Below are 57,671 nucleotides of genomic sequence, written 5' to 3' on the forward strand. Positions count from 1 at the left end.
CATACTGCGGAGCTTTGTGGGGCCGCCTTTGATTGAATCCTTCCGTGGATTGGGCTTCGATGAAGCTGCTGCCCAGCAAGCCGTTGCCTTCTACCGGGAAAATTATCGTCAAGCGGGCATGTTTCAAGTCCAACCATATCCGTTGATCGAAGAAACATTGCAGGAGCTGGCGCAGGATCACGATTTGTATATCGCTACGTCGAAACCAGAAGTTTTTGCAAAAGAGATCCTGACCCATCTCAAGTATGATGGCTATTTCAAAGGAATCTATGGGGCGGATCTCGAGAATAAACGTGGGGAAAAAGCGGCCGTTATCCGCTACGCGTTAACTGAGATCGAAAAGGAGCAAAAAGCGCAGCAAACCATCATGATCGGCGACCGTGAGCATGATATTTTAGGGGCAAAAGAAAACCAGTTACCGGCAATCGGCGTTTTATATGGTTTTGGGTCAAAAGAAGACTTGCTTGATGCTGGTGCGATCGCTTTAGCCGCTGAGACACAAGAACTCTTAGCGTTGATTCCAGATTCATTATAGAGAAAAAGAGCTGACAAGCACCTTACAAGGCGTTTGTCAGCTCTTTAGTTACGCATTCGTTTGTTTCAACTGTGGAGAGGATTCCAATAAAAGATTGGTATCCAAATAGCCGCTTTCGTTTTTCAAAATCAAGGTTCCTGAAGTTGGGTGAACATCTAGAATCAGATGACCAGTCAAGAACATTTGATCATAGGTTGATGTAAAGAAAGTAAACTGATTGCTTGAGACTAACTCATTGTATGGGTCTAACGGTTCGTCGATCGGTGTGATCAAAAAACGTTCGCCGATCATACAGCATCCAGCTGCTGAAGAAAATTGGTTCGATCCGTCATTACTCGTCAAAATATATAAGTCGTGTCCTTCTGGAAAGCGAGCAGCGGCAGTAGGGGTAATATGTAAGTCCATTTTGCATGATCTCCTTTTTGAAACGAGTGAGCAGCAAGCTGTTTCGTTTCGATAATTGTTGATAAACCAAGTGTATCACTCCTCTTAGGGATGTGACAGCAACTTGCTTTTCAACAAACCAAGCTTAAAGTTTTAGCAAGAAAAAGGCGATAATACCGATTATCAGCAAGAAAAGCCCTAAGTACAAGAGCACAGTGACCGCAGCCTGGAAAAAAGAGCGCATTTCTTTCACCTCGAATCATTCTTCTCTTTATTTTACTGTATAATCACGGAGACAAGTAAGGAACTTCACAAATCTTAAAGGAAGTTTTAGGTCTCTTAAGAGTAGACCTTGTCCTTTTTTGTAACGCTTCCATTTTTTGTGGTAAAATAAAGAAAAGGAGGCGATTTGGATGTTACGTAATTGTCAAAATGTACTTGTTGCCTTGGATGGGTCGGATCAGTCAGAAAAAGCGTTCCAAGAAGCACTCGCGATTTGTCGTATGAACAAAGCCAAATTGTATGTCCTCTCTGTTATCAACAATGCTGAGTTATCCACAAGTGCCTATGCTTTTGCAAAAATTTTTGACCAAGAAAAATTGCGTGTGGAAACGGACATGTTGAAAAAAATCTATGATGCCAATCAGCATGGGGTAGAAGATGTTGAGGTAATCGTTGAAGTCGGCGATCCAAAACGCTTTATCATTCATGCAGCAACAGAATTGTACCCGATTGATTTGATCATTATTGGTGCAACTGGTAAAGGCACATTGACCCGAGCTGTCGTAGGCTCAACTACCGATTATGTCGTCAATCATTCGAAATGTACGGTGTTGGTCGTGAAGTAAGAAGTTGAATCAAACGGAAACAGTATGTTATTTTTTAATTCAGCATAAAGCGTATCCTTTTAAAAAATTTAGTGTAGTTGTAAAACTCGCTCTTAGCTTTAGGAGAGCGGGTTTTTTGTTGTAAAAAAGATGTGTCTAAAATTGAGCTGTGAGCACCGATTGAAAAACCCGTTTTGTTCGTTTTATAAGAAAAAATTTATTTAAATTTATAAAAATCGACTATTAGAAGAGATAGTTTGTTACACTTTTAATAAGCAAAGGCTGTAGGAAAAGTATTGGAGAGAGGGGCTGATAATTTACTGAGTTCTACGATTCAGCTGGTTGCAAATGTCTATTGTTGAAAAGGAGAATGAAATGAAGCGTGTTGCAGAAAACTATTTGGTTGTTTTTTCGATTCTTTTGCTGATTATATGGCTAGGCTTGATCCAAGTGAAAGAATATTCGCAAGAAGCAAACCTGTCGATCATTTACTTTATTAATCTATATACGCTCTTGTTTAAATTTAAAGATACAGCGAAAATGATGAAAGCAGTTGTATCGGTCCTACTATTGGGTTTTACGATCTTATTTCTTTTGTATATCGCAGGAAATTAGGGGCGTACGAATGATTAAGTTCAGAAATTATCGCTATACTTTGGGAATTAGATGCACAAAAAAAGACAACGTCCGACAAACGTTGTCATATCAAAGCCACTTGACGGGCTTGAACCGTCGACCTCATCCTTACCATGGATGCGCTCTACCAACTGAGCTAAAGCGGCGTGTTATTTAACACAAGATATAGAATACCGTAAAGGCGCTGCTTTGTCAATGAGATTTTCGGATATTTCTTGAGAAAAACACTTTGCGGGAAGTGAAGTTTCTAAAAGGGGATTTTCTTGAAAAAAAGGAACAAAAACTTGATTTTTGCTCTTGCTAAATTATCTGACTATTTGGTATAGTACAGATAGATTCTTCCGGCATAGCTCAGTTGGTAGTAGCGCATGACTGTTAATCATGATGTCGTAGGTTCGAGTCCTACTGCCGGAGTATCAAAAACGACCTTCGTTTCGGAAGGTCGTTTTTTTGGTTGTGGATAGCCTGGGGATAATGGGTTCCCCAGTTTTTTCTCCAGAAAACTCACTCCGCTGAGGAAACCTTCTGTACTAGTTCCTCGTATAAATCCGTCGTTTCGGCGGCTTTTTTATTTGTGTAAAAAACGGTTGGCCCATCTTTGGTGGTGACTTTTAAAATAGGTGTCGAGTTTATGTCCACGAACATTCTGGCAGGATCACCAGCAACGGTAAATTTACCGATTTGGTAACTGGCGGTTCCTACACCCATATTACGAACACGAGGCGATGGCAAAGCTTCGATCAATTCCACCGTCTCTATATCTGCCAAAGAGACCGTTGTTTTCCCAGTCATTGGTGCATCGAAGGTGACTTCTTGTCCTTGCACTTCACCGGTGATCGCATCAGGAGCGAAATCTAAACGATACATCGGAATGATGGTACCGACCATTAATACAAGTAAGAAGACAGCGGTGATACCTGAGACGATTTGTCCGCTACGTTTGCCTAGATTGATGCCGATATTCATCCCAACACGGTCAGGAACAAACAGTCGCGCATCATTAGGATTGATGTAAAAACCATATCGCCAGTAAGCATCTTCACCATAATAGCGCGGTTGTCCTGCTGGTTCTAAGAGCTGATCTTGTTTTTTACGCAGATCTAGCAACAAGAAGAAGGTAAAGACGATCAAGAAAACAACCAAAACAACAAAGAGCACTAAGAGGATAGTACTGAATGCTCCAGTAGCGGACATGGATGCCAGCGGGACAGTCAACAAGAGTAGCGTAATGGTACAAGTGACAGCGATCAATAAGGACCAATAGCGCTTTGTTAAATCATTGATGTGCTGGTCGATAGCTGAATCACCGCTGATCCCGCGAACGGGTAAGCGGCTGATGATCACCCAGAGATAGACGAACAGCGCAAAAGTTGCTAAGGAGACGCCGCCCATCAAGTATCCTGTAGAAAGATCAGGCAACAGCCATGCTTGGTACAAACTGATCATCAACAAAATCCCTGCAGGAACGAGGCTATACCACGGCAGCATCCGTTTATTTTTGGCTTGAACGAGTTTGGTATCGATCCGAATCGGATCGATAGGTAGTTCCCATCCATTGGCAAGGATCAATTGCCGCATTTTCCCAATGTAATGCACTTGCACCAGGTAAGCTGTCCCCAGCAAAGCGGCCATATAAAGCCAGAACAGGGTAAGGATGATGGAGTCAGATAAATTGAACAAAAAAAGGAGACTTGCTACACTAAATGTACCAACGATTTGTAAGATACGCTTGCGAAATTCTGTGATCAAGCTGTGGACGCTAGGATCATCCAGATGCTCAGGGGCAAGGGTGTTTTCGACTAAAACATTTTTGTGGGGTTTACTGATCAAGCGTAAACCAAAGGCGCTCGTCCCACAGAGGACAAGAGCAATAATGAAAAAAAGATAGGTCATTTGCATTCATTCCTTTCAGGAAATTGGTCCAGCAGTTGTTGAACATCCGTTAAAAGCGCTTGCTTGCTTTTGCCGTGTAAGAGAGCGGTTGCTAGCTGCAGCTGCAAGTTTTGGCGATACTCCGCTTCTTGTCCAGAAGTAAACGGTGGTGGCGCGGCAACGGCGGTTCCTTTACGGCGATCCGTGACCAACAAGCCTTCTTCTTTGAGGGAATTGTAGGCTTTTGAGATCGTCATGGTATTGATGCCGATCTCTTCGGCTAATTGACGGACGGATGGTAGCAATTCGCCAGCGGATAAATCGCCTTTTGCGATACCGACAATGATCTGTTCCCGCAACTGCTGGTAGATCGGTTGGTTGCTTTGGGTTTGAATATCAAATATCATCGAAGACAGCTCCTTTGTATTATATATATTAATACAAAGTATACAAAATAGCAACTGGTAATCAAATGAACAAGAATCGTTAGGAAAAAGTAAATAGCTTGTTACAGTTCTGTTTCATGGATCAGGTATCCTTTGACAGATACAACTTAGAGGAGGAACTTTTTATGAGCCAATCGCAAAGAACGGCTTACTTTGATAATGCAAAATTTCTACTGATGATCTTGGTCGTCTTCAGTCACTTACTACAGCCTTTTATCGGCGATCAGAAGTTTTATCATGACCTATATTATTTTATCTTCACTTTCCATATGCCAGCTTTTGTTTTTCTGGCTGGGTACTTTGCCAAACCGTTGACGAAGGGACACAAGCTGCGTGAGCTGATGAAAAAGTTCTTGCTGCCTTATGTCTTCTTTCAGGTGTTTTACACCGTCTATTACTGGTTGATCGGTCTACGGGAGTCGTTAAAAATCCAACTGTTGAATCCGCAATGGGCACTTTGGTTTTTGCTTAGCATGTTCTTTTGGCAGCTCTCCTTGCTAGTCTTTCAAAAAATGTCCAAAAAGCAGGCGATCTTGCTGAGTATCGGCTTGAGTATCTTCGCTGGCTACGTGCCATTTTTAAATCAAGTGTTGACCTTGCAGCGGACCTTTGTCTTTTTGCCGTTTTTCATCATCGGGTTTTATTTTCCCAAAAATGAGATGCGCTTTTTATTGAAACCAAAGATTCGGACCATCAGTTTGCTTTTCTTACCGATCATCTACACCTTTATCGCGTTTTTTCATGGGATGAACAAGTACATGGTTTTTGGTTCCAAGCCTTATGACGATTACTTGAGCTATCCGTTGTTCGGCGGTCCCTTGCGTGCGGTCTTTTTCGTGATCGGGCTGATGGGGATCATCGGCTTTCTGAGCCTCGTGCCTAGAGAGCACCTCTTTTTTACGAAGTGGGGCAAAAACACCCTGCTGGTCTATCTTTTACAGGGGATCTTCATCAAGGGCTTGCGGGCATTAGCGATCACCGACTTGAACCTGTCGGTATTAGGCTTTGTGACGTTGGTATTAGCCAGTGTTTTACTGACGATCTTGCTAGCTAGTCGTCCGATCCGCTTCCTTTATGCACGATTTGAACGAGGACTATCCTTTGTTTTACTTGGCTTTTTGCTTTTGATGCTAACTCTTTAAATCCTTGATACGAGCAACCGCTCTTAGAAAGATGATCCTTTCATTTTTCTAGGAGCGGTTGTTATTTGAGAGGCAGAGGCGTAAAATGGAAGGAACGGAAAGTGAAAGGATGAAGAAATATGTCAGAAATTTCAAAAAAGACCACCGCTGCCTTTGCGCAAGCGTATCAAGACAATAATAAACAAACGGCACTGCAACGGAGTGTTGTGAAAAATGGAATCACCGCTTCTGCGGAAAACGTGTCAGCAAAAGTCAACAATGTGCCAGTTTTTTCAGTTGATGTGACAACCGGGAAAGTCTCAAACCAAAAACAATCAGGCCGCTGCTGGATGTTTGCCGCATTGAATACATTCCGTCATAAGATGCTGAATGATTTCAATTTAAAAGAATTTGAATTGTCGCAAAACCATACCTTCTTTTGGGACAAATACGAAAAAGCCAACTATTTCTATGAAAATATTTTAGCAACTGCTAACGAGCCTTTAACAAGTCGCAAAGTTGCTTTCTTATTGCAAACACCACAACAAGATGGTGGGCAATGGGACATGATCGTTTCGATTTTCCAAAAATATGGTGTCGTACCAAAAACGGTCATGCCAGAAAGCAGCAACTCTTCCAATTCTCGTGACCTAAACAATTACTTGAACAAAAAACTGCGTAAAGATGCGGTTGCTTTGCGTCAGCTAGTGGCTGAAGGCAAAACAGCTGAAGACATCCAAACAGCCAAAGAAGCGATGTTGGAAGACATTTATCGTTTCTTAGCGACTTCTTTAGGCACACCGCCAGAAACCTTTGATTTTGAATACCGTGATGAAGACAAAAACTATCACATTGATCGCAACTTAACACCGCAAAGCTTTTATGAAAAATATGTCGGGGTGGACCTTGACGATTATGTCAGCATCATCAACGCACCAACTGCCGACAAGCCTTACAATCAATCGTATACCGTAGAAATGCTAGGCAACGTGGTTGGCGGCAAAGAAGTCAAATACTTGAACGTCGATATGCCGACCTTCAAAAAATTAGCGATCGCTCAATTGGAACAAGGGGAGTCCGTGTGGTTCGGTTGTGATGTCGGTCAATCTTCTACCAGAGATACTGGGATCATGGCATTAGATGCGTATGATATCAACGACCTATTTGACATCGACTTTACGATGACCAAAGCAGAACGCTTAGATTTTGGCGAAAGCTTAATGACCCACGCGATGGTCTTGACTGGCGTTGACTTGATCGACGGCGAATCAACCAAATGGAAAGTCGAAAACAGCTGGGGTGAAAAAGTCGGAACGAATGGCTTCTTCGTTATGAGCGATGCGTGGATGGATGAATACACCTATCAAATCGTGGTTCGCAAAGAGTTCCTGACAGCAGAACAATTGGCTGCCTTTGAAGCAGAACCAACAGTCTTAGCACCTTGGGACCCAATGGGTGCTTTAGCGTAAGACAGCAATTTCTAATGATTGCCTGAATATTCTCTGAAATTTTTCAAAAAGTCGAAATGAAAAAATAACGAACCAGTTCCCGCAATCCAACCGTTAGGAAAGTAGAAATCCTAACAGTGTGGGGTTGCGGCAACGGTTCTTTTTTTATTTTCTGACAAAAAAGCGGTACCATCCCAGAAAAGTGGGAACTTATTTATTGTAAGATGAAGCAAACTTCTTTAAAATGGAATAGTCACTAATGATGCCACACGTCTCATTAGAGTGAACTGTTGAAGAATGGTCACTGGGAACCTTTACTTCCTCTGACAGACTTTGTCATGTTTATTGAACAAAAGGAGGATTCAAATGACAAATCTGTTAACTATTATTGTTGTTCTACTTTTTGCTGCCCTTATTTATGGGTTCTACTTATTGCAAAAACGTCACGTGAAGTTTTCTACGCGGGTCTTTGCGGCGTTGTTCGTCGGGATCGTTTTTGGTGGCGTGCTGCAGCTGATTTTTGGGACAGGCTCTGACGTTGTCACGCAAGCTCTTGACTGGATCACGATGGTCGGTAGCGGCTATGTAGCTCTCTTGCAAATGCTGATCATGCCCTTGATCTTCGTTTCGATCGTTGGTGCTTTCACCAAGATGAAAGAAAGCGAAAAAATCAAGAAGATCAGTTTTACGGTTCTTGCGACTTTGCTAGGGACAACGGCGATCGCTGCCTTGATCGGGATCGTGATGGTCATGGTCTTTGGTCTTGACGGTGCCAGCTTTACCGAAGGGGCAACGGAAACAGCGCGGATCGCAGAATTAGCGGAACGTTCGACACAAGTCCAAGACCTATCGATTCCACAACAAATCGTTTCCTTCATCCCAAGCAATGTCTTCGCCGACTTTGCGGGTACTCGTTCGACAAGTACGATCGGGGTCGTGATTTTCTCAGCCTTTGTTGGGATCGCCTTTCTTGGTGTCAAACGTAAATCACCGAAAGAAGCGGAAACTTTTGCGAATTTGATGGACAGCTTATATAAAATCGTGATGCGTATCGTCACGTTAGTTTTGCGCCTGACACCTTATGGCGTTTTGGCATTGATGACAAACGTATTAGCTTCAAGTGATTTTGAAGCCATCTTGAACTTAGGCAAATTTATCATCGCCTCTTATGCGGCTTTGATTTTGGTCTTACTCGTTCATTCATTATTGCTGATCGCTGTTCGGGTCAATCCAGTAACGTATTTCAAAAAGGCCTTTCCAGTCTTGAGCTTTGCCTTTACTTCTCGTTCAAGTGCGGGAGCCTTGCCATTGAACATCGAAACCCAAACCAAAGCGTTAGGTGTTGATGAAGCCACGGCTAACTTTGCAGGCAGCTTTGGGTTATCGATTGGTCAAAACGGCTGTGCGGGTGTGTATCCAGCGATGTTGGCAACGATCGTTGCACCAACGGTTGGGATCAATGTCTTTGATTGGCAGTTTATCCTGCTGCTAGTTGCAGTAGTTACGATCAGCTCATTCGGCGTTGCTGGTGTCGGCGGTGGGGCAACCTTTGCTTCATTGATCGTCTTAGGCTCAATGAACTTGCCGATCGCCATCGTAGGCTTAGTTATTTCTGTTGAACCATTGATTGATATGGCACGGACACTCGTTAATGTCAGCGACAGTATGGTTGCAGGAATGGTGACCAGCAGTCGTATCAACGAACTGGATCGTTCGATCTTAGATGATTCTGCCGCCGTGATCGAAGCCGAATAGAAACGTTTTGTAACAAGCGAAAGCAAAGAAAGACTGCGTGTGGTCTTTTTTTTTTTTGTCCGTTAAAGCTCAGCTCATAGAAAAATCTAGGTTTCAGTGCCCTTAATAGCGAAGTTTCTGCTATACTTTTAACTAGAACATCGCGGGAGGGATAAGCAATGACACAATTGATTCAACTAGAACGAGCAGCAAACGTCAGAGAACTTGGCGGCTATCAAACGACAAACGGCACGACGATCAAACGAAAAAAATTGATCCGCAGTGCGGCGATCAATGAATTGACTGCTTCAGATCAAGCAGTACTGGCAAACTATGGGGTCAATCAGGTCATTGATTTTCGCTCTATCGCTGAAGCCAATGCACAGCCTGATCGACCAATCGCCACAGCAAAGCAGCTTTTTTTACCTATTTTTAAAGAAGACGAAACGATGGTTTCCTTGTCGCCAGAAAGCTTGAAGCAGCGCTTGGAAGATGGGGAAGATGCCGAAGAGCAGATGAAAAAAGTCTACCGTCACTTTGTTGAAAGCGACTATGCCCGCCAACAATATCGGCAGTTTTTTGATCATGTGATCGCCAATGCGGAAGGCGAAGGTGCAACCTTGTTCCACTGTACCGCTGGCAAAGATCGCACAGGCTTTGGCGCCTTTTTATTGCTGCATGTGTTGGCGGTGGCACCAACGACGATCAAAGAAGATTATTTAGCGACCAATCGCTATTTAGCGCCAATGCTAAAAGAAAAATTTGCCCCAATGACCCAGCATTTGCCGCAAGAGCTGTTAACGGCGATCACGGTTTTGATGAGTGCCAAAGAGAGTTTTCTTGATGAAAGCTTGGCTGCGATCGATCAGCATTTCGGTTCGGTTGATCAGTATCTCCTGCAGGGACTAGGGGTGACGAAAGAAGAGCAAGCGTATTTGAATGCCCAACTGACTGAGTAAAGAAAGGGAGATCCGTATGGAGGAAGCATTGTTCGCAGCAATCGGGATGACCGGCTCGCTGACGCCCATCAGTGGTGGGGATGTCAATCAAACGTATCGTTTCACTACAGCAGAAAATCGCTATTTTTTAAAAACTCATCCTCATGTTTCATCGGTGTTCTTTCAAGCAGAGATCAACGGCTTAGCTGAATTAGCCCCTTTCGTGCGGGTGCCAAAAATCGAACATATCGGTCAGACTGAAGAGAGGGCATTTTTATTGATGGAATGGATCGATGGTGGGGAAGGACAGCAGCGACGCTTAGGTCAAAGCTTGGCTCGGCTTCATCAGCAGACGCAGGAGTCTTTTGGGTTTTACGAAGACAATTACATCGGCTTTTTGCCGCAAGTCAATCCGAAAACCACGGATTGGCTTGATTTTTACACAGTCTGCCGTTTGGATGTGCAAGTCGAATTAGCGAAGCTGGGTAACCGCTGGCATGCCAAACGGGAAGCTGCTTATCTGCGTTTGAAAGAATTTTTGCATGAAAATTGGCGTGATCGCAGCGTCACACCTGCTTTATTACACGGTGATTTTTGGCGGGGGAATGTGCTGTTCGATCAGCAAGGAGAACCAGTGTTTCTTGATCCAGCAGTCGCTTATGGGGATCGAGAAATGGATATTGCGATGTCCCAGCTCTTCGGTGGTTTTCGTCAGGAATTTTTGGAAGGCTATCAAGAAGTCTATCCATTAGATGAGGATTGGCAAGAGCGACTGCCAGTGTATCAATTGTATTATTTATTGGTCCATTTGAATCAGTTTGGCGAAAGCTATGGACCAAGTGTCGATGAAATATTGAGTCGTTTTTAGGAGGCAATTAGAACTATGGCAGCAAAGTATCAAACCACGCATGAAGTGGCGTATTATGAATGTGATGTCAACCAAACGATGACGTTTCCAGCCATGCTAGGCATCGCCATCAAGACATCAGAAGAACAAAGTGCGGCGTTAAACCGCGGACCAGAAGTCATCGCTAGTTATGGCTTGACCTGGATCATCACCAGCTATCACATAACGGTGACTCGTTTGCCGCGCGTAGGGGAGCAGATCCAAGTGGCGACCCAGGCGAGAGAATACAATAAATTTTTCTGCTACCGTTACTTCTGGTTATTGGCAGAAGACGGAACGGAACTGGTCAAAATCGAGGCGGTTTTTGCGTTAATGGACCCTGAGACGCGCAAAGTCAGCAGTGTACCAGATGAGATCGTGGCGCCTTTTGGCAGTGAAAAAATCAAGCGAATCAAACGCTACCCGAAGATCACCCCTATCACGCAAGGACAATTTTTGCCGTATCGAGTGCGTTTCTACGATATTGATAGCAATCAGCATGTCAACAATGCCATGTATTTCAATTGGCTGATGGACGTCTTAGGCTATGAGTTTTTAACAAAACATGAAGTGACACAAGTGACGATCCGTTTTGATCGGGAAGTGGCTTACGGCCATTTGATCGAAAGCCATTTTCAAATCAATGAGAAGACAGTCGATGAAGCCGGCGGGGCTGTGCCGCTGCAAACGATCCACGAGATCAAGATCGGTGAGGATACTTACTGCGAAGCCATCTTTACTTGGCGAGAAAAATAAAACAACCCTTTTGCCTCCATTAGCGGAATGGCAAAAGGGTTTTTGTTTGGTTAATTCTCCATGAAATCAGGCAGTTCATCCATGGTCAACCCACGGTTTTTCGCTATCAGCAATTTGATGCGGGCTTTTTGGCTATTGATGCTATTGCAGAAAATCACCCCAAGAGCTTGCAATTCGATCCCGCCGCCTAAGTAGTCATAGACCGGCTCGGCAACGCCGTTGAAGCAGCGAGAAACTAAGACGACTGGAATGTTTCTAGCGATCAGTTTTTTCAAAGGCTCTATGGTCTGCGGCGGCAGATTGCCAGCGCCTAAAGCTTCGATCACTAGTCCATCGATCAGCGAGTCGGCTAAAGCATCGAACAATTCCCCAGTCATTCCCGCATAGGCTTTGACGATCGGAAACAGACCATCGACACGATCAACATCCAAATGGCGGTTATTTAACAGCTCTTGCATGAACAAGATACGGTGCTTTGTGACTAAGCCGATCGGACCTAATGTCGGGGTGCGGAATGTCGCAATATTGGTGGTGTGGGTCTTCGTAACATAACGTGCGGAATGGATCTCATCGTTCATCACGACTAAGACGCCTTTTCCTAAGGCATCAGGTGATTTCGCCACCCGAATCGCACTTTCAAAGTTATAAAGTCCGTCACTGCCGATTTCATTACTTGAGCGCATGGCGCCAGTCACCACGATCGGTAACTGACCGCCGATTGTGGTATCTAAAAAGAAGGCTGTTTCTTCCAGCGTATCGGTTCCGTGAGTGATCACGACCCCATCGACACCGCTTAAATGCGCCAGCTGGATACGTTCTTTCAGCTGCAGCATTTCTTTTGGGGTCATATGAGGACTGGGAATATTAAAAATGTCTTCGACGATCAATTCAACATCGTCATCAATGTGGATCGGTGCATCCATCAGCGGATTGCTGACATCAGGGCTGACGCCGCCTGTCAGGGTGTCTTCTTTCATGGCGATGGTGCCGCCAGTGTGCAACACGAGAATTCGTTTCATTTTTTCATCACCTGCAATGATTTATTTACTCTTAACTCAAAACTATTGTATACTATTAAAATAAGAAAACAAGGAGCGATGGGAAAAAATGATTCGAATTGGTTGTACCACATTTAGTGAACATGGCAGTCTCGTGCAAAGAAAAAACTCGAAATTATTTGAGTATGCCCGTTATTTTCCGCTAGTTGAGCTGGATACTACCTATCATTTTTTGCCAAAAGAAAAAGACGTGCGCAACTGGTTGACCCAGATTCCCGAAAATTTCCGCTTTGTGTTGAAAGTCCATCAAAGTGTGACCACCCAAGGAAATTTGCCTGATCAGTTGACCATGACCGAAGCGCTGCAGCTTTATAAAGAAGCGATCGCGCCAATGGTAGAAGCAGGCAAACTCTTTTGCCTATTGGCGCAGTTTCCCAACAGCTTTAAATGTACAAAAGAAAATGTCGCCTATTTAGACCAAGTGCGAGAATGGTTTGCGGGCTACCCAGTGGCGATCGAGCTGAGAGACAGCAGCTGGTATCAGCCGAAACTGTATCCGGGAATGATCGATTATATGAAGCGAAAGCAGTTTTCCTTAGTAGTTGTTGATCAGCCGAAAAAGCTATCGACCACCATTCCCCTTGATCCAACCGTGACCAATCCCGCGTTTGTCTTGTGCCGTTTTCATGGACGCAACGACAGCGGCTGGACAGCGACAGGACCAGATGCCAAAAATCTGCGGACCTTGTATCGCTATGACCAAGCCGAACTAACGGAGTTAAAACACGCAGTCCAAGCCATCGAAGCCAATGCCAAAGAAGTCGCAGTGGTCTTCAATAATAATGCCGGTCGTGATGCCGCTGACAATGCTCGCGCATTGATCGATGCGCTGCAGATCGATTACGAAGCATTAAATCCTAATCAGTTGAAATTATTTTGAGGAGTCATATGATAAAAGCAATCTTTTTTGATATTGATGGCACGCTGATTGCCAGCAACGGCAAGGCGCTTGCCAGTACCCGTGAAGCCATCAAACAAGCCCAAGCCAATGGCGTCCTCTGCGGCATTGCCACCGGACGTGGTCCGGTTGATTTAGAGAAGGTGATCGATTACTTGTCGTTAGACATGTTTATCACCTATAACGGCCAATATGTCTACACGAAGGAAAACTTGATTTATGCTAAACCTTTTCCAAAACAAACGCTGGAAGCGATCGTAGAATACGCAGATGAAAATTACCGCCAAGTCATGTTTGGCGGAGAAACGCAAGTGGCTGGCAGCTTAACGATCCGCTTAAGCCAATCACCCGTCATGCAGCGCTACTTACGCTATGTACCGAAAAAATTTCCCGTCGGTTTTTTAAAGAAAGTCTTGCAGCGCTTTAGTCCCAATCGCAACGCCAAGCGCTATGAATCGTTGGACATTTTACGAGAGCCCATCTATCAGTGCATTATGCTGAGCCCTGAATCAGAGCGCGAAAAATTACGGTCCAAGCTGCCGCAATGTGATTTTAAGCGATCCAATGCCTATTCTGTTGACATCGTGCCGAAAAACGGTTCGAAAATCAAAGGCATCAAAGAGTTTTTGGCCTATGAAGGGATCGCGATGGAAGAAGCGATGGCATTTGGGGATCATTTTAATGATGTGGAAATGTTAGAAGGCGTGGGGATCGGGGTTGCGATGGGCAATGCCCAGCCCATCACTAAAGCCAGTGCTGACTTTGTGACGGATACCAACGATCATGACGGCATCAAGAAAGCCTTGATCCATTTTGGCATCATTGCCGAGGATGCCCAAGCCAGGGAATAAAAAAATAAGCAAGTAGCCAATCTATGAAGCAACGTAGAAGACAGCGCAGAACCATAAAACAGAACCATGAGAAAAAGCAGAAAGAAGCGAGCAAAATGAGTCCATTTGAAATGACGGAAGAGTTTCATAAAACCTTTGATCCAACGCGACCGCCATATCCACAAGCTTTTTCAGCGGAAAAAGCCCAGTTTCGTGCTGGTTTTAAAATTGAAGAATTAGTTGAGTTCCTTTATGCTGCCAGCAACAATGACGAAGAGACCTTCCAATCAGGTCTGGAGCATTTGCATCAAGCGATCGATCAAGCCCAAGCCAAGCTGGCTGCCAAACAACAGCCTGTCAGTGATTCTCTAGTAGAACAAGTCGATGCGCTTTGTGATCTGCTGTATTTTACCTATGGCTCGTTTTCACTGTTAGGGGTCGATCCAGCGCCGATCTTGGCTATCGTTCATGACGCCAACATGGGGAAACTTTTTCCAGATGGGCAGCCTCATTATGATCCTGAGACCCACAAAGTCATGAAGCCGAGCGATTGGGAAGAACGGTTTGCTCCTGAACCGCGAATCAAGGCAGAAATCAACCGCCAATTGGCACAAAAACAAGCGCAAGCTCAAGAATCGTCAGAATAAAAACCAAACGTGCCAGTTGCCCGTTCCGATTGCTTATCAGCAAAAGGAGTGGTGCAACTGGCACGTTTGGTTTAATCAAAGAAAGTGTAGTAAAGGGTTCTGACAGCGGCTTTTTCTTGTTCTTTGTGGATACCGAACATGATGCTGACCTCAGAGGACCCTTGGTTGATCATCTCTAAGTTGATATTTTTCCGCGCAAGGGCAGCGGTACTGTCGGCAGTGATCCCGACTCGTTGACGCATTCCTTCACCAACGACGACGACCATGGATAGATCGTGGGTCATTCGCAGTTCATCGGGATCGATCTCGTAGGCGATCTTGCGCAGCAGTTCTTCTTCCAATACTGGATTCAACTGGTTGGAGCGCATAATGATCGAGATATCATCGATTCCTGAAGGCATGTGTTCATAATTTAAATCAAATTCACGGAAAATCTCTAAGACCCGTAACGTGAACCCAACTTCGCGGTTCATCAAGTATTTGCGGATATAGATCATACAAAAGCCTTCGTCACTGGCAACGCCGATCACGGGCTGATCCAAATTGTCTCTCTGGTTGGTGATCAAGGTACCGGGATGACTTGGATTATTGGTGTTTTTGATCACCACGGGAATTTTCGCATGGTATGAAGGCATCAAGGCCTCATCGTGCAACACAGTAAAGCCCGCATAAGACAGCTCTCGCATTTCTCGGTAGGTCACTTCTTTGATGGACTCTGGATGATGAACATAGCCTGGATGAGCAGAAAAAATCCCATCGACATCGGTAAAGTTTTCGTACAATTCTACTTGCAGACCAGCCGCCACGATGGCACCAGAAATATCTGATCCTCCTCGAGAGAAGGTACAGATCTCGCCGGCTTCTGTGTAGCCAAAGAAGCCAGGAATCACTAAGATTTCAGGACTGTCGCGCCATTGTGCGATCTTGGCGTACGACTTGTTCAAGATACGGGCGTTTTGAGGTTCATCCGTCACCAGCAACCCAAGTTCTTGCGGATTCATGTAGCGAGCAGCTAACCCACGGCTTTGTAAAATCCCTGCGATCAATTTGGCGTTGTTGTCTTCGCCGCTTGCCAAGACCGTATCATAAAGATGCGGATTGTCTTGGGTAGGCAGTGTTTGAAAAGCCGCCAATGATTGCCAGATGCGGTCTAAATGGACTTGTTCGATACCAAAGGGGGCAGCAATCGCTGTATAGCGGGTATAGATTTCTTCTATTAAATCAGTGATTTCTTCTTGGGCACACAGACGGGTACAGACAGCTAGTAACAGATCGGTGACTTTCTGATCGTCGCTGGAACGCTTACCAGGCGCTGAAACAACAACAAACCGTCTTTTAGGATCACTTTCAATTATCGCAACAACTTTTTCGACTTGTTCGGCTGAGGCAAGGGAACTGCCTCCGAATTTCGCTACTTTCATTTGACATTACTCCTGTTCAAGCTTTTTACTAGAGTACAGTTTCAATAGGGAGAAATCAAGCGGTTTCTTGAAAAAAATCGGAAAAATCAGAAAAAAAGTCACTTGTTGATGTAAATTTCACGATTTGTTTTCATTATCGCTGGAAAAGCCGTGATTTATTTTATTCGATGCGAAAAAAGTCGATCTTTTTTGCCTCAATCTAATGCTTGATTTTTTTCTTTATGCTATAATCTAGCGTAGATGCTTTTTTATAAAGGGACTATCTGTCCTTTTTATACTCAACGAACTTATCAATCAATCTGCTGATCAGCAGGTTTTAGACGAAACATGTATATTTGAAAATTGGAGGAACCACAAAATGGGAACTAATATCATCTTTGGAATTGTCATTGCCATCATCATCATCGCAGCGGTCTTGTATGCAATTGGCTTTTTCATGCGGAAGAAAAACCAAGAAAAGCTGAATGACTTGGAAAAACGCAAAGAAAATCTGTTTGACTTGCCGGTGATCGAAGAAGTCGATGAAGTAAAAAGAATGCACTTGGTTGGTCAAAGTCAAAACACCTTCCGTGAGTGGAACCAACAATGGACAGATATCTCCACAAAATCTTTTGCTGAACTTGAAAGTCAAATCTTTGAAGTGGAAGAGCTGAACGAACGCATCCGCTTTTTCAAAGCAAAAGGGGCGATCGTCCAAGCCGAAGCGACCATGGACGAGATGGAACGCCAAGTGGAAGAGATTCGCGCAGGCTTGAAAGAATTACGAGAAAGTGAAGAACGAAATTCACTGGAAGTTCAAAAAGCGCTGGACGTTTACGAAGACTTGAAGAAGAAGCTGCGGGATCAAGGCGAAGAATTCGGTCCTGCCTACAATGAGCTGCAAAAACAAATCAAAAACATTGAAATTGAGTTCACCCAATTTGTTACCTTAAATACTTCAGGCGATCCTGTGGAAGCACGGGAAGTGTTAGACCAAGCGGAAAAACACACCTATGAAGTGGAAGACCTAATGAAACGGATCCCAGCGGCGTACGAAGAATTAAATCGTACCTTCCCTGATCAGTTGAAAGAAATCCAAGAGGGTTATAAAAAATTATTAGAACAAAAATATGTGTTCCCAGAAGCAAACTTCCAAGAAGAAATCAACCGTGTGAAAAAACGGGTTGAAAACTCCATGAACGATCTAGCGAAAACAGAAGTCGCTTCCGTTGAAGTGGCAAGCCGTGATACTGCAAGTGATATCGATGCCTTGTATACGGTGATGGAACGTGAGATCAATGCCAAGAAATATGTCATGAAAAATCGTCAGATCATCGAAGACTACATTGACCACGCAACGAAGAACAACCGTCAGTTGTTGATCGAATTGGATCATACGGCACAAAGCTATACTTTGAATCATAATGAATTGGGTCGCGTCCGCGGCTTCCAAACCGAAGTGGACGAATTGGCTCGCCGCAACAACGAGTACTTACCGAAATTGGAAAAACATGAGATTCCTTATTCAGAAGTGCAAAGCTTCTACAAAGATGCCTACAAGATTTTGGATGATGTGGAAAGCCAGCAAGTCGAAATCGATGATTCTCTTGCGGAATTACGTCGTGGCGAAAAAGTTGCACAAGAAAAAGTGGAAAGCTTCGAATTCCGTCTACGCAACTTGAAACGGTTTGTTGAGAAACAACGCTTACCTGGTTTGCCAGGCGAGTATTTAGAATTCTTCTTCGTGGCAACGGATCGTGTCGAAGAACTAGGCAAAGAATTGAACAAGATTCGCATCAACATGCAAGAAATCAATAAATTGGTTTCTGTCTGTGAAGAAGATCTTGATCTTTTAGATGAACAAACAAAAGACTTAGTGGATGCTGCGGCATTGACTGAGCAAATGATGCAATATGCCAACCGCTATCGTCATTCTCATCCAGATATCAAGGCAGCGATCGACAAATCACTTTACTTGTTCAGTAAAGAATATCGCTATCAAGATGCGCTAGATGAAATCGGCACAGCGTTGGAACGAGTAGAACCAGGTGCCTTCAAACGGATCGAAAACTTCTACTTCAATAACCGCGACTTAGTATAATACGAAAGCCAGCAGTGAAAAACTGACTGGCTTTTTTCATGGAAAGAATGGCTCGCTGCATGAGTACCGCTTACGAAGGAAGGAAAAGTTTCCTTTAAAAAAAGCCAAAGCCAGCGAGTCACCTTGAAACTCAGCCCAAGAGCAGTTATAATGGGAAAGAATTTTTTTAGAGAAAGGGTCCTATCATTGATCTATTTTGACAACAGTGCAACAACCGCTATTTATCCACAAGCTTTAAATACATATGTCCAAGTCAGTCAGCGAATCATCGGCAATCCCTCAAGCCTGCATGATTTAGGAAATCAAGCCAATCGCCTGCTGCAGCAATCTCGTCAGCAGATCGCCGATCTGTTAAACGTTTCTTCCAAAGAGATCGCATTTACCAGTGGAGGAACTGAAGGAGACAACTGGGTCATCAAAGGGACTGCTTTAGCGAAAAAAGCCTATGGGAATCACCTGATTATTTCCAGTATTGAACACCCTGCCGTCAGTGAAACAGCGGCTCAATTAGCCGAGTTAGGGTTTGAGGTCAGTGTTGTGCCTGTCGATGCCCAAGGCTTTGTCAACGTGTCTGAATTAGCAAACCTGATTCGCAAAGAAACGATTTTGGTTTCGGTGATGGCGGTCAATAATGAGGTAGGGTCGATCCAACCGATCCATGAGATCGCAGCTGTGCTAGCGGACCATCCAACGATCCATTTTCATGTAGATGCCGTCCAAGCCATCACAAAGGTGCCGCAAGAACAATGGTTCAATGAGCGGGTCGATTTTGCCGTGTTCTCTGCGCATAAATTTCATGGACCTCGTGGCGCAGGCTTTATCTATTGGAAACAAGGCCGTAAGCTGGCGCCATTGATGACCGGCGGTGGGCAAGAGCAAAACCAGCGCAGCGGTACCGAAAACGTACCAGCAATCGTTGCTATGGCAAAAGCCCTACGTTTAGCGACAGAACAAAAGGCTGAAAAGCCGAACCATGTTCAATTATTAAAAGGCTATTTGCAAGAAGCACTGGCTGGGTACGAGAAAGTCACGCTTTTTTCTGGCACAGAAGGGTTTGCGCCGCACATACTTTGTTTTTCATTAAAAGGGATCCGAGGAGAAGTTTTAGTCCATGCCTTTGAAGAAAAGCAGATCTATCTTTCGACGACGAGCGCTTGTTCCTCCCGTAAAAAGATGGCCAGCAGTACGCTTCATGCGATGCACGTTCCAGAACAGTTAGCAACATCGGCTGTTCGTATCAGTTTAGATGAGAGCAATACAATGGCAGAAGTCGAGCAGTTTCTGATCGTCTTCCACCAGTTGTACCAAAAATTTTCGAAAATCAATTAAGCACGACAGACCACTATAAAATCAATCCAAATCAAAGGAGTTTTCTCGTGAATTATTCAGAAATCATGGTTCGTTATGGCGAACTGTCAACAAAGGGCAAAAATCGTCGTAGTTTTATTATGCAATTAGCTTCAAACGTCAAACGTACCTTAGCAGATTATCCCCATGTCAAAGTTCATGCCGAGCGAGATCGCATGCACTTGCTATTGAACGGTGAAAACAGCCAAGAGATCATTCCTAAGCTGCAAAAAGTCTTTGGGATTCAAAACTTTTCCCCCAGCATTCGGGTCGAAAAAGATATCGAAGTATTAAAGAAAGCCGTTCAAGACGTCATGGCAGAGATCTATACGGGTGTTGAGACCTTCAAAATCACAGCCAAGCGCAGTGATCATTCGTTTGTGCAAGATAGCAACCAGTTGAATTTGACCTTAGGTAATGCGGTGATCGACCGTTTTCCTGATATCAAAGTCCAAATGAAAAAACCAGACATCAATTTGCGTGTAGAAATACGGATCGATGGCGCTTATTTGTCTTATGAAACGATCCAAGGAGCCGCTGGGCTGCCAGTGGGCACCAGTGGAAAGGGAATGTTGATGCTTTCTGGCGGTATCGATTCGCCAGTTGCAGGCTACTTTGCCATGAAACGCGGCGTTGAGATCGAAGCGGTCCATTTTGCAAGCCCTCCTTATACGAGTGAACAAGCGTTGCAAAAAGCCAAAGATTTAACGAAGAAGCTTGCGCCTTATGTGGGAAGCATCCAGTTTATCGAAGTTCCGTTTACAGAAATCCAAGAAGAAATCAAAAATCGTGTGCCACAAGGCTATTGGATGACCATCACCCGTCGGATGATGCTGCGTTTGACGGATGCGATTCGGGAAGCTCGTCATGGCTTGATCATCTTAAATGGTGAATCATTAGGACAAGTGGCTTCACAAACTTTGCATAGCATGGTCGCCATCAATGAAGTAACCAATACGCCGATCGTGCGCCCAGTGGCAACGATGGACAAATTGGAAATCATTGAAGTTGCCGAAGCCATTGATACCTTTGAATTATCAGTTCAGCCATTTGAGGATTGCTGCACAATCTTTGCACCTCCTCAACCAAAGACGCGCCCAAGACTGGATAAGGTCCACCAATATGAAGAACGTCTCGATATCGAAGGGATGATGGAACGTGCGATGGCTGGGTTGAAACTGGAAGCAATCACGGCAAATCAAGAAAAAGCAGCAACGGAATTCGCTGAATTTTTATAATAAAACCCCGATTTTAATGCTACGACCACAACTGTTTTTGAATAGTTGTGGTCGTTTTTCATCGAGTGAGAGAGTTTGTGAATATTTTCTTGCTATTGAAAATGGAACATGCTACACTCAATATGTGAATCATTTAACAAGGAGGGTGGACAGGATGGAAGCATTAAGAGATAAAAAACTTCCGAAAGCGACGGCAAAACGTTTGCCAGCTTATTTACGACACTTAAAATTACTGGATGCCTCTGGTATTCAGCGAATCAAATCGAAAGAGTTTGCAGAAATCACGCAAGTTCCTTCAGCCACGATCCGCCGAGATTTTTCTCATCTAGGAGAATTGGGCAGAAGTGGCTATGGCTATGATGTTCCTTATCTGATTGAGGTATTGAGCTATATCTTAGAAACCAATGAAGAGAAAAAAATCGCCTTGATTGGTTATGGAAATTTAGGAAAAGCGTTAGCCAACAACAATTTTCGCAGAAATGAAAATCTTTCCGTGGTCGCGGTTTTTGACAATGATCCAGAAATGATTGGTCAGACCATTAGTGGGCGTTATGTCTATGGAATGGATCAATTGGCGGAAGTCGTAGCAGAAAAAGGGATCACCGTAGCGATTTCGACCGTTCCTAGTCGTTATTCACAAATGGCGATCGATGCGATCGTGGATGCTGGGATCACAGCGATTTTAAATTTTGCCCCTGATCCCGTCATCGTGCCAAAAGACGTCAATATCCAATACATTGATTTGACGACAGAATTGCAAACATTGATCTTTTTTGATACGACCTACTCGCAAAAATCGAAAGTCTGAGCAAATCCTTTTCGTTTTTTGACAATCTTTCTTATACTGGGAGAAAATGGTATAGGAGAGATGTTATGCAAGTTACACGCAAAGAAACGGTTTATGAGATGCCTGGCAACCAACCAAAAGTAGGGGATAAAGCGGCTGATTTTCGCTTGAAAAGTTTAGAGGACAAGGAATACACACTGACTGATTTTTTAGGAAAACCAACGATCATCAGCGTGGTTCCCGATATCGTGACACGCGTCTGTGCATTGCAGACCAAGCGTTTCAACCAAGAAGCAAGTCAATTGGATGACATCCATTTTGTCACGATTTCTAACAATACAAAAGAAGAACAAGCGCAATGGTGCGGCCAAGAAGGTGTTGACATGATCATGCTTCATGATCCGGCGAATACCTTCGGTGAGGCCTATCAAATCATGATCCCAGACTTCGGTCATTTTGCCCGAGCAATTTTCGTTTTAGACCGTGAAGGCGTGATCCAACACGTTGAGATCGTGCCTGAGATCTCCCACGAACCGGATTATCAAGCAGCCATTGATGCTGCGAAAGCAAACCTCTGATTGACTTTCAAAAAAGTTCATTGTAGAATGTAGCAAGATGAAACAAGAATCTATGATAGCAAGACAATGTTCAAGAGGAGTATCAGTGACCCTGGCGGTCAGAGAGAAGTCGGTCGGTGCAAGACTTCCCCAGACACTGAAAAGGTAGCTTGAAGGTCTTTGATCCGAACCACGGTTTGTTTCTTGCAGACAAAGCCGAACAGTAAGATCAAGCGCGTCGTGAACGTTACCTCACGTCAAAGTGGCAGAGCAATCTGCAATTTAGGTGGTACCGCGTATCAGCGCCCTAATGCCTCGGCATTAGGGCGCTTTTTGCTGTGAATCACTGCGAGTGGCCCACAAAGTGGGACAGAGCAGATGATGAACAGTACTAGGCGACCATAGGGAGCGTAGTAACCGTACTAGGAATCACAATGAGTGGCCCACAAAGTGGGACAGAGCAGATGATGAACAGTACTAGGCGACCATAGGGAGCGTAGTAACCATACTAGGAATCACAATGATTGGCTTGCGATGCAAGACAGAATAGATGATGAACAGTACAAGAAGTCATCAAAATTGGTTCACGAAGCGAGTCAGATCGGTTGCCAAAAGCCCTAAGACACAATAGCGGATCACGGAAGCGAGCCTTGACCTCTGTAAGCAACGTTTTTTTACGAACAACAAGCGAGGCGTCAACAAACAGCTGATAATCATCTCTACCACGGCACTAATCCTGAACGATTCAAACATTGTCACGCTTTACCCAGCAACAGGCACCAAAAATCCACACCAACCATTACGTCTAAAAAACGTAACTTTAGGAGGACCAACAATGACAGAAACTGAAAATCTATCCACCAAGTACAATCCCCAAGAAGTAGAAGCGGGGCGCTACCAAGATTGGTTAGAACATGACCGTTTTAAACCAAGCGGCAACAAAGAAGCAAAACCTTATTCTATCGTGATTCCGCCACCAAACGTAACAGGAAAATTGCACTTAGGTCATGCCTGGGATACCACGTTACAAGACATCATCATTCGTCAAAAACGGATGCAAGGGTATGACACCTTATGGTTACCAGGAATGGACCATGCCGGGATCGCTACCCAAGCCAAAGTAGAAGAAAAGCTGCGGGAACAAGGGATTTCTCGCTATGACCTTGGTCGGGAAAAATTCGTTGAACAAGTATGGGATTGGAAAGAAGAATATGCCGGTCACATTCGGGAACAATGGGCGAAACTAGGTTTATCTCTAGACTATAGCCGTGAACGGTTTACGTTAGATGATGGATTATCCGAAGCGGTTCGCAAAGTTTTCGTGACGCTATATGAAAAAGGCTTGATCTATCGTGGCGAGTACATCATCAACTGGGATCCGCAAGCCCGCACGGCATTATCTGATATTGAAGTGATCCACAAAGACATCGAAGGTGCTTTTTACCATATGTCTTACGAATTAGCAGATGGCAGCGGTGTGGTGGAGATCGCAACGACTCGTCCAGAAACGATGCTGGGGGATACAGCAGTCGCGGTTCATCCAGAAGATGAACGTTATCAAGCATTGATTGGTAAAAAAGTGATTTTGCCTTTGGTCAATAAAGAGATCCCAATCATCGCAGATGAGTACGTGGACCAAGAATTTGGAACTGGGGTCGTAAAAATCACTCCTGCCCATGACCCGAATGACTTTGAGGTCGGTAACCGCCATGACCTACCACGGGTCAATGTCATGAATGATGACGGAACAATGAACGACTTAGCAGGTACTTATGCAGGCATGGATCGTTTTGCTGCTCGTAAGCAAATCGTGAAAGACTTAGAGGCGTTAGGTCGTCTGATCAAAATCGAAAAAATGGTTCATAGCGTAGGGCACTCAGAACGGACAGGCGTAGTAGTCGAACCTCGTTTATCGACACAATGGTTCGTAAAAATGGAGCCATTAGCAAAACAAGCCATCGACAACCAAGAAACCGACGATGCGGTGGACTTTTATCCGCCACGTTTCAACCAAACATTCTTACGTTGGATGGAAAATGTCCATGACTGGGTGATCTCTCGTCAGTTGTGGTGGGGCCATCAAATCCCAGCTTGGTACCACAAAGAAACGGGAGAAATGTATGTAGGACTTGAAGCGCCAGCGGATGCCGAAAATTGGCAGCAAGATCCAGACGTATTGGATACCTGGTTTAGTTCTGCTTTATGGCCGTTTTCAACAATGGGGTGGCCAGATGAAAACAATGAAGATTTCCAACGCTATTTCCCAACGAATACATTAGTGACCGGGTACGACATCATTTTCTTCTGGGTAAGCCGTATGATCTTCCAAAGCTTGGAATTTACTGGCAAACGACCATTTGAAAATGTCCTGATCCACGGATTGATCCGTGATGAACAAGGTCGCAAAATGAGTAAGTCGCTTGGAAATGGGATCGATCCGATGGAAGTCATTGAACAATACGGTGCCGATGCATTGCGTTGGTTCTTATCAAATGGCTCTGCACCGGGACAAGACGTGCGTTTCAGCTATGAAAAAATGGATGCCGCTTGGAACTTCATCAATAAAATTTGGAATGCTTCCCGTTTCGTCTTGATGAATGTCAGCGAAATGACTGCCGAAGACATTGATTTTTCTGGTGAAAAATCAGTGGCGGATCGTTGGATCTTGACGCGCTTGAATGAAACGATTGAAAAAGTCACTGACCTTTTTGAACGCTTCGAATTTGGGGAAGCGGGTCGTCAATTATACAACTTTATCTGGGATGATTTCTGTGACTGGTACATTGAAATGTCGAAAGAAACCTTATACGGTGACAATGAAGCAGCGAAACAAGTCAATAAGAGCATCTTAGTCCATGTTCTTGATCAAATTTTACGCTTGTTGCACCCAATCATGCCATTTGTTACAGAAGAAATCTGGAGCAAACTGCCGCATACAGGGGAATCATTAGTTGTTGCTGAGTATCCACAAGTGGCACCAGAATGGACCGATGAAAAAGCGGCGCAAGGGATGGAAGTGTTGAAAGAATTGATTCGTTCGGTTCGAAACATCCGTGCAGAAGTAAACACACCACTTTCGAAACCAATCACTTTGCTGATCCAAGCAAATGAGCCTGAGATCGAAGAATTCTTGATCGCCAACAAAAACTATATCGAACGCTTCTGTAATCCAGAAGAACTAGAAATCTCTAACAGCTTACAAGCCCCTGAATTGGCGATGTCAGCCATCCTATCAGGCGCGACGATCTACTTGCCGCTAGCTGGGTTGATCAACATTGAAGAAGAAATCGCGCGTTTGGAGAAAGAACTAGCGAAGTTCACCCAAGAAGTTCAACGGGTACAAGGCAAATTGGCAAATGAACGCTTCGTTGCCAATGCACCAGAGGAAGTCGTAGCACAAGAACGCAGCAAAGAAGCCGATTATCTTGAAAAACAAAAAGCAGTCCAAGAACGGATCGAGCAATTGCGCACGATTCAATAGGAAGCGTCGACTGTCTGCAAACAAGCATCTCTTGTAGATGCTTGTTTTTGCGTAATCGATAGAAACCGTCAAACAAATTTCTCGTTTAAAGGAAAGAAATTGGGAAAGCTGTGGGATTTTTGATAAAATAAGAGCGAGGTGAAGGAGATGACAAGCGAAGAAGCAACAGCGTGGATCCATTCGCGTTTGGCATTTGGGCAAAGACCCGGATTGATGCGTGTCGAAGCATTATTAAAACGAATGGGCAATCCTGAAAAAAACATAACCATGATCCATATCGCCGGCACGAATGGCAAAGGATCAACCGTCAGCTATTTGCGCAGTCTTTTAGAAGAAGCTGGGCAGCAAGTGGGGACTTTTACTTCCCCGCACATTGAAGCGTTCAATGAACGGATCGAAATCAATGGACAATTTATATCAGATGAGGATTTGGTCGCTTGGGTGGAAAAAATCCAGCCGCTGGTTGCTGAAATCGATCGTGATGAAACCCTGACGGGCATCACTCAGTTTGAGATCATTACTGCCATGGCATTAGGCTATTTTGAAGAAAAAAAGGTCGATGTTGCGATAATGGAAGTTGGCCTAGGGGGACTTTTAGATAGTACCAACGTTATTTCCCCGATGTTGACAGCGATCACGACGATCGGCATGGATCATATGGATGTCTTAGGCGATACCATTGAAAAAATCGCTGCCCATAAGGCGGGGATCATCAAGCCACAAATTCCCCTTGTGACTGGCAATATCGTTGAAAGCGCGCTTTCGGTGATCGATTTGAAAGCTGCAGAAGCACAGGCACCTGCGTATCATGCAGGGCAAGAGTACCGTGTGACCTATCGTCATCCTGATGAAGAGTGGGGCGAATTGTTTGATTTTGAAAATGAGCATGGCAAAATCAAAGGCTTGAAAACACCGATGTTAGGCCGCCATCAACCAGAAAATGCCGGTGTTGCGATCCAATTGTACAGTCTGTATTGCGACCTGCGGCAGCTGCCATTTTCAGCTAAAGAAATTCGCAATGGGCTAAGAAAGGCCTATTGGCCCGCCCGAATGGAACGAATCAGCAGTGAACCACTGGTGATCATCGATGGCGCCCATAACGTGCATGCCATGGCTCGCTTGGTGGATACGATGAAAGAAGAGTTCAGCGACTATCGCATCCATGTGCTGTTCTCAGCCTTAGAAACCAAAAACGTCAATGAGATGCTTCAGCAATTGCTGGCAATTCCGCAAGCCGAGATTTATTTAACGACCTTTGATTTCCCAAAAGCATTGCATTTAGCAGACGGCTATCAGGAACTCGATGAAAAACGAATCTCAACCGTCTCTTTATGGCAGTTTGGCTTGGCAGAATTATTAGAAAAAATGACCAATGAAGATTTGCTGCTGGTGACAGGATCGTTGTATTTTGTTTCAGAAGTTCGTGAATTGTTGTTGGCAATAGGAGGAAGAAATGGCTAAGTTACGTGGTGTGATTTTCGATATGGACGGCTTGATTTTTGACACGGAGCTGCTCTATTACCAGGCTACTCAAATCGTGGCGGATCAAATGGGGATTCCCTATACAAAAGAGTTGTATTTAGCTTATGTGGGGGTCTCGGATGAAGAAGTCTGGGCAGCTTACCATGAGCGGTTCGACGAAGCCTTTGGCCATCAAATGATCGAAGACTTTATCCAAGCGGCTTTTCAGCAAACGCTGGAAATGTTCCAACGGGGCGAGGCTGAATTGAAGCCAGGTATCCACGAGTTATTGCATTATCTTGATGAGAAAAAGATTCCCCGAGTGTTGGCGTCTAGCAACCAGCGCAAAGTGATCGATACCTTGCTGGAAGCAGCAGGCTTAACGGCGGAATTTCCTGAGATCGTCTGCTTTGATGATGTCACACGGGCAAAACCAGATCCTGAGATTTTTGAAAAAGCCCACGCATTATTGGCGGTACCAAAAGAAGAATTGGTGATCCTTGAAGATTCGGCTAACGGTATTCATGCTGCTCATGGGGCAGGGATCTCAGTCATTATGATTCCCGATTTGATCGCGCCGACGACCATCATTGAAGAAAAAGTCTTGAAAGTCTTACCATCACTAGAGGATGTCCCAGATTTTCTAGAAACCGCCTTTTCGATCTAGCTGCGATTTTTTGCGCACCTGATTCATGAAATACTCTCTCCTTTGCGTATCTTTTATTAGACCGACGCAAAGGAGTTTTTTTATGATCAATGAAACTGTGATTCCCCAAAGTTCGTTTCCCCGAGAGCGTTTAGTAGAATATGGAGTGGATGCCCTTTCGAATCAAGAATTATTGGCCATTTTGCTGCGAACTGGCTCACGTCCTCTGAATGTCCTCGAATTAGCGGCCAGTGTCTTGAATCGTTTTCAAGAATTGTATGAACTAAAGCAAGCGACGATCGATGAATTACAAGAAATTCGCGGCGTCGGACAAATCAAAGCCATCGAGATCAAAGCGATGGTTGAATTAGGTGTGCGAATCCAGCGCTCCGCTCAACTAAAGTACGGTAAGGTCAACTCTAGTATGGCGATCGCCCATCAGTTGATCCAAGAGTTGAAGGATTGTCGTCAAGAGCATTTACTAGGGCTTTATTTGAATACGAAAAATGAGATCATTCAGAAAAAAACGATCTTCATCGGATCGTTGAATCAGTCGATCGCTCACCCACGGGAGATTTTTCATTGGGCGGTACGCTACAGTGCCGCCCGAGTGATCGTCGTCCACAACCATCCCAGCGGCAGTCCCCAAGCCTCAGAGGCAGATCTGCTGTTTACACGCCGCTTGATCAAGTGCGGAGACTTGATGGGGATCGACATATTGGATCATTTGATCATTGGCGACAATGCCTATGTCAGTTTGCGAGAAGAGGGGCTGTGGCAACAGGAAGACGTGTGAAAATAAGCCGAGTTTGCGAACATTATTAAAAATAAAGGTGAATTGTCTAATCGTCTGTCTTGCAAAAAAATACGGGCAAGTGTAAAATATTATTGTAATTTTGTTTGCTGAATAGATGTTGAAACGCACGTTAGGCCTCTATCGCACAAAGGCAATGTTACACACAATTAAGTGCTTATGCACGAGGAGGTTTTTTTTAATGGAACAAGGTACAGTAAAATGGTTCAATGCTGAAAAAGGGTTTGGTTTTATCTCTCGCGAAGACGGTACAGACGTATTTGTACACTTTTCAGCGATCCAAGGTGAAGGATTCAAAACTTTAGAAGAAGGTCAAGCAGTAACTTTCGACGTGGAAGATTCTGATCGTGGACCTCAAGCAGTTAACGTAAACAAAGCGTAAGCTTTCAAACAAACTGCCAGTAAGAGCACTTTGAAATCAAAAACCCCAAAAGACCATCGATTCGATGGTCTTTTTTTTGCTTTTTATAAGGGAAAGGAAAAAGGGTAGTTCTCAGTAACCTGAGAACTACCCTCGCATGTGAGACTATAAATCGTCCGGCGTCATGATCATCGAAAGGATCATTGGATGACGCTCGGTTTTTTCAAATAGGAATGGCTGTAACGCCGAAGACATCGCTTCTCTTAATTTATGTTCTGTTGGGTCTGGTTGGTTCAAGACTTCCCTCAATGCACGGAAGAGGATCTGCTGTGCTTCGTTGATCATCTCGCCAGATTCCCGCATATAAACAAACCCACGAGAAAGGATATCTGGTCCAGCAAGGACTTCTTTCTTCGCCACATCGACTGTCGCGACAGCTAAGACGAGGCCTTCTTCTGAAAGAATGCGACGATCTCGTAGGACGACATTTCCGATATCACCGATACCGCTGCCGTCGACATAAACATCATTGGCATTGAAATGACCAGCCAAGCGAGCGGTATCCGCTGTTAAGGCCAACATGTCACCATTTTCCATAATGAAACAATTTTCTTTTGGTACACCGACATCTTGTGCCAACTGGGTGTGGATGTTCAGCATCCGAAATTCCCCGTGGACAGGCATAAAGAATTTTGGCTTCATTAGACGCAACATCAGTTTTTGTTCTTCTTGGCCACCGTGACCAGAAGTATGGATGTTGTTCAATTTGCCATGGATCACGTTTGCGCCAGCTTCCAACAACAAGTTGATCAGCTGATTGACACTCGTGGTATTTCCTGGGATTGGTGAGCTTGAGAAAATCACGGTATCATCTGGGTGAATTTGGATTTGACGGTGAGTCCCGTTGGCAATCCTACTTAAAGCAGCCATTGGCTCTCCTTGAGAACCCGTACAAAGGATCATGGTTTCGTTTGCAGGCAAACGATTGATCTCATGAGATTCCACAAAGGTTCCATCTGGCACCTTGATATAGCCAAGGCGCTGTCCGTTGACGATCGCATTTTCCATACTGCGTCCAAAAACGGCGATTTTACGTCCAGTCGCAACCGCCGCATCTGCAGCTTGTTGGAGACGGAAAATGTTGGAGGCAAAGCTGGCGAAAATGATCCGACCATCGATTTTTTCAAAAATCTTTTGGATCGAGCTGCCGATCGTTTTTTCTGATTTGGTAAAGGTCGGAATTTCTGCATTGGTACTATCGGAAAGGAGGCAAAGGACGCCTTCTTCACCAATTTTTGCCATTTTGTGCAAGTTTGCTGGTTCGCCCACAGGCGTAAAGTCAAACTTGAAATCGCCAGTTGCGACGATATTGCCAGAAGGCGTTTTGACAACGACACCTAAAGCATCAGGGATACTGTGAGTCGTTCTAAAGAAGCTGATGGATGTTTTACGGAAACGAATCACCGTATCTTCATTGATTTCGTGTAATTCCGCATCCCGCAATAAGCCATGCTCATCTAATTTGTTGGTGATCAAAGCAAGTGCCAAGGGTCCCGCATAGATCGGGATATTGGCTTCCCGCAACAAGTAAGGGATTCCGCCAATATGGTCTTCGTGACCATGAGTGACGATCAAGCCTTTGACTTTCGGTAAATTTTGAACGATGTAGCTATAATCGGAAATGACATAGTCGATCCCAAGCAGTTCATCTTCGGGGAATTTGATTCCCGCGTCAATTAAGATGATCTCATCTTGGAATTGAACCCCATAACAGTTTTTTCCGATTTCGCCAAGTCCACCGACGCCGAATACGCCAGTCTCATTATTTTTCAGCGAAACTTTCATCTTAAAACTCCGCTAATTTGAAATCAGCGTTTTCTTTTTCGTAAGCTAAATGTTTTTCATCTAGTTCTTGAACGAACTCGATGTTGTATGGGGTATTTTGTTCAACCAGACGGCGTGCGATCACTGCATCGTCTGCTTCAATGTACAAAGAGTGGGTTTGTTCTCTCTTTGGGTTGCGGTCTTTTGTTTCTTGGTAATAAATTTTGTAAATCATATCTTTTCTCCTTTATCTGCTTTTCGCAGTAGTCTATTTGGTTGATGAATTCGCTGCATCACAAAATCGAGGTCCGAATAAAGTGACCTGAAAAGAAGGCTTCGAGAGCCGCTGCATGCTTTTTTCAGACAATCGTTGTGAGAAAAAAGAGAAAGCCTCGTCTTTGCTTTCCAAATGTCGTCATAAAAAATTCACCGGGTTTGTAAGTCGTTCCACTACAAGTATCCCTAGTTTATCACAGAAAAACGAATAAGTATAGAAACACGTCATTTTGAAAAGGCTTACTGAAAGAAAATGAAAGGACTATCGCTGAAGTTTGCTTTTTTTCGTTGAAAGTGCATTACAATAAGAATATTCCTATGCTATAGTAGAAGTAATGAAGTAAAAAAGGAGGGGATTTTTTGAAATTAATGTGGCACTACACGATGAGAAACAAGAAACTGCTGGTTTTTAATTTCATCTGTGTTTTTGGTTTTATTTTGATTGAATTAGGTTTGCCGACGTTATTGGCAAGAATGATCGACAAAGGGATCGCCGCTGGTGATCGCGACTACATATGGAAAATGGGTGCGGCGATGATCGCGATCACCATTGTGGGGATCACGATGAACATTTTGTTAGGCTATTTCACGTCACGTATCACCACTAACATTGTGGCAGATATTCGTGACGATCTTTTTGAAAAAGTCCAAGGCTATTCACATACCGAATATGAAAAAATCGGGGTTTCATCATTGATCACCCGTGTGACCAATGATGCGTATCAAATCATGCTGTTTATGCAAAGCATCTTACGGACAGGTTTGATGACACCCATGATGTTTGTGGTCAGCTTGTACATGGTCATGCGGACAAGTACACAACTAGGGTTGTATGTTTTGGGGGCATTGCCGATATTGCTGATGGCCGTCATCGCCATTGCCAAAATCTCGGAACCCTTATCCACTAAACAACAAGCCAATCTAGATAAAATCAATGGCATCTTGCGGGAAAATCTCTCTGGTTTACGAGTGATCCGTGCCTTCGTCAATGAAAAATTTGAAGAAAAACGCTTTGGCAAAGTCAACCAAGCCTATGCTTCTAGTTCTCGCAGCTTGTTTCGCTTGATGGCAACGGCACAACCAGGCTTTTTCTTCTTATTCAATATCGTGATGATTTTGATTATTTGGACGGGAAGTATTCAAATCGATCAAGGGCAACTGCAGGTCGGTGACTTGATTGCATTTATCGAATACATCTTCCATGCGCTGTTTTCTTTCATGCTGTTTGCGACTGTCTTTACGATGTATCCACGAGCGGCGGTTTCTGCTCGTCGAATCCAAGAAGCGTTAGATGCGACTTCTGAAATCAAAGAGCCAGAACAGCCAGTGACTGAAACTAAGACGAAAGGCTTCTTGGAATTCAAAAATGTTACCTTTGCTTATCCAGGACATGCTCAAAGTCCAGTGATCCGTAATGTTAGCTTTACCGCTTCACCAGGGGAAACCGTGGCGTTTATCGGTAGTACTGGAAGTGGAAAATCAACCTTGATCCAATTGATCCCACGTTTTTACGACGTCAGTGAAGGCCAAGTTTTGGTGGATGGTGTTGACGTTCGGGATTACAGCTTAACGACGTTGCGCAACAAGATCGGGTTTATCCCTCAAAAAGCGTTGCTATTTACAGGGACGATCGCAGAAAACCTACGCTATGGGAAAGAAGATGCCACGCAAGCAGAGCTGGAACGAGCAGCCGAGATTGCGCAAGCGGCAGATTTCATTTCTCGCACACCAGATGGCTTTGATGCTCACTTGGCAGAAGGCGGAACCAACTTCTCTGGCGGACAAAAACAACGCCTAGCGATTGCCCGTGCGGTGATCCGCCAACCAGAGATCTATATTTTTGATGATAGTTTTTCTGCATTGGATTACCAAACGGATGCAAAATTGCGGGCACGCTTGAAAAAAGAAACCACAGAATCGACCGTTTTGATCGTTGCTCAACGAGTAGGAACGATCATGAATGCCGATAAGATCGTCGTCTTGAACGAAGGCGATGTGGTTGGCATCGGCACCCACAAAGAACTGCTGCAAACTTGTCCAGTATACTACGACATTGCGGCGTCACAATTATCAGAGGAGGAGTTGGCACAATGAAAGCAATCTCTTCTTTAAAACGGTTAGGTGCTTACATCAAACCGTACAAAGTACAATTTATCCTAGTCTTGCTGTTTACTGTTGCAACCGTCGGCTTCAATGCGGCAATGCCGTATGTTTCTGGATTACCGACGACAGAGATCAGCCGCAACATCGCTGCAGGCGAAGGCGTTAATTTTGATTACGTGATCCTTTGCTTGATCTGGATCGCAGTCGTTGGTGTCGGTTACTGTTTCTCACAATTGATGTCAGGGCTGCTGATCACCAACGTTGTCCAATCTGCGATGCGAGATCTGCGGCAAGACATTGAAGAAAAAATCAATCGTTTGCCCGTTTCTTACTTCGACCGCAACCAACAAGGGAATATCTTGTCACGGGTGACCAATGACGTGGATGCCGTCAGCGGTGCGATGCAACAAGCCTTGATCGGGATCGTCAATGCCTTCTTAGGAATCGTTATGGCGGTTTCCATGATGTTTTACATTAATACCTACATGGCGTTGGTTTCATTGATCATGATCCCAGCCTCCTTATTGATTTCTCGCACGATCGTCAAAAAGTCGCAAAAAGACTTCCAAGGCATGCAAAATGCGTTAGGGGATCTGAACGGCTACGTACAAGAAAACATGACTGGATTCAGTGTGTTGAAAGTGTATGGACGGGAAAAGCAAACACTTGAAGGGTTTAAAAACGTTAACCACCAGTTGCGCTATTACGGCTTTCGTTCTGCCTTTGTTTCAGGATTGATGATGCCGTTGGTGCAAATGACCGCTTACTTTACCTATATCGCAATGGCAGTCATGGGGAGCTTTTACGTGATCAGCGGCGTGATCGTTGTTGGTCAGCTGCAAGCATTCATTCAATACATTTGGCAAGTCAGTCAGCCAATGGGGAATATTACCCAGCTGTCTTCCGTCTTGCAAAGTGCCTCAGCAGCAGCAAAGCGGGTCTTTGAAATCCTAGATGAGGAAGAAGAGCCAGTCAATCAAACCGATATCCAATTGCCAGAACAAATCAGAGGCGACGTGACCTTTGAACATGTCGGCTTTGCCTATGATCCGAAAAAACCGTTGATCAAAGACTTGAACTTTGAAGTCAAAGCTGGACAAACCGTGGCGATCGTGGGACCAACAGGTGCTGGGAAAACCACCTTGATCAATTTGTTGATGCGTTTTTATGATGTCAATGAAGGGGCCATCAAGATCGACGGCATCGACACGAAGAAAATGGAACGTCACGATGTTCGGTCACTATTTGGGATGGTCTTACAAGATGCATGGTTGTACGAAGGCACGATCGGCGACAACATTCGCTTTGGGAAATTAGATGCCACCGATTATGAAGTCGTTGATGCAGCGAAAACCGCCAACGTCGATCACTTCATTCGCACGATGCCAGACGGCTACGAAATGATCATCAATTCTGAAGGGGACAATGTCTCCTTGGGGCAAAAACAATTGTTGACCATCGCTCGGGCAGTCATCTCTGATCCGAAGATTTTGATTCTCGATGAAGCCACCAGTTCGGTGGATACCCGCTTAGAAGCGCTGATTCAAAAAGCAATGGATAAAGTGATGGAAGGTCGTACCAGCTTTGTGATCGCCCATCGTTTGTCAACGATTCGTGAAGCAGATCTGATCTTAGTGATGGATCAAGGGTCGATCATTGAAAAAGGCAATCACGAAACCTTGTTGGCAGCTGGCGGCTTTTATAGCCAACTGTACCAAAGCCAATTTTCAGAAGAAGCCGAGTAAGCCCAAAAGAGCGTCCAGTCAGACTGGCGCTCTTTTTGCATTGTCGCAAGGGTGGTGCTATAGTGAAAAAAGAAAGCGCAGATCCGTTTATGGATTGGAAGGAGAAGTTGATGGACAAAGAACAATCAGGGAATGAAACCCACAAAACAGTTTCGCCAGCCTCGTTGCAAGGAACACCTTGTTTTGTGGCAAAAAATGCGACGATCGTAGGAAACGTGACTCTAGGAAAAGAGAGTACGGTCTGGTTTCAAGCAGTGATTCGAGGCGATGCCAATCGCATCGAAATCGGCGCGCGTACCAATATTCAAGATGGAACGATCATTCACGTTGATCACGATGCCCCGACGATCGTGGAAGACGATGTGACTGTTGGGCATCAGTGTATGCTTCATGGCTGTACCATCAAAAAAGGGGCGCTGATCGGCATGAGCTCGATTGTTTTGAATCATGCAGTGATCGGTGAAAATAGCTTGTTAGGTGCTGGTTCGTTAGTAACGGAAGGAACCGTCATTCCGCCCAATGTGTTGGCGTTTGGTCGTCCTGCACGAGTGATCCGCCCGTTGACAGAGGAAGAAATCGCCAAAAATCAGGCAAACATCACGCATTACGTGGAAAATGGGTATGCTTACCAACAGGGCGAATATGGTGAAGTCTGACGCCGAACCAAAAGACGCAAAAAGGTGTACGAATTGCTTCGTACACCTTTTTTTATGCAAGCTTATTTCAATTTGTTTGATTCCATGATCTCGTCGATCAAGCCGTAATCTTTGGCTTCTTGTGCGGTCATGAAGTTGTCACGATCGGTGTCGCGTTCAATCACTTCGATTGGTTGACCGGTACGTTCTGACAAGATTTTGTTCAGACGTTCGCGGGTTGCCAAAATGTGGCGGGCAGCAATTTCGATCTCAGTTGCTTGTCCTTGTGCGCCACCTAATGGTTGGTGGATCATGATCTCTGCATTTGGTAATGCAAAGCGTTTGCCTTTTTCACCAGCGGTCAATAAGAATGAACCCATAGAAGCAGCCATCCCCATAACGATGGTTTGGACATCGGCTTTGATAAAGTTCATGGTATCAAAGATCGCTAGACCAGCAGTAACGCTTCCGCCAGGCGAGTTGATGTACAAGTAGATGTCTTTTTCAGAATCTTGCGCGTCCAAGAATAAAAGCTGAGCAATGATCGAGTTTGCTAAGTCATCGGTTACTTGACCACTCAACATAATGATCCGGTCTTTTAATAGACGAGAATAGATGTCATACGCTCTTTCACCGCGAGATGATTGTTCAATGACTGTAGGAATTAAATTCATAGTGATAGTCCTCCTAAAAATCGTTATAGATATAGTTTAGCATAAAGTTTTCGCAATATCTAAGAGATAGTATACCGATTAGGTCAAGAAAGGTCAAATAAAAAGTTCGTTATCTTTTTTGCGAAACTTTCAAATATGATACAATATGAAAAAAGGAATGAGGAAGGATCGAAGAATGGCAGTAGCAATAGCAGGTTTGATCGGCGTCTTAGTGGGCGCATTGTTAGTAACCATCATTTTTAATTTACGCATTCGGTATGAGGAGCAAAAAGAAAAACAACGCCGTTTGTTGGAGCATAAAGTCAAAGAAATCGAAACGTTGGTTTTATTGAATCAAAAAATCAGTGAGATTCTACAAAAACGGGTCATGCTGATGGATGAGTATGTCAGCTTTGATGCCTTTGACGACTGTTATATCACCATCGATGATTTTGCCTATCTACAATCTTTTGCGGCGCAAAACAGTTTTTATCTACCGAATTTTTTCTTGGAAGAATTTTTCAAAAAAATCGGAACACGTCGGGTGATTTTATCGCCAGAGGAAACTGTTAAAATCGGTGGGTATACCTATAAAGGCGGTCGGATCATTATGGAAAATTTCCTTGATCAATTAGTCGAAATGGTCAATGAGCGTAAAACCCAAATGAAAAACATGACGAGCGAACCGTTGACCTATTTTTCAAAAACGATTTGATTCTACTGATCAGCCGTTTTCCTTGGTTAAGGCAACCAAACCAGAGTATCGACGGTTGCGCTTTTTTAACTGATCACACACACTCTTACTGCGATCATAGTAAGGGTGTTTTTCTTTGACCGAAACAAAGCGTTATTATTCATTAAGAGGATCGAAACAAACAGAGGCTTTTTGGTTCTAGGAGATTCCATGGTAAAATAAAGAGTGAGAATGGAGTGAAAGAATGATGGTACAAATCGTTGCCCACCGCGGGAGTAGCGGCAATCGACCTGAAAACACGCTACCAGCATTTGCGGAAGCGGTGCGGGTCAAAGCTGATATCATTGAGTTAGATGTACATCTATCAAAAGATGGCGGCTTGATCGTCATGCATGATGAAACGGTTGATCGAACGACCAACGGCAAAGGTCGGATCTGTGACCTGACGGTTGCTGAACTAAAAGAACTCAATGCTGGCAGCTGGTTTTCTGAGGAATTTCAAGCCGCCAAAATCCCCACGCTAAAAGAAGTGTTGGATTTACTTGCAGCGAAGAATTATCGTGGCATTTTGACGATCGAATTAAAAACCGATCATTATGAGTATGAAGGAATCGAAGCCAAAGTATCCGACTTATTGAATAGCCAAGAATGGCCCTTTACTCATTGGTATTGTTCCTTCAATATCGAGACCTTGGATCGGATGCATGCGATCGAACCGGATGCGACCCTTGATTTTATTATGGGACGCGGGGAAGACAAACCACCGTTGGCGCTCAGCCGACCGTATATCGAAGGAATTCATCCTGCCTATCGCTGGGTCCAAGAGACAGCAACGATCTTAACTGATTTTCCGATCGCGATCCGTCCGTGGACTGTCAACGAAGAAGCGGCGATTCGCACCTGCTTGGCTCTGGGTTTGACGGGGATCATCACCGATTTTCCAGAAAAAGCTCGGGCAATTGTGCAACAGGTTCGCGAGGAAACAAAAGGATGAAAAAAATCTTAGTAATCGTGGGACCGACCGCAGTTGGCAAAACCGCCTTGAGTATCCAGTTAGCCCAAAAATACCAAGGGGAGATCATCAGCGGGGATTCCATGCAAATTTACCGTCAGTTAGATATCGGTACCGCCAAAGTGACGAAGGAAGAAATGGCAGGGGTTCCTCATCATTTGATCGATATTCGTGCAATGACGGAAGCATACTCTGCCGCTGATTTCCAGCAAATGGGGCGTGAAGCCATCGAGACGATCCAGCAGCAAGGAAAGCTGCCGATCGTTGTAGGGGGAACAGGGTTATACATCCAAGCGCTTTTGTATGACTTTCGTTTAGGGGCAGAAGAAGGCGACCCAACGATTCGTCAGCGTTACGAACAAGAAGCAGTAGTCATCGGCAAAGAAGCTTTATGGCAAAAGCTGCAGGCGGTCGATCCCTTGGCAGCAGCGAAGATCCACTACAACAATGAGCGGAAAGTGATTCGTGCGTTGGAGGTTTTTGAAACGACTGGCGAAAGTATCGCTGCACCAAAAGAGACACCACAAGCTTTGTACGATTTCTTCATGATCGGGTTAACCACTGAGCGAGAAGTGTTATACCAGCGAATCAATCAGCGGGTGGACTTGATGATGGATCAAGGCTTGATCGAAGAAGCAAAAGCTGTTTTGCAGTATCCAGAAACGCAAGCCGCTAAGGGGATCGGCTACAAGGAATTTTTGCCCTATTTTCAAGGGCAGGCCACATTGGAGGAGACCATTGAGCAAATCAAGCAAAACTCACGCCGCTACGCCAAGCGGCAGCTGACGTGGTTCAATAACCGAGCACAGCCCCGATGGATTGATTTAGTGAGGCAACCTGAAGAACAACGTACCCTTGAAACAGAAATCGACCAATGGTTGGAGGAGAAAAGATGAGCCAAGAACGTGTGATTCTTGTCGGAGTAGAAACGGAGAAAAACTATCTTCATTTTGATTCGTCAATGAAAGAATTGAAAAGCTTAACAAAAACCGCCAATGGTGAAGTTGTTTTTTCACTGGTGCAAAAACGGCAGCAAGTCGATCGACAAACCGTGATCGGCAAGGGGAAAGTTGCGGAATTGCAGCAGTTGGTAGAAGCACATGAAGCAGATCTAGTGATCTTCAATCATGAACTGACACCAAGGCAAAGCCAGTTGATCGGTGATGCGCTAGAAGTGCCAGTGATTGATCGCGTTCAGCTGATCCTTGATATTTTTGCGATGCGTGCCCGTTCCAAAGAAGGAAAGCTGCAAGTAGAATTGGCGCAGCTGGATTATTTGCTTCCACGCTTGATAGGGCAAGGAAAGAACATGTCTCGGCTAGGGGGCGGAATCGGAACGAGAGGGCCAGGGGAAACCAAGCTGGAGACCGATCGTCGACACATCCGCAACCGCATTACCATCATCAAACGGGAATTGAAGGAAGTGGCAGCCCATCGAGACCGGACACGCCAAAAGCGCAAAGACAGCCAAGTCTTTCAAATGGGCTTGATTGGTTATACCAATGCTGGAAAATCAACTATTTTAAATATTTTGACCAGTGCGGACACGTATGAACAAGACCAGTTGTTTGCGACACTCGATCCCTTGACGAAACGCTGGCGGATGCCAGAAGGATTCGAAGTCACCATTACCGATACGGTTGGTTTTATCCAAGAATTGCCGACCCAATTGATCGATGCGTTTCATTCCACACTGGAGGAAAGTCAAAACATGGACTTCTTGCTGCATGTCGTCGATGCCAGTTCCGAAGAACGGGTCCAGCAAGAGGAGACGGTCTTAAAATTAATGGAGGAACTTTCTTTGACCCAATTACCGATGTTGACGGTCTACAATAAGGCGGATCGCATCGACGCCGATCAGTTTGTCCCAACGTTATTTCCCAATGTCTTGATCTCGGCAAAGAGTACCAAAGGCAAAGAGCGCTTGACTCAGGCGATCAAAATGGAATTGATGCAGATCATGCAGCCTTATCATCTGGTGCTGCAAGCCGATGAAGGCAATGCGCTGAATCGTTTAAAACGGGAGTCGCTAGTGTTGAGTAATGCCTTCGATGAAGCAACACAGACCTATCATATCAAAGGATTTGCGCTGGAGGATACCTATCCACTACGCAGAATGGCGCAAGAACAGGAATAAACAGAAAACGGTGCAGCCGATGCACCGTTTTTTTTGTGGTGACAAAATTATGGAAGTATAAGTGGTTTGACTTCCTTCAAGTGCAAAACCCGAACATTTTTGGCTAAGGCACGATTTCTTCCAGAAAAAGGACTGCTTGAACAGGCGATCAAATCAAGGACTCAGTGGAAAAATCAAAAAAATTTGCATTCATGTCACTTTTTCTAACATGAGGGGTTGACACGCAAAAAAAGAATTGGTATAGTTTCCATAAAGTTACGCAGCATCATTGAAACGGAGGGGAGCCAAGTTATGCGGGAAAAAGAATTGCGGCGCTCAATGTCAGTCTTTCCTATCGGAACAGTCATGAAATTGACCGATCTCACCGCCCGTCAAATTCGTTATTACGAAGAACAAGAATTGATCCACCCGGAACGCAGCGATGGCAATCGACGAATGTATTCGCTGAATGATATTGATACCTTGCTAGAGATCAAAGACTATCTTTCCGATGGACTGAACATGGCGGGAATCAAACGAGTTTATGAAATGAAAGTTGCCAAAGAAAAAGAAGCGAAGAACAAACCGCCGCTGACCGATGAAGATGTACGTCGAATTTTTTATGATGAACTCTTGGCTCAAGGTGGATTGAATCAACAACAGCCATACCAGCAAAAAGGTCCACGAATGTAGAGCAATTAGTAGATCGTTGCTGTGATATAAAAAAAGAATTGGGAAAAAGGAAGGGATACTATGCCAAAATTTGAAAGAACTGCCGAAGACATCAAACAAATCGTAAAGGATGAGAACGTGCGCTTTTTACGCTTGATGTTTACTGATATTTTAGGAACGAACAAGAACGTTGAAGTACCTGTAAGTCAATTAGATAAAGTACTGGAAAACAAAATGATGTTTGACGGTTCTTCTATTGAAGGATTTGTCCGTATTGAAGAAAGTGACATGTATCTGTATCCTGATTTGTCCACCTGGATGATCTTCCCTTGGGAAAGTGAACATGGCAAAGTGGCTCGTTTGATCTGTGATATCTACAATCCAGATGGCACCCCATTTGCAGGCGACCCTCGCGGCAACTTAAAACGGGCATTAGCTGACATGCAATCCCTTGGTTTTACTTCTTTCAATCTTGGACCAGAACCCGAATTTTTCCTATTCAAATTAGATGAAGCAGGCGAAATCACAACGGAATTAAACGACAAAGGCGGCTACTTCGATTTTGCCCCAACCGATCTAGGGGAAAACTGCCGTCGCGATATCGTATTAGAATTAGAAAGCCTTGGCTTTGAAGTTGAAGCGTCTCACCATGAGGTAGCACCAGGGCAACACGAAATCGACTTTAAATATGCGGATGCAGTGGAAGCATGTGACAACATCCAAACCTTCAAGCTTGTCGTGAAAACCATTGCTCGTAAACACGGCTTGCATGCGACCTTCATGCCAAAACCATTGTTCGGCATCAACGGTTCAGGCATGCACTGCAACATGTCCTTGTTCAAAGGTGATGAAAATGTCTTCTTTGATGAAGAAGGACCAATGCAATTAAGCCAAACAGCGTATCACTTCTTAGGCGGTTTGATCGAACACGCCCGTGCTTACACAGCTGTCTGCAACCCAACTGTCAACTCTTACAAACGCTTAGTGCCAGGTTACGAAGCGCCTGTATACGTGGCATGGTCAGGACGCAACCGTTCACCATTGATTCGGGTACCAGAATCAAGAGGCTTGTCAACGCGTTTGGAATTGCGTTCAGTTGACCCATCCGCTAACCCATACTTAGCAATGGCTGTTTTATTACAAGCAGGACTTGATGGCGTTAGACGTGAGTTGACACCACCACCAGCTGTCGACCGCAACATCTATATCATGAACGAAACAGAACGGGCAGAAGCACAAATCGAAGATCTGCCATCAACGATCCACAATGCCATCAAAGCATTGCGTAAAGACCAAGTGATGATCGATGCCTTAGGCAAACACATCTATGCCAACTTTGTCGAAGCAAAACGATTAGAATGGGCAGCCTTCCGCCAAACAGTCTCCGAGTGGGAAAGAGAACAATACTTGGAACTCTATTAAAATCGCAAAAAAAGCCGCTAGAGATAAACAATCTAGCGGTTTTTTTATGATGAAACCAGCGTTTATCCTACTGACTCTGGTTTTATTTATTTCCGATCGTCAATAGCTACTTGATCAAAATTTGAGAAAAAACCCATTGCGAACCTAGAGCGGTTCTGTCTATAAGAAGTGTAACTCTTGACCATTGGGAAAAATCAAAAAATACCAGTCGGGCGAGGACTGGTAAGAGGAAGAAAAATAGTTTTGGTATAAAGCTAGCATAGTCGGTCAAAGTAAAATGAACCTTAAAAAGTAGAAAGTTTCTTGTAAGAAGTCCTTATTCGTCAAAGGTTTCCAGCTCAGATAGTATTTTTGCGGGGACTTCTGATTGAGGGACTTCATTGGGACCAGAAATGATGCGGGTCTTACTGATTTCTGCTTTGACTAAAGTATTTGGAGCCAATGGTTTTACATTTTCGCCCGTCAGGTCATAGGTCATGAGTTCTTTTTCACCATTTTTCTTTACGAATTCAAAGGTGTATTTGTAGGTAAAAGAGCCATCGATTTTTTCACCAGAATCGCTGTAGGTCTGTGTCTTTTCAGGGACTTTGTTGGGTGTGATAGCATAAGCCGTGATGCCGCGATACGTTGTTGCATAGTACGTGTAGCCGAAATAGCCGGCTACGACAATAATCAAAACGCCAAGCGTTAATAGTAGTTTTTTCATGGGTGTCATTCCTTTCCATTACTAGCATCACTATAGCATGTGGCCACTAAAAGCACTCATCGAAAGGGATAACAATATTGTAAGTTTAGCATTTTTGAATAAAAATCCTGTAACTTTCTGTTTAACAATTGTGATAATGAAAAATATTTCTGAAACCTTCCTGCAATATTGTAATGTTATTCTCTTACTTGTGCCCGATAGCGGGACAAATAATCAAAAGAGAGGTTTTTTCATTTGAAAAAATTTGCATTTACAGTTGTTGCAGGATTTGGTTTATTCGTTGGTGGAACAGTTGTGTCAGCAGCAGAACAAACCCATGTTGTCGAACCAGGAGACACTCTATCTGGGATCGCTGCTACTTATCAAACAACGGTCGAAGACCTTTTAGCTTTAAATGATTCGATCGAAAATCCAAATATGATTTTTGATGGCGAAACATTGTTGGTTTCTAACGATGGCCAATCAGTAGAAAACAAAGAAACAAGTACGAAAGAAAGCACAGAAAAAAGTGAATCCACAGCGACTGCTAACGTGAGTCAAACTCGTTCAAGCGTTCCTGGTGCTGGTTCTGGTGTCTTGAATCCAGTGGATGGGATCAACTATTTCAATGGTGTGAGAGAATCGTACTACTCACAAAAAGTCTTGCCAGGAGGCGGATTGAATATCCCTGGTCGCCATGTAGCATCAGACGGAACCATCCGTGATGCCGATGGGTACATCGTTGTTGCCAGTGATAATCAACCGAAAGGATCGACTGGTCAATCATCTTTAGGTGCCTATAAAGTCTATGACACAGGTGTCGGTCATAGCGGTATTGATGTTTATACGAATTGGTAAACAAGTAGAATACGAGTAGAGACGAGCGCATTTTAGAGCTCGTCTTTTTTTTGATCGGCGAGAAAAAATCGTCATCTGGTCTAGACTAATTATTGTAATCAAACACAACCTGTGGTATTATTGGACTATACCAAATAGAAACGGAGCGCTGATCATGGAAATTATTCGCGTTAAAGATGCTGCTCAAGGCGGAAAGAAAGCTTTTGAATTGATTCAAGAAGGTATGGCAAATGGCGCCAAGGTGCTAGGCTTAGCAACAGGAAGCACGCCAGAAACCCTTTATGCAGAAATGACTGCCAGTGAAGTTGATTTTTCAGAAATGACTTCAGTCAACTTAGATGAATACGTAGGACTAGGCGGCGAAGACGAACAAAGCTATCGCTACTTCATGAATGCTCATTTATTCAATAAAAAACCATTCAAAGAAACCTTCGTACCAAACGGCAAAGCGGAAGACTTAGAAGCAGAATGCCAACGCTACGATAGCGTGATTGCGGATCACCCAGTTGATATCCAAATCTTGGGTATCGGTCAAAACGGACATATCGGCTTCAACGAACCTGGTGCATCTTTTGAAGGAACGACCTCAGTCGTTGATTTAACTGAATCGACCATCAATGCCAACAAACGCTACTTTGATAAAGTCGAAGACGTCCCAACGACGGCAATTTCAATGGGGATCGGTTCGATTATGCAAAGCAAAAAAATCATTTTGATGGCATTTGGCGAAGTCAAAGCGGATGCGATCCAAAAAATGATTGAAGGACCCGTAACCAACGAATTACCGGCTTCTGTTTTACAAAAGCATGATGACGTGATCGTGATCATCGATGAGGCTGCTGCCAGCAACCTGTAAAACAAAATCAGCCCTTTTCAGAAATAAGTCAGAAGGAAAAATGAGCCATCCTCGCAGCTTCCCCCTGCGCTTGTGCAGTAGCGCCAGCGCAGCTGCGAGCAATGGTTTGTAGCTTACTTGCTTATTTTCTGAGGGGGCTTTTTTTATTTGACTGATTCGGCGCTGTTTTTTTCTTTTTTTCATCAGAGATGCTATAGTTAAAAGAGAAAATACGAAGAAAAGAGGGATGCAAATGGTTGATATGCATTTATCCATTCCTGAAGTAGCGCTGAGATTGCTGCTGGCAATGATCATGGGAGGAGCGATTGGGTACGAGCGGCAATACAAAAGCCGACCAGCTGGTCTTAGAACCCATATCTTGGTTTGCATGGGGGCTTGTGTCATTGCCTTGATCCAAGTGGAGATCGCCACAGGTGCCATGCGAGATGCGCTGGATCATCCAGATTTAGCGGGCGTGATTCGTTCAGACGAAGCACGATTGATCGCCCAAGTCGTCAGCGGGGTCGGTTTTCTAGGCGCTGGAACGATCATTGTGACGAAGCGCTCAGTGACGGGGTTGACGACGGCTGCTTCCTTATGGGCGATCGCAGGTTTAGGAATTGCCATCGGGATGGGCTTTTACACCATCGCATTAAGCAGTTTTATCGGGATCTTCTTTGCATTGACGATCGTTAAGCGGATCGTCCGCGTACCGACAGCAAAAAAATTAGAGATCCAGTACATTCATCGCACCGAGACCAAAGAGTTTTTGACGGAGTACTTCCAAGAGAAAAATATCGTGATCGAAGATGTCAATTTTGATGTCAAATTTATGGAAGACTATCGCATTTATACCAACATTTATACGATTGATCTCCCCCGAGGGCTAGGCTTTTCTGAAGTGATCGAAGAATTGTCTGTCTACAAAAATGTCACGAAGATCCGCTTAGTGGATATTGCTTAAAAGCAACAAAAAAGCGAGATTGAAACGTAACGCAAACAGGTATCGTTTGCTTCGTTCCAATCTCGCTTTTTGTTGTGTTTTAGAAACGTGGATCGATCCAGTTTTTTGCCATAGCGCGACTAGCATCCCAGGAATCCCAGCCATACCAAGCAGGCTCATTGATCGTATCGATGGATAACTTATAGGTCCAGTACATATGTCCGGCTCCTTGGTTCCAAGCTGTGATTGAAGCACGCCACAAAGTTTGATAAACTTCTTCTAATTCACTTTTTGTCAAACTACGGTTACTGCTGAATTCTTCTTGTGTTGGATTGATGCCGCCTTTGGTATCTGTACCAACAGCATAGGAGTTGAACAAGGACCACTCTCCAACAAAAACCTCGACATATTGTGCAACCGTGGCGATCTCTTTGGCTAAGCCATCAATGAAAGACACGTAGGCTTCCAAGGATTGCTCTGTGCCAGCCATTTCTGCCATCATAACGTATTGGTGCGTATCTAGCATGACATTGTGAAAATCGTTTTGGGCGAAAAACTCTTTCCAAGCATGCAATTGGAAGCCGTCATGAAAGACGATCACTTTGTCATTGCTTAAATAGTTGCGCATTCTTCGATAGGCATCTTGATAAAAAGTTTTCAAAAAGTCTAAAGAGATTGGTGCGCTACCTTTTGCTAACGCAAGATCACGAGGTGGAAAACGATCCATGGGATTCATGCTGTGCCATACTTCACCATCTGTGATCGGTTCGTTTAATACTTCAATGCCCCACAATGCTTCGTGATCTGCATATCTTTGCGCCAAACGTTCCAAGACCGTTAATTCGAACGCCACTTCTTCGGGCATTTGTGCCCATCTGACTACACCCGAGAGACCACCATTGTCAAAACCATTTTGGCTGAAGGGTGCGGTATGAAGATCGATCAAGATTTTTAGGTCATAAGCCTTCGCCCAAGCGAAGGCTTTATCCAAATAGTCGATACAGCCAATAAAGGGGGCACGATCACCAAAAATAAAATAAGGGACAGGTATTCGAACGGTATTGAAGCCAGCTGCTGAAATGCGCAAGAAATCAGCTTCAGTGATGAATGTTTCACGATGAATCAACAACCGTGCTTGGTATTCAGCTTCTGGTAGATCATAGGCTAAATAATACTCGTCATCGGCAGGTGTTCCTTGAAAGAGACTAGGTGCCATCCATTTTTCTAATACAAGCCAACCGCCTAGGTTGACGCCTCTAAGTTTTTGTTCCATCTTATAGTTCCTCCTTACTAATAGGTGTGGTCGTTTTGTTGAAAGCGAGAAATAGAAAAATCAGAGCAATGATCGCCATGATTCCGGCAGCGATTCTGACTTGCATGACTGCCGTTGTCATGCCAAGTAGTTGACTGATAAAGTTTATGACATAGGGGGAGGAAAAAGCACCAAGATTACAAGCGACCATTGCCAAAGAAACAACTAAGTTATTGGCTTCTGGATCTACATCGCTAAGAATGACACTGTATACATAAGGAACTACAAGATTGGCAAGATAAACCACTAATAGACCAATGAAAAAGACGGTCATCGTAGGTGCTAAGGTTATCGTGAAAAAACCAACCATTGCGAAACTGATGACGACAACTGGCGTAAAGCGCTTTAATAATTTGGTGATTTGACCAAAAGCTAATGCGACCAAGCTGCTAAAAATACCGGCGATCGCTAATGCGGTGGAAAGAAATCCTTGATTCGTCAGCGCCAATTCTTGAATCAGTAATGCAGAAGAAGTAATGACGACCATCAAACTAATGAAGAATAAAAAGAGAGTCAAAATACCTAAAGTTACGCTTAATGGCAGCTTTCTTCTTTTTGTAGCGGTGGTTGATGGCTGCGTTGTTTTTACGGGCTTTTCATTGACGTTGCGGTAACCGAAAAGAAAAAGAAAGAGAATCGGTAAGATGACCAAGTACACTAAGAATGAAGCTTGCCACGAGATCGTTAACAGTAGGCCCGCAGCGAACGTCGCTAGGCTATTTCCTAAAGTCATCACGGCTGATTGAATACCTAATAAATTTTTTTGCTCGGCACCTGTAAAGTTGTCGCCGATCAAGGAGACGGTCATTGAGTTAAAGAGTCCCAGACCTGCGCCAAACAAAATACGGGCAAATAAAATCAAGCCAAAGTTCATTGTAAATGCCGGTAAGATGCCACCGACTAAAGCGATCATCAAGCCTAAACAGACCGTTCGCTTTTTGCCAAGTGCTTTGATAAACCATGAACTTAGCAGAATGAAAATCAAGATTGCCATTGATGGCAGTGTCAAAATAGATTGGACTTGTGCGGTGGTTCGGTCAGAAAAATCGTTCATAATAAAAGGTACGGCTGCTGCTACTGCACCAGCAGCTTGTACGACCAATGAAAGACTCAAAATTCCGATTTTTAACGGCAACCGACTTTTGATTGACATTGAATTTTCTGAAATCATACATATTCCCCTTAATGTAGTGCAAAGCAAGTGTGCTGAGAATACCCACTCATCTTGCTCTTTTGCAACTAACTGTTTTTATTCCTGCAAACGATTTCTTGGTATTAATCATAAAGAATGCAGACAGGACTTGAAATATCAAAAAAAAGGGGAAATTTACCATTTTTCATTTATTATGCGAAAAAAAAGCTTTTTTTGCATCCTCAGAGGAAGATGTAGCAGTCGCTTTTCTCGAATCATTATTTGTCGATTACTTATTTTGCTGCTTCTAACTGGAGCTTACGGTATTTATTCGGCGATATGTTTGCCCATTTTTTGAATTGTCTCGTAAAGTGGGCGGCATTTTGATAGCCAATGATCTCTGCGATTTCGGCGATGGTCAATTTGGGTTGATGGAGATAGAATTTTGCCTGGTTGAAACGTAATTGATCTAAGTACTGTTTTGGACTACTAGCATAAACTTTTTTGAAAACCGTCAGCATCGTACTATTACTAATGTTCAATGAATTGGCTGTATAACTCATGGAAAGCAAGGCTTTGTTTTCTTCCGTTGGGCTTTGTGTGTACGTACGAAAATTTTGTTGGATCGCTTCAGCGATCGCTTTTGCTAAAACAAGGGAAGTGTTATCTGTATGCGCTAACTGATTTTTTTCATCTTCGACATAGTCTAGTAAGGCACGCATCAGTTCTAACAGTAAGATCTCAATGGCGATTTTTTCTTTCATTCCAAAGTATCCGCTTGCCAAAAACGCAATGTATTGCTGAAGGATCGCAACGATCGCTTGGTAGGCGGGATTCGTCTTTTTTAGTAGTAAAGGACAATACATCAACAACTGTTGCTGAATCTCAGGATCATCAAGATCGAAATGCATACAAAAATACTCTAAACCTTCTGCTACGAGACAAGTATTTTCATGAGCGGTACCAGGTGGTATCAGGATCACATCATTTGCCACAAAATCAAACTGCCTGCCTTCAAAAATTGTTCGCTGCTCTCCATCAATGATCATCATGATCTCAAAAGCAAAGTGGGTCTCTTGTGGTGCACACCATCCTTGGGAAACACGTTGCTTGTGTCCACCAAAGGTTTTTAAATTGATATCGATATCGGGTAATTTGACCAGCTGTTCTAGCCATTTAGGTGTTGGGTTCATTCAGAACGACCTCCTTAAAAATGAAAAATGGTAAGTATTGGCTTTTTTTTGATATTCATTCTACCCTAAAAGTTTCGTAAGATAAATGTAGCAACCAAATAAAACGGTTTCAATTTATCGCCTTCGCCTGCAAACGATGATAAAAAAACTGTCGTTTGGTTGCAAAACGAATAAAAAGTTAAGAATAGGAAGGAAGCTTATGACAATCATCAAAAATCCAGTTATTCCTGGAATGGCGCCTGATCCCTCTATCATTTGTGTGGATGAGCGTTATTATATCGCAACTTCAACCTTCCATTGGACACCTGCGATTCAACTTTTCGAATCAAAGGATCTTGCGAATTGGCAACTTGTTGGCTATGCCTTGAACAATGAAGAAGTGAATTTACGTGGAACCAATACACCAGCTGGTATTTGGGCACCGCATTTATCTTATGATCCACAAACAAAACGATTTTGGCTGGCGTATTCACATATGGTCAACATGGCAGGACGTGAATTTAATGCTGATTCCTATGCCATTTGGGCGACTGACATCCGAGGACCATGGTCAGAACCGATTTATTTTACCTCAATTGGCTTTGATCCAGCGCTGTTTCATGACGAGGATGGGCGGCATTATTTAACGATTTTGGAATGGGAAACAAGAGAAGGTTATCAAGCGCCGGGACATATTGTTCTTGCAGAGATCGACTTGCCTTCAGGTAAATTACTGTCCCCTTGGCATCGCGTAACGCAAGGGTTCACCACCAGAGGGTGTGCGGAAGCACCCCAAATCTACAAGCATCAAGGGGCGTACTTTTTATTGCTGGCATCTGGAGGCACGGGCTATGCTCATGGTGTGGAAGTCGGTCGCGCAGAAACTATTTTTGGCCCTTATGAAGCGCATCCTTCAGGCGAACCGATCCTTACTTCTTCTCCAAGGCATCTGTTTTCTTTGGGGGACCCTGATGCTGGGCATTTTGAAATGGTCAATCCTCATTCAGTGATGCAAAAAGCAGGACATGGTTCGCTCGTCCATACCCATACTGATGAATGGTTCATGGCTCATTTAATGGCAAGACCCTTAGAGGGGCAGCTGTTGAATCCTCTTGGAAGAGAAGCTTCTATTCAAAGGATGCACTGGACCGAGGACAATTGGTTGGAAATGGAAGATGGAAGCAATTTGGCAAAAATGACTTTTAAAGGATTAGCTGGTGTTCCAATTGACAATGAACCAAACACTGATTTATTTGATTCATTTCAAGAGCCGCAGTATCTGTTAGAATTTATGACACCGTATCGCCAACAGCATCAGTCATGGGTCAGTACGCAAAAGCGGCAGGGGTTCTTACGGATCTATGGGGGCAATTCCTTGTTTTCACAGATGAATCCTGCCATCATGGCAACACGAGCAACCTCTTTCACCTATGAGGTGGAGACCTTGTTGGAGTTTCAACCGAACCATTATTCACAAACAGCAGGACTTGGGCTTTATTATGATTCAAACAATTGGTTATATGCTCATGTTACCTATTCAGAAGAAAAGCGATGTCCTTATTTGACTCTCTTACAAGCAAAATTAGGACAAAGGATCGAATATGTAAATACGCGCGTCGTCGTTCCCGAAGGAAATATTCAGCTGAAAATTGGATACGATCACGGGATCGCAAATGTCTACTATCGATTAGAGGAACAAGAGACTTGGCAAGTTTTGCTCCAAGATCTGTCAGTGGCTTACTTATCTGATGAAGGAGTCAATGGAATGCCTGGAGAAATAGGTGGCTTCACAGGATTGTTTAATTTTATTGGTGCCGTGGATGCACATCAACATCAATCCTATGCTGATTTTGCTTATTATAAAGTGACGAATCATTCGCCTGCATCTTAATCAGGCTCCTTATGGAGTGAGCACCCGTATCATTCTTTCACTAAACAAATAAAAACCTTCAAGAGAAACACAAACGTGTAGCTCTCGAAGGTTTTTTGTATGAAGGAACTGTCACCGCAGTGGATTGCCTGATTACTTGAAAAAATAGCCAGTTAGCAAGACCGATACAATAACAATCACTATTGAACTCAGCAAATTGACCCCTTCATTCGTTACAAAGGAAAGACCGCCGACTTGCTTGGTGGCAACGTCGTGGTGGACTTTTTTTTCGGTGTATTGGTGACAGACAGGACATTGATAGCGCACCTGAATCGTTGCGCCCAGTAAGCTGTCCAAAAGACTACCGCCAAAGCCTAAAGCAGTCAAGGTCAACCAGAGATCAAAGGAGAACGGCTTGCCGTTCAACCATAAGGCTGCTGCGAATAAACCAGTGATGGAGAGACTCCCTGCTAGGGAAGCGGCAGTTCCCAACCAACTGACACCACCGGAAAGTCCCGGTGGTAATTTTTTTCCCGTTAGTAAGTGACGCGGTGGACTTGGACTCAGCACGCCGATTTCTGAGCCCCAAGTGTCAGCCGTACAGCTAGCGATTCCCGCTACAAATCCCCAAAGGAATAGCGGTTCTTTCGTCCAAAAGGCAAGCAGTAGAGCAAAGATGCTTGGTGTGATGTTCGCAAAGACTTGTTTTGCATCACGGCGAGCACCTTTGGCAAGCACAGCTAACTCTGGCTGACTGCGCATTTTCTTTAAAAGACCAATGATGCCAGAGCTGGCAAAGAAAAAGCCAATCAAAAAGATGCTGTACCACGGACCAAAGCCAATGACCAGTGTGCCGCAAAGAATCGCAGCCAGTGCGCCAGAAACAGTCAGCCACTGAAAGACGAATGCTGCCGCTGCAACGAATGTACTGGCAAACAATCCCAGCATGAATTGATAAAAGAAAACCATTTGAACACTCCTTTGCGTATAGTGTAGCATAGGTCTCATTTATTTTACCGCAGTTAACAAAAAAATAGTCAGCCTGATAGCTTTTTACTCGTCAAATGAGAGCGTTTCATTTAAGCTAAGGGAGAGAGGTGATCCAATGAAAATCATTATCATAGGCGGGTCCTTTGGGGGTGTCAGCTGCGCCCGTGAAGCACGCCGATTATACCCTGACGCAGAGATTTTATTGATAGAAAAAAAAGCCCATCTTGGGTTTGTTCCAAGCGGTTTGTTATTGCTGATCGAAGGCAGGATCGCATCGCTGGAAGAAGCATTCTTTTGTACGAAGGAGCAGCTGGAGGCAGAAACGATCGACGTTGCCTTAGAAGAAACGCTTCTGGAGATTTTTCCTTCGGATCATCGGATTCGAACGGATAAGCGAGAACTAAGTTATGATCGACTCGTCTTGGCAGCAGGCTCCAGTCAAGATTCCACTGTTTTGCCACAACCAGAAGAAGCACTACTGACCTACAAGGAATATGAGGCAGCCAAGCATTTCTTGCAGCAATTGCCCCAAGCAGAGTCGATTACCATCGTAGGTGCTGGTCAAGCGGGGATGGAAGCGGCGAATACCTTGACTGCGATCGGAAAAAAAGTCAGTGTGATCGAATCAATGTCATATCCTTTATTCAAGTACTTTGATCACGATTTTTTGCAGCCCTTTTTAACGGAGATCGAAAAAATCCCCAACTTGCAGCTGCATTGGTCCAAGCCAACTTTGGCAGTCGTTAAAACGGAAACAGGCTTTCGGATCGAAACCGCCGATCAAGGCTATGAAAGCGATCTGGTATTGACGACAGTCAACGTTCATCCTCACTTGCCAGAGGCATTTGCGGTCTTTGAATTACACAGTGATCAAACCATCTGGACAGATGCCTACTTGGAAACTTCTGCCACGGATATTTTTGCGGTCGGCGATTTGATCCAAATTCCGAATGCTATTACGAAAGACACGGTCTATATGCCCTTAGTCAACAATGCTGTTCGCTCAGGAATCGCAGTAGCTCGCAATCTGGCAAGCAAAACCACCCCGTTTCGTGGCGGATTGCGGACAGTCGGTACGAAACTGTTTGGGTGGTACTTAGCAAGCACCGGCTTGACCGAGTCGGATCGGTTTTTCTTCGAATCTCCGATCGTCTGTCATGCGTTTACTGCCGCCAGTTCCTTGTTTGATCCAACACAGGTTCATGGAAAAGTGATGATCGAACAAGCCAGCGGCCGAATCGTTGGTGCGCAGCTTTTATCAAAAGCCAATATTTTGGAAAAAATCAATTTACTAGCGTTTGCGATCGAGCAGCAGGCAACGATGGAGGAGTTGACCCAAAAAGACTTTTTCTTCCATCCACGGTTTACTAATGTAATCGACGAAACTTTTCTATGGTCGGGAAGTGATGCCGATGAGACTTGATCAGTTATTAGAAAAAAAAGAAGCAAAGCAATTGCAGCTGCTCAAAAAGCTTTTACTGGTGGGCGGAAAAATGGAGCTGCAAGAGCTGGCGAGCTATCTTGGCATCAGTAAGCCTTCCTTGGAAAAATATGTGGAGGAGTTGCAAGATGAGCTGGCTCACTACCAAGAGCAGTGTCAGTTGTATTATCGAAAAGGTGTCCTGGTTTTTGAAATGAGTCCCACTTTTTCCCTTAATCAAATCGAATGGGCGTTTTATCGTTCAGCATTGAAATTTCAAATCCTCGAGCATCTTTTGCAGCATCAAGAGGTGACCACTGTCCAGCTGGCACAAAAATTAGCGGTCAGCGAGTCATCCTTGTTTCGCAAAATCAAAGAGCTAAATGGCTTGCTAGCAGAATTCGAGTTAGAGATCTGGCAAGGAAAGCTGATTGGGGAAGAAACGCAAATTCGTTATTTCTATTTTGAACTCTTTTGGTATGTCCATTCTTTCGACAGTCAGCCGCTGCCGATCGATGAAAAATACGTCGGTCTGATCACACGAGGTCTGAACATGACCTTCACGAAAGAAGCCCAACAGCGCTTGTCCCTATGGCTGAGGATCATGAAGGCGCGACTGAAAATTGCTACTCAATCCTTTCAAGTCTTACGGGAGAAAATGGTACCCTACACGAAAGATCCTTTGTTTCAGCAATTACGGGAGTTGGTATTTCGTGGGTTTGGCCATTATGCATTAGAAGTCAGAGAAGAGGAGGCGATGCTGCACTTTGTCTTTTTACTGTCGTTCTCGGTGTTATCCGAACACGATCTGCAAGTGTATATGCTGCAGCGTTCTCGGTTTACGCCAACTGCCTTGACGGATACCTTGATTTTGGAACATATTTTGCATCTCTACCGCCCATCGTTTGTTCCCCGTGAAATCGAAGCCACTTGTTATGGTCACCTGCTGCAGATCCACAGCCGCGTGTATTTTTTCAAAGGGGATGTGGAGGTTTTTGATCGAGAAAATATTTGGCAGTTAGAAGCGCAGCTATCCAGTCGTAACATCCAGCAAATCAGTCACGAACTATTGGATAAGGCTTTAGCAGAGCTTGATATCAAGCCATCTGATAAAAATAGTTTGTTGATGATGACGATGGTCAAATACTTGAGTGTGATCACGATCATCGATTATCAAATCAATCGGGAGTTTCGCGTCGGGATCGCTTTGAAAATGGATGAACTGTTTAAAGAAGCCCTCTACTACATGTGGCTGCTGTATCTCAAAAATTTGAATGGCGTAGTCGTAGAACGCTATCGCCCAGAACAAGAATATGACTTGATCTTGGCAAATTATGCTATCGAGACGAAAACACCGACTTATCGAATCAGTGAACTAGGTACCGCTTATGATCGGGAAACGATCAAAAAAATGATCCGCGAACGCTTTCAATAGTGGATTTCGTCAATTTCTTAGAAATTCGAAAAAAAATTGACGAACCACATAGCGAAAGTTCAGCTAAAATAAAAGCAAGTCAGAAAGCGCTAACAAGAAAAGCGTATAAAAAACTAAAGGGAGCGAATCAAATGGCAGAAAAAAATTATGTAATGGCGATCGACCAAGGAACCACTAGTTCAAGAGCAATTATTTTTGATCGTAACGGGAAAAAAATCGGCAGTTCACAAAAAGAGTTTCCGCAATACTTTCCAAAATCGGGTTGGGTAGAACACAACGCCAATGAAATTTGGAACTCTGTCCAATCAGTCATCGCAGGGGCATTTATTGAATCAGGTATCCGACCAGAAGCAATCGCCGGCATCGGGATCACCAACCAGCGTGAAACGACAGTGGTTTGGGACAAAACGACAGGCCAGCCGATCGCAAATGCAATCGTTTGGCAATCCCGCCAATCTTCACCGATCGCTGACCAATTAAAAGCAGATGGCCATACAGAGATGATCCATGAAAAAACTGGGTTAGTCATTGATGCGTATTTCTCAGCGACCAAGGTGCGCTGGCTTTTAGACAATATCGAAGGGGCACAAGAAAAGGCGGATAATGGCGAGCTACTTTTCGGAACGATCGATTCATGGCTTGTGTGGAAACTGACAGATGGGCAAGTCCATGTCACCGATTACTCCAATGCTAGTCGGACGATGCTTTACAACATTCATAAATTAGAGTGGGATCAAGAAATCTTGGATCTTTTGAACATTCCAAGCTCGATGCTGCCAGAAGTCAAAAGCAACTCAGAAGTCTATGGTCACACCCGCAGCTACCATTTTTACGGCAGTGAAGTACCAATCGCTGGAATGGCTGGGGACCAACAAGCCGCCCTCTTTGGACAAATGGCCTTTGAAAAAGGCATGATCAAAAATACTTACGGCACTGGGGCATTTATCGTCATGAATACGGGAGAAGAACCACAATTGTCTGACAATGACCTACTGACGACCATCGGGTATGGCATCAACGGCAAAGTCTATTATGCCTTAGAAGGAAGTATCTTCGTTGCTGGATCAGCGATCCAATGGCTGCGGGACGGTCTACGAATGATCGAGTCTTCTCCGCAATCAGAAGAGATAGCTGCCAAAGCAAAAGGCGATAATGAAGTGTATGTGGTGCCTGCCTTTACTGGATTGGGTGCACCTTATTGGGATTCAGATGCAAGAGGAGCCGTCTTTGGCTTGACTCGTGGGACGACGAAGGAAGATTTTGTTCGGGCAACATTGCAAGCTGTTGCGTATCAATCAAAAGATGTCATCGACACGATGAAAAAAGATTCTGGCATCGATATCCCATTGCTGAAAGTCGATGGCGGTGCAGCCAAAAACGATCTATTGATGCAGTTCCAAGCGGACATTTTAGACATTGACGTGCAACGAGCTGCGAATCTGGAAACAACCGCATTAGGTGCAGCTTACTTGGCAGGGCTAGCGGTTGGCTTCTGGAAAGACTTGGATGAATTGAAATCAATGGCAGAAGAAGGGCAAATGTTTACACCAGAAATGCCAGCAGAAGAAAGAGACAATTTGTACGAAGGCTGGAAACAAGCGGTGGCAGCTACTCAGACCTTCAAATTCAAAGCGAAGAAAGAAGGCGAGTAAGCCATGACCTTTTCACATAAAGATCGGAAGCAAACCATTCAAGAAGCGGCAAAGACCACCTATGATGTATTGATCATCGGTGGTGGGATCACTGGCGCGGGGGTTGCTGTTCAAACCGCAGCCGCTGGGATGAAGACGGTGCTTTTGGAAATGCAGGATTTTGCCGAAGGAACGTCTTCGCGGTCCACCAAACTCGTTCATGGCGGTATTCGCTATTTGAAAACCTTTGACGTGGAAGTGGTCGCTGACACCGTGCGGGAGCGCGCGATCGTGCAGCAAATTGCTCCGCATATCCCGAAACCAGATCCAATGCTTTTGCCAATCTATGATGAACCAGGGGCAACCTTCTCCTTGTTTTCTGTCAAAGTGGCGATGGATCTTTATGATCGCTTAGCGAATGTGACAGGTAGTAAATACGAAAATTATCTGCTGACGAAAGAAGAGGTCTTAGAACGCGAACCTCAGCTGCAGGCGGAAAACTTAGTCGGTGGCGGTGTCTATCTTGATTTTCGCAACAACGATGCCCGCTTGGTGATCGAAAACATCAAACGAGCACAAGCCGATGGGGCAGCAATGATCAGTAAAGCCAAAGTCGTCGGCATCTTACATGATGAACAAGGCATCATCAATGGGGTAGAAGTGGAGGATCAACTGACAAACGAGCGCTTTGAGGTTCACGCCAAAGTCGTGATCAACACGACAGGCCCTTGGTCAGACATCGTTCGTCAATTAGACAAGAATGATGAGTTGCCGCCACAAATGCGTCCGACGAAAGGTGTCCATTTAGTGGTCGATCGGGAAAAACTAAAAGTGCCGCAACCAACCTATTTTGATACTGGGAAAAATGATGGTCGGATGGTTTTCGTGGTACCAAGAGAAAATAAGACCTATTTTGGCACAACCGATACGGATTATACAGGCGATTTCGCCCATCCAACGGTCACGCAAGAAGATGTTGATTATCTACTGACCATCGTGAATGAACGCTTCCCTCACGCTCAGATCA

52 protein-coding genes, 2 tRNA genes and 1 other annotated feature (2 of these 55 running past the window's edge) are annotated in these 57,671 nt (G+C 44.3%); of the genes, 40 read left to right on the top strand and 14 right to left on the bottom strand.

Translation table 11 applies throughout. The features are described from left to right. Positions 1-535, top strand: partial view of an HAD hydrolase-like protein gene (locus IGI73_RS02905; RefSeq protein WP_438759065.1) — the 3' portion only. Its footprint begins 116 nt before the window's first position; 535 of the gene's 651 nt are visible here — the last part of the coding sequence; its start codon lies beyond the left edge, outside the window; the stop codon is at positions 533-535. A 48-nt stretch (positions 536-583) separates the two neighbouring features. Here the strand turns inward: IGI73_RS02905 and IGI73_RS02910 are convergent, their stop codons facing one another. After that, on the bottom strand, positions 584-940 hold the full coding sequence (locus IGI73_RS02910; protein ID WP_015509034.1) for an iron-sulfur cluster biosynthesis family protein: 357 nt from the start codon (positions 938-940) through the stop codon (positions 584-586). A gap of 392 nt (positions 941-1,332) precedes the next feature. Between IGI73_RS02910 and IGI73_RS02915 the strand changes: the two genes are divergently transcribed. Both IGI73_RS02915 and IGI73_RS02920 read left to right on the top strand, forming a co-directional pair. Then, a complete protein-coding gene (locus tag IGI73_RS02915) occupies positions 1,333-1,767 on the top strand; it encodes a universal stress protein (RefSeq protein WP_005225130.1) in 435 nt (144 codons plus the stop codon). 354 nt (positions 1,768-2,121) lie between these two features. Continuing rightward, positions 2,122-2,361: a hypothetical protein gene (locus IGI73_RS02920; RefSeq protein ID WP_074934647.1), complete on the top strand. Its 240-nt coding sequence runs from the start codon at positions 2,122-2,124 to the stop codon at positions 2,359-2,361. A gap of 94 nt (positions 2,362-2,455) precedes the next feature. Here IGI73_RS02920 and IGI73_RS02925 read toward each other — a convergent pair. Then, a tRNA-Thr gene (locus IGI73_RS02925) sits at positions 2,456-2,528 on the bottom strand. Between the two features lie 194 nt (positions 2,529-2,722). Here IGI73_RS02925 and IGI73_RS02930 point away from each other — a divergent pair. Next, positions 2,723-2,796 (top strand) — tRNA-Asn (locus IGI73_RS02930). 90 nt (positions 2,797-2,886) lie between these two features. Here IGI73_RS02930 and IGI73_RS02935 read toward each other — a convergent pair. Next, complete coding sequence (locus IGI73_RS02935) at positions 2,887-4,275, bottom strand: hypothetical protein (RefSeq protein ID WP_438759067.1); 1,389 nt, start codon at positions 4,273-4,275, stop codon at positions 2,887-2,889. Beyond that, positions 4,272-4,661 carry a GntR family transcriptional regulator gene (locus IGI73_RS02940; RefSeq protein WP_005225133.1) on the bottom strand — a complete coding sequence of 130 codons (390 nt, stop codon included), beginning with the start codon at positions 4,659-4,661 and terminating at the stop codon, positions 4,272-4,274. The genes IGI73_RS02935 and IGI73_RS02940 overlap by 4 nt, the downstream gene beginning before the upstream one ends. A 164-nt stretch (positions 4,662-4,825) precedes the next feature. On the opposite strand from IGI73_RS02940, the gene IGI73_RS02945 reads away from it, so the two are divergent. The 6 genes from IGI73_RS02945 (at position 4,826) to IGI73_RS02970 (ending at position 11,583) form a co-directional block, all read left to right on the top strand. Further along, entirely contained in the window at positions 4,826-5,842 is a 1,017-nt protein-coding gene (locus tag IGI73_RS02945; protein WP_086339168.1) for an acyltransferase family protein, read from the top strand. Between the two features lie 119 nt (positions 5,843-5,961). Then, a complete protein-coding gene (locus IGI73_RS02950; RefSeq protein ID WP_005225135.1) occupies positions 5,962-7,290 on the top strand; it encodes an aminopeptidase C in 1,329 nt (442 codons plus the stop codon). Between the two features lie 345 nt (positions 7,291-7,635). Further along, a complete protein-coding gene (locus IGI73_RS02955) occupies positions 7,636-9,024 on the top strand; it encodes an L-cystine transporter (protein WP_010747447.1) in 1,389 nt (462 codons plus the stop codon). A gap of 158 nt (positions 9,025-9,182) precedes the next feature. Then, complete coding sequence (locus IGI73_RS02960) at positions 9,183-9,962, top strand: tyrosine-protein phosphatase (protein WP_010747448.1); 780 nt, start codon at positions 9,183-9,185, stop codon at positions 9,960-9,962. Positions 9,963-9,978: 16 nt separating this feature from the next. Then, positions 9,979-10,809 (top strand): fructosamine kinase family protein, encoded by an 831-nt coding sequence (locus IGI73_RS02965; RefSeq protein WP_086339169.1) that lies wholly within the window; start codon positions 9,979-9,981, stop codon positions 10,807-10,809. A gap of 15 nt (positions 10,810-10,824) precedes the next feature. Continuing rightward, on the top strand, positions 10,825-11,583 hold the full coding sequence (locus IGI73_RS02970) for an acyl-ACP thioesterase domain-containing protein (RefSeq protein ID WP_086339170.1): 759 nt from the start codon (positions 10,825-10,827) through the stop codon (positions 11,581-11,583). Positions 11,584-11,633: 50 nt separating this feature from the next. On the opposite strand, the gene IGI73_RS02975 is transcribed toward IGI73_RS02970, so the two are convergent. Continuing rightward, positions 11,634-12,602, bottom strand: a complete 969-nt coding sequence (locus IGI73_RS02975) for an asparaginase (protein WP_005225140.1) — start codon at positions 12,600-12,602, stop codon at positions 11,634-11,636. A gap of 88 nt (positions 12,603-12,690) precedes the next feature. Here IGI73_RS02975 and IGI73_RS02980 point away from each other — a divergent pair, with 88 nt between their 5' ends. The 3 genes from IGI73_RS02980 (at position 12,691) to IGI73_RS02990 (ending at position 15,016) form a co-directional block, all read left to right on the top strand. Next, entirely contained in the window at positions 12,691-13,521 is an 831-nt protein-coding gene (locus tag IGI73_RS02980) for a DUF72 domain-containing protein (protein ID WP_086339171.1), read from the top strand. Positions 13,522-13,529: 8 nt separating this feature from the next. Beyond that, on the top strand, positions 13,530-14,390 hold the full coding sequence (locus IGI73_RS02985; RefSeq protein WP_005225142.1) for a Cof-type HAD-IIB family hydrolase: 861 nt from the start codon (positions 13,530-13,532) through the stop codon (positions 14,388-14,390). 95 nt (positions 14,391-14,485) lie between these two features. Then, the gene (locus tag IGI73_RS02990) at positions 14,486-15,016 is read left to right on the top strand and encodes an HAD family hydrolase (RefSeq protein WP_086339173.1); all 531 of its coding nucleotides are present in this window, start codon (positions 14,486-14,488) and stop codon (positions 15,014-15,016) included. 71 nt (positions 15,017-15,087) lie between these two features. Here IGI73_RS02990 and IGI73_RS02995 read toward each other — a convergent pair whose 3' ends face one another. Beyond that, on the bottom strand, positions 15,088-16,437 hold the full coding sequence (locus IGI73_RS02995) for an aspartate kinase (protein ID WP_086339174.1): 1,350 nt from the start codon (positions 16,435-16,437) through the stop codon (positions 15,088-15,090). A gap of 358 nt (positions 16,438-16,795) precedes the next feature. Here IGI73_RS02995 and ezrA point away from each other — a divergent pair, with 358 nt between their 5' ends. The 10 genes from ezrA (at position 16,796) to IGI73_RS03045 (ending at position 29,230) form a co-directional block, all read left to right on the top strand. Continuing rightward, on the top strand, positions 16,796-18,517 hold the full coding sequence (gene ezrA / locus IGI73_RS03000; protein WP_005225145.1) for a septation ring formation regulator EzrA: 1,722 nt from the start codon (positions 16,796-16,798) through the stop codon (positions 18,515-18,517). Between the two features lie 186 nt (positions 18,518-18,703). After that, a complete protein-coding gene (locus IGI73_RS03005; protein ID WP_086339394.1) occupies positions 18,704-19,846 on the top strand; it encodes a cysteine desulfurase family protein in 1,143 nt (380 codons plus the stop codon). A gap of 47 nt (positions 19,847-19,893) precedes the next feature. Beyond that, entirely contained in the window at positions 19,894-21,102 is a 1,209-nt protein-coding gene (thiI, locus tag IGI73_RS03010; RefSeq protein WP_005225147.1) for a tRNA uracil 4-sulfurtransferase ThiI, read from the top strand. A 154-nt stretch (positions 21,103-21,256) separates the two neighbouring features. After that, positions 21,257-21,910 (top strand): redox-sensing transcriptional repressor Rex, encoded by a 654-nt coding sequence (locus tag IGI73_RS03015; RefSeq protein WP_005225148.1) that lies wholly within the window; start codon positions 21,257-21,259, stop codon positions 21,908-21,910. 65 nt (positions 21,911-21,975) lie between these two features. Next, positions 21,976-22,467 carry a thiol peroxidase gene (gene tpx / locus IGI73_RS03020; protein WP_010747457.1) on the top strand — a complete coding sequence of 164 codons (492 nt, stop codon included), beginning with the start codon at positions 21,976-21,978 and terminating at the stop codon, positions 22,465-22,467. A gap of 57 nt (positions 22,468-22,524) precedes the next feature. After that, positions 22,525-22,759, top strand: a binding site (T-box leader). 522 nt (positions 22,760-23,281) lie between these two features. Next, positions 23,282-25,927 carry a valine--tRNA ligase gene (locus tag IGI73_RS03025; RefSeq protein WP_061053800.1) on the top strand — a complete coding sequence of 882 codons (2,646 nt, stop codon included), beginning with the start codon at positions 23,282-23,284 and terminating at the stop codon, positions 25,925-25,927. Between the two features lie 147 nt (positions 25,928-26,074). Continuing rightward, entirely contained in the window at positions 26,075-27,388 is a 1,314-nt protein-coding gene (locus tag IGI73_RS03030) for a bifunctional folylpolyglutamate synthase/dihydrofolate synthase (RefSeq protein ID WP_086339175.1), read from the top strand. Next, positions 27,381-28,055, top strand: coding sequence for an HAD family hydrolase (locus IGI73_RS03035; protein ID WP_005225153.1), 675 nt, complete (start codon positions 27,381-27,383; stop codon positions 28,053-28,055). The genes IGI73_RS03030 and IGI73_RS03035 overlap by 8 nt, the downstream gene beginning before the upstream one ends. Positions 28,056-28,137: 82 nt before the next feature. After that, positions 28,138-28,830 carry a RadC family protein gene (radC, locus tag IGI73_RS03040; protein WP_438759069.1) on the top strand — a complete coding sequence of 231 codons (693 nt, stop codon included), beginning with the start codon at positions 28,138-28,140 and terminating at the stop codon, positions 28,828-28,830. Between the two features lie 199 nt (positions 28,831-29,029). After that, a complete protein-coding gene (locus tag IGI73_RS03045) occupies positions 29,030-29,230 on the top strand; it encodes a cold-shock protein (protein WP_005225155.1) in 201 nt (66 codons plus the stop codon). Positions 29,231-29,374: 144 nt separating this feature from the next. On the opposite strand, the gene rnjA is transcribed toward IGI73_RS03045, so the two are convergent. Together rnjA and IGI73_RS03055 are read right to left on the bottom strand one after the other, a co-directional pair. Next, positions 29,375-31,054 (bottom strand): ribonuclease J1, encoded by a 1,680-nt coding sequence (rnjA, locus tag IGI73_RS03050; protein ID WP_005225156.1) that lies wholly within the window; start codon positions 31,052-31,054, stop codon positions 29,375-29,377. 1 nt (position 31,055) lies between these two features. Next, a complete protein-coding gene (locus tag IGI73_RS03055; RefSeq protein WP_005225157.1) occupies positions 31,056-31,268 on the bottom strand; it encodes a DNA-directed RNA polymerase subunit epsilon in 213 nt (70 codons plus the stop codon). A gap of 401 nt (positions 31,269-31,669) precedes the next feature. On the opposite strand from IGI73_RS03055, the gene IGI73_RS03060 reads away from it, so the two are divergent. The 3 genes from IGI73_RS03060 to IGI73_RS03070 all read left to right on the top strand — a co-directional run bounded on the left by IGI73_RS03060 (position 31,670) and on the right by IGI73_RS03070 (position 35,813). Beyond that, positions 31,670-33,403 (top strand): ABC transporter ATP-binding protein, encoded by a 1,734-nt coding sequence (locus IGI73_RS03060; protein WP_010747462.1) that lies wholly within the window; start codon positions 31,670-31,672, stop codon positions 33,401-33,403. Further along, positions 33,400-35,157, top strand: coding sequence for an ABC transporter ATP-binding protein (locus IGI73_RS03065; protein WP_005225159.1), 1,758 nt, complete (start codon positions 33,400-33,402; stop codon positions 35,155-35,157). The genes IGI73_RS03060 and IGI73_RS03065 overlap by 4 nt, the downstream gene beginning before the upstream one ends. Positions 35,158-35,219: 62 nt before the next feature. Further along, entirely contained in the window at positions 35,220-35,813 is a 594-nt protein-coding gene (locus IGI73_RS03070) for a gamma carbonic anhydrase family protein (RefSeq protein WP_005231095.1), read from the top strand. Positions 35,814-35,875: 62 nt separating this feature from the next. Here IGI73_RS03070 and clpP read toward each other — a convergent pair whose 3' ends face one another. Beyond that, positions 35,876-36,466, bottom strand: coding sequence for an ATP-dependent Clp endopeptidase proteolytic subunit ClpP (clpP, locus tag IGI73_RS03075; protein ID WP_005225161.1), 591 nt, complete (start codon positions 36,464-36,466; stop codon positions 35,876-35,878). A 175-nt stretch (positions 36,467-36,641) separates the two neighbouring features. Between clpP and IGI73_RS03080 the strand changes: the two genes are divergently transcribed. The 6 genes from IGI73_RS03080 to glnA all read left to right on the top strand — a co-directional run bounded on the left by IGI73_RS03080 (position 36,642) and on the right by glnA (position 42,361). Continuing rightward, positions 36,642-37,160: a hypothetical protein gene (locus IGI73_RS03080; RefSeq protein WP_005231097.1), complete on the top strand. Its 519-nt coding sequence runs from the start codon at positions 36,642-36,644 to the stop codon at positions 37,158-37,160. A gap of 223 nt (positions 37,161-37,383) precedes the next feature. Then, complete coding sequence (locus tag IGI73_RS03085) at positions 37,384-38,133, top strand: glycerophosphodiester phosphodiesterase (RefSeq protein ID WP_325816843.1); 750 nt, start codon at positions 37,384-37,386, stop codon at positions 38,131-38,133. After that, positions 38,130-39,047, top strand: coding sequence for a tRNA (adenosine(37)-N6)-dimethylallyltransferase MiaA (gene miaA / locus IGI73_RS03090; RefSeq protein ID WP_438759070.1), 918 nt, complete (start codon positions 38,130-38,132; stop codon positions 39,045-39,047). Before IGI73_RS03085 ends, miaA begins: the two co-directional genes overlap by 4 nt. Further along, positions 39,044-40,288, top strand: coding sequence for a GTPase HflX (hflX, locus tag IGI73_RS03095; protein WP_438759071.1), 1,245 nt, complete (start codon positions 39,044-39,046; stop codon positions 40,286-40,288). Before miaA ends, hflX begins: the two co-directional genes overlap by 4 nt. A gap of 291 nt (positions 40,289-40,579) precedes the next feature. After that, positions 40,580-40,960, top strand: a complete 381-nt coding sequence (locus IGI73_RS03100) for a MerR family transcriptional regulator (RefSeq protein WP_005225166.1) — start codon at positions 40,580-40,582, stop codon at positions 40,958-40,960. A gap of 60 nt (positions 40,961-41,020) precedes the next feature. Beyond that, complete coding sequence (glnA, locus tag IGI73_RS03105; RefSeq protein ID WP_005225167.1) at positions 41,021-42,361, top strand: type I glutamate--ammonia ligase; 1,341 nt, start codon at positions 41,021-41,023, stop codon at positions 42,359-42,361. A gap of 316 nt (positions 42,362-42,677) precedes the next feature. On the opposite strand, the gene IGI73_RS03110 is transcribed toward glnA, so the two are convergent. Further along, positions 42,678-43,067, bottom strand: a complete 390-nt coding sequence (locus IGI73_RS03110; protein ID WP_005225168.1) for a YxeA family protein — start codon at positions 43,065-43,067, stop codon at positions 42,678-42,680. Between the two features lie 234 nt (positions 43,068-43,301). Between IGI73_RS03110 and IGI73_RS03115 the strand changes: the two genes are divergently transcribed. From IGI73_RS03115 to IGI73_RS03125, 3 genes are all read left to right on the top strand, one after another. Continuing rightward, positions 43,302-43,904 carry a LysM peptidoglycan-binding domain-containing protein gene (locus tag IGI73_RS03115; RefSeq protein ID WP_074536355.1) on the top strand — a complete coding sequence of 201 codons (603 nt, stop codon included), beginning with the start codon at positions 43,302-43,304 and terminating at the stop codon, positions 43,902-43,904. A gap of 154 nt (positions 43,905-44,058) precedes the next feature. Next, positions 44,059-44,760, top strand: a complete 702-nt coding sequence (nagB, locus tag IGI73_RS03120; RefSeq protein ID WP_005225171.1) for a glucosamine-6-phosphate deaminase — start codon at positions 44,059-44,061, stop codon at positions 44,758-44,760. A gap of 232 nt (positions 44,761-44,992) precedes the next feature. Further along, positions 44,993-45,703, top strand: a complete 711-nt coding sequence (locus IGI73_RS03125; protein ID WP_034858162.1) for an MgtC/SapB family protein — start codon at positions 44,993-44,995, stop codon at positions 45,701-45,703. A 79-nt stretch (positions 45,704-45,782) separates the two neighbouring features. On the opposite strand, the gene IGI73_RS03130 is transcribed toward IGI73_RS03125, so the two are convergent. The 3 genes from IGI73_RS03130 to IGI73_RS03140 form a co-directional block, all read right to left on the bottom strand. Further along, positions 45,783-46,955 carry a glycoside hydrolase family 5 protein gene (locus IGI73_RS03130; RefSeq protein WP_074934473.1) on the bottom strand — a complete coding sequence of 391 codons (1,173 nt, stop codon included), beginning with the start codon at positions 46,953-46,955 and terminating at the stop codon, positions 45,783-45,785. Between the two features lies 1 nt (position 46,956). After that, positions 46,957-48,165: an MFS transporter gene (locus tag IGI73_RS03135; RefSeq protein WP_115231875.1), complete on the bottom strand. Its 1,209-nt coding sequence runs from the start codon at positions 48,163-48,165 to the stop codon at positions 46,957-46,959. A gap of 254 nt (positions 48,166-48,419) precedes the next feature. Continuing rightward, the gene (locus IGI73_RS03140; RefSeq protein WP_087626947.1) at positions 48,420-49,319 is read right to left on the bottom strand and encodes a helix-turn-helix domain-containing protein; all 900 of its coding nucleotides are present in this window, start codon (positions 49,317-49,319) and stop codon (positions 48,420-48,422) included. Between the two features lie 199 nt (positions 49,320-49,518). On the opposite strand from IGI73_RS03140, the gene IGI73_RS03145 reads away from it, so the two are divergent. Continuing rightward, a complete protein-coding gene (locus IGI73_RS03145; RefSeq protein ID WP_162985170.1) occupies positions 49,519-51,189 on the top strand; it encodes a family 43 glycosylhydrolase in 1,671 nt (556 codons plus the stop codon). Positions 51,190-51,321: 132 nt separating this feature from the next. Here IGI73_RS03145 and IGI73_RS03150 read toward each other — a convergent pair whose 3' ends face one another. Next, positions 51,322-52,137, bottom strand: coding sequence for a DUF92 domain-containing protein (locus IGI73_RS03150; RefSeq protein ID WP_438759072.1), 816 nt, complete (start codon positions 52,135-52,137; stop codon positions 51,322-51,324). A gap of 136 nt (positions 52,138-52,273) precedes the next feature. On the opposite strand from IGI73_RS03150, the gene IGI73_RS03155 reads away from it, so the two are divergent. The 4 genes from IGI73_RS03155 to glpO form a co-directional block, all read left to right on the top strand. Further along, positions 52,274-53,581, top strand: coding sequence for an FAD-dependent oxidoreductase (locus IGI73_RS03155; protein ID WP_438759073.1), 1,308 nt, complete (start codon positions 52,274-52,276; stop codon positions 53,579-53,581). Then, positions 53,571-55,013, top strand: coding sequence for a helix-turn-helix domain-containing protein (locus IGI73_RS03160; protein ID WP_438759074.1), 1,443 nt, complete (start codon positions 53,571-53,573; stop codon positions 55,011-55,013). Before IGI73_RS03155 ends, IGI73_RS03160 begins: the two co-directional genes overlap by 11 nt. Before the next feature lie 131 nt (positions 55,014-55,144). Continuing rightward, the gene (gene glpK / locus IGI73_RS03165; RefSeq protein ID WP_005225176.1) at positions 55,145-56,665 is read left to right on the top strand and encodes a glycerol kinase GlpK; all 1,521 of its coding nucleotides are present in this window, start codon (positions 55,145-55,147) and stop codon (positions 56,663-56,665) included. Positions 56,666-56,668: 3 nt separating this feature from the next. Further along, positions 56,669-57,671, top strand: partial view of a type 1 glycerol-3-phosphate oxidase gene (gene glpO / locus IGI73_RS03170; protein WP_438759075.1) — the 5' portion only. 827 nt of this gene lie beyond the right edge of the window; 1,003 of the gene's 1,830 nt are visible here — the first part of the coding sequence; the start codon lies at positions 56,669-56,671; the stop codon falls past the right edge of the window.

Origin of the sequence: Enterococcus sp. DIV0755f, assembly GCF_051713725.1 — a bacterium.
GTDB lineage: Bacteria > Bacillota > Bacilli > Lactobacillales > Enterococcaceae > Enterococcus_D > Enterococcus_D casseliflavus.

What these genes read in the sequence shown, in the direction of transcription:
- IGI73_RS02910 (WP_015509034.1), bottom strand. Translation starts at nt 940, where the DNA reads ATGGACTTACATATTACCCCTACTGCCGCTGCTCGCTTTCCAGAAGGA.
- IGI73_RS02915 (WP_005225130.1), top strand. Translation starts at nt 1,333, where the DNA reads ATGTTACGTAATTGTCAAAATGTACTTGTTGCCTTGGATGGGTCGGAT.
- IGI73_RS02920 (WP_074934647.1), top strand. Translation starts at nt 2,122, where the DNA reads ATGAAGCGTGTTGCAGAAAACTATTTGGTTGTTTTTTCGATTCTTTTG.
- IGI73_RS02935 (WP_438759067.1), bottom strand. Translation starts at nt 4,275, where the DNA reads ATGACCTATCTTTTTTTCATTATTGCTCTTGTCCTCTGTGGGACGAGC.
- IGI73_RS02940 (WP_005225133.1), bottom strand. Translation starts at nt 4,661, where the DNA reads ATGATATTTGATATTCAAACCCAAAGCAACCAACCGATCTACCAGCAG.
- IGI73_RS02945 (WP_086339168.1), top strand. Translation starts at nt 4,826, where the DNA reads ATGAGCCAATCGCAAAGAACGGCTTACTTTGATAATGCAAAATTTCTA.
- IGI73_RS02950 (WP_005225135.1), top strand. Translation starts at nt 5,962, where the DNA reads ATGTCAGAAATTTCAAAAAAGACCACCGCTGCCTTTGCGCAAGCGTAT.
- IGI73_RS02955 (WP_010747447.1), top strand. Translation starts at nt 7,636, where the DNA reads ATGACAAATCTGTTAACTATTATTGTTGTTCTACTTTTTGCTGCCCTT.
- IGI73_RS02960 (WP_010747448.1), top strand. Translation starts at nt 9,183, where the DNA reads ATGACACAATTGATTCAACTAGAACGAGCAGCAAACGTCAGAGAACTT.
- IGI73_RS02965 (WP_086339169.1), top strand. Translation starts at nt 9,979, where the DNA reads ATGGAGGAAGCATTGTTCGCAGCAATCGGGATGACCGGCTCGCTGACG.
- IGI73_RS02970 (WP_086339170.1), top strand. Translation starts at nt 10,825, where the DNA reads ATGGCAGCAAAGTATCAAACCACGCATGAAGTGGCGTATTATGAATGT.
- IGI73_RS02975 (WP_005225140.1), bottom strand. Translation starts at nt 12,602, where the DNA reads ATGAAACGAATTCTCGTGTTGCACACTGGCGGCACCATCGCCATGAAA.
- IGI73_RS02980 (WP_086339171.1), top strand. Translation starts at nt 12,691, where the DNA reads ATGATTCGAATTGGTTGTACCACATTTAGTGAACATGGCAGTCTCGTG.
- IGI73_RS02985 (WP_005225142.1), top strand. Translation starts at nt 13,530, where the DNA reads ATGATAAAAGCAATCTTTTTTGATATTGATGGCACGCTGATTGCCAGC.
- IGI73_RS02990 (WP_086339173.1), top strand. Translation starts at nt 14,486, where the DNA reads ATGAGTCCATTTGAAATGACGGAAGAGTTTCATAAAACCTTTGATCCA.
- IGI73_RS02995 (WP_086339174.1), bottom strand. Translation starts at nt 16,437, where the DNA reads ATGAAAGTAGCGAAATTCGGAGGCAGTTCCCTTGCCTCAGCCGAACAA.
- ezrA (WP_005225145.1), top strand. Translation starts at nt 16,796, where the DNA reads ATGGGAACTAATATCATCTTTGGAATTGTCATTGCCATCATCATCATC.
- IGI73_RS03015 (WP_005225148.1), top strand. Translation starts at nt 21,257, where the DNA reads ATGGAAGCATTAAGAGATAAAAAACTTCCGAAAGCGACGGCAAAACGT.
- tpx (WP_010747457.1), top strand. Translation starts at nt 21,976, where the DNA reads ATGCAAGTTACACGCAAAGAAACGGTTTATGAGATGCCTGGCAACCAA.
- IGI73_RS03025 (WP_061053800.1), top strand. Translation starts at nt 23,282, where the DNA reads ATGACAGAAACTGAAAATCTATCCACCAAGTACAATCCCCAAGAAGTA.
- IGI73_RS03030 (WP_086339175.1), top strand. Translation starts at nt 26,075, where the DNA reads ATGACAAGCGAAGAAGCAACAGCGTGGATCCATTCGCGTTTGGCATTT.
- IGI73_RS03035 (WP_005225153.1), top strand. Translation starts at nt 27,381, where the DNA reads ATGGCTAAGTTACGTGGTGTGATTTTCGATATGGACGGCTTGATTTTT.
- radC (WP_438759069.1), top strand. Translation starts at nt 28,138, where the DNA reads ATGATCAATGAAACTGTGATTCCCCAAAGTTCGTTTCCCCGAGAGCGT.
- IGI73_RS03045 (WP_005225155.1), top strand. Translation starts at nt 29,030, where the DNA reads ATGGAACAAGGTACAGTAAAATGGTTCAATGCTGAAAAAGGGTTTGGT.
- rnjA (WP_005225156.1), bottom strand. Translation starts at nt 31,054, where the DNA reads ATGAAAGTTTCGCTGAAAAATAATGAGACTGGCGTATTCGGCGTCGGT.
- IGI73_RS03055 (WP_005225157.1), bottom strand. Translation starts at nt 31,268, where the DNA reads ATGATTTACAAAATTTATTACCAAGAAACAAAAGACCGCAACCCAAAG.
- IGI73_RS03065 (WP_005225159.1), top strand. Translation starts at nt 33,400, where the DNA reads ATGAAAGCAATCTCTTCTTTAAAACGGTTAGGTGCTTACATCAAACCG.
- clpP (WP_005225161.1), bottom strand. Translation starts at nt 36,466, where the DNA reads ATGAATTTAATTCCTACAGTCATTGAACAATCATCTCGCGGTGAAAGA.
- IGI73_RS03080 (WP_005231097.1), top strand. Translation starts at nt 36,642, where the DNA reads ATGGCAGTAGCAATAGCAGGTTTGATCGGCGTCTTAGTGGGCGCATTG.
- IGI73_RS03085 (WP_325816843.1), top strand. Translation starts at nt 37,384, where the DNA reads ATGATGGTACAAATCGTTGCCCACCGCGGGAGTAGCGGCAATCGACCT.
- miaA (WP_438759070.1), top strand. Translation starts at nt 38,130, where the DNA reads ATGAAAAAAATCTTAGTAATCGTGGGACCGACCGCAGTTGGCAAAACC.
- hflX (WP_438759071.1), top strand. Translation starts at nt 39,044, where the DNA reads ATGAGCCAAGAACGTGTGATTCTTGTCGGAGTAGAAACGGAGAAAAAC.
- IGI73_RS03100 (WP_005225166.1), top strand. Translation starts at nt 40,580, where the DNA reads ATGCGGGAAAAAGAATTGCGGCGCTCAATGTCAGTCTTTCCTATCGGA.
- glnA (WP_005225167.1), top strand. Translation starts at nt 41,021, where the DNA reads ATGCCAAAATTTGAAAGAACTGCCGAAGACATCAAACAAATCGTAAAG.
- IGI73_RS03110 (WP_005225168.1), bottom strand. Translation starts at nt 43,067, where the DNA reads ATGAAAAAACTACTATTAACGCTTGGCGTTTTGATTATTGTCGTAGCC.
- nagB (WP_005225171.1), top strand. Translation starts at nt 44,059, where the DNA reads ATGGAAATTATTCGCGTTAAAGATGCTGCTCAAGGCGGAAAGAAAGCT.
- IGI73_RS03125 (WP_034858162.1), top strand. Translation starts at nt 44,993, where the DNA reads ATGGTTGATATGCATTTATCCATTCCTGAAGTAGCGCTGAGATTGCTG.
- IGI73_RS03130 (WP_074934473.1), bottom strand. Translation starts at nt 46,955, where the DNA reads ATGGAACAAAAACTTAGAGGCGTCAACCTAGGCGGTTGGCTTGTATTA.
- IGI73_RS03135 (WP_115231875.1), bottom strand. Translation starts at nt 48,165, where the DNA reads ATGATTTCAGAAAATTCAATGTCAATCAAAAGTCGGTTGCCGTTAAAA.
- IGI73_RS03140 (WP_087626947.1), bottom strand. Translation starts at nt 49,319, where the DNA reads ATGAACCCAACACCTAAATGGCTAGAACAGCTGGTCAAATTACCCGAT.
- IGI73_RS03145 (WP_162985170.1), top strand. Translation starts at nt 49,519, where the DNA reads ATGACAATCATCAAAAATCCAGTTATTCCTGGAATGGCGCCTGATCCC.
- IGI73_RS03150 (WP_438759072.1), bottom strand. Translation starts at nt 52,137, where the DNA reads ATGGTTTTCTTTTATCAATTCATGCTGGGATTGTTTGCCAGTACATTC.
- IGI73_RS03155 (WP_438759073.1), top strand. Translation starts at nt 52,274, where the DNA reads ATGAAAATCATTATCATAGGCGGGTCCTTTGGGGGTGTCAGCTGCGCC.
- IGI73_RS03160 (WP_438759074.1), top strand. Translation starts at nt 53,571, where the DNA reads ATGAGACTTGATCAGTTATTAGAAAAAAAAGAAGCAAAGCAATTGCAG.
- glpK (WP_005225176.1), top strand. Translation starts at nt 55,145, where the DNA reads ATGGCAGAAAAAAATTATGTAATGGCGATCGACCAAGGAACCACTAGT.